Consider the following 55660-nt stretch of genomic DNA (forward strand, 5'->3'; position numbering starts at 1 on the left):
TCCGTTTTTGTTCAGACGAAAATTGGTCCAAATCCACGGCAGTCTGGAATCCATTGTGGGGCAGGAACAGTGACAGAACCCGACAGCGGGGCGTGGCATCCCCATCCTTTCCATTGGTGAGGGGTTTTTTCACCGCCCATGGTGTCAGGCCCGTGGTTTCCACGTCCAAGACGATTTCAACCGGACCATGCACTGTAGCGTCGGGTAATGCTTCTGACAGTGCCTGCAGAATTTCTGGTCCTGTGAATGAATTACGCGTTGGTATATCAAGCATCAAGGTCGACATAGGGCACCTCAATAATTTTGGTCAGTTGGTCCAGCAAGGGGGTTGTGGGGTCATTCACCACAAATGTTGGTGGTGCCTGTTTGGGTGCCGGTGGCGTCGGTTCTTCCGGTTTCTTGGCTTCACCTTTGGCTATAAGAGGCACTACATTGTTGGTAGTCGCCGCATCGTCCCCTGAAAACAAGGTGTCAGGAATATCCAGCCTAAGTGCCGCTACCGGTACCAAGGTGCATTTTCTTAGCATCCCTGACACGCGCACGGGGTGGTTGCGTATTGCCCCATCCACATCACGCAACCCGCCCGTCCAAGCGCCGTCTTTACGCCAGCGGGTGTTTTTCAGCAAATCTGAAAGACCGGCATGCCGTGCAACGATAGCCGCATATAGTTTCCCTGCGTTTTCCAGCAGACGAATCCCGATATTGCCCAGCGCTTGGGCTTCCTCGCTGACCATGGTGCTGTTAGGTGACTTGGTCAGCCTGACTACTTCGGTTTGCATGGCCCGCCCAACACTCATCTTGTCGCGATTAATCCGTGAGTTTCCACGTTCATCCGTCTCGGGACGCAGAACCTCAATGGTCATGGCCGCAATCGTATCCAGAATCAAATCCGATTCTTTGGATGCTTCTCGGGCTTCCTGAAGTTGGCCCATCAGATCGGGCAAAGCCTGTCCCATTGTTGTGCATACATTGCTGACATTCTGATCTACTGCCGTCATTGCTGCAGCCATCAACACACCGAAAGTATCCACTTCGCGTGACTCGCCATTTCCGGCATAGGACAACCAGTGTTCCCGCACTTCAGCAAACAAGCTCTGGTAAGACTGCCACCGCTGAATTGTGCCCCAGAAGAACACAGCGGCGTCCTCTGCGCTCAGCTTCGCCGGTGGCTTGCCAATGTGCCCATCGTGCTGAAGGGGCTTCAGATAGATTTTTGCAATGCGTGTCAGGTCGGCAGGTTCCAATGCAGGGTCAGCGATTGAAGCAAAGCAAAAGCTCGTCATGATGCGGAATACTTTGCCAACCTGATCGGCAGTGCCTTTCCGCACGTCGGAACCCGCTGAATAGCTACTACGGTTCAGACTAAGAAACCCGTTCGTGTTTCGCTCGGATCTGGCGTTCACATTGTCCGTATTGTCTTTTTCCATCTCATCGAGACCACAAGGGCCGGATGACCGCCCAAACATCTGCCGAACACCGGCAGATGTGGATTCACTGGCCATGTCCGTATGCCACATATATCCCCCCAGACAGGACTTGATGAAACGCAGCAGTTCAGACTTGCCGCTACCTCGCTGACCTACCAGCCATATGGATGGTCGCGAAGTCATGGCCCCCAGAAATATGGTCATGGTCATCCAGCCCAGCACCATCTTTGCGCTTGCCGCCGTGCCGCCTGCGTAATTCCACTGTTCGAGTGAAGACATAATGCGCGAAACAACCGCCCTGTATTCTGCATTAGACGTTGCACGGTAGGCTGGGGGTGGAAAAGGACCTTCTTTGATATAGAGGGCTTTTCTGCCCTCTACAATGCGCGGAATGCATTGTCCATCTGCCCTGAATACGCCCTCTGCCGTATTCACGACCAGATCGCCATCCTCACCTAGCCATGTTCCGGTCCCAAACACACGGTCCGCTTCGTTGAAATGGCCCGCAAGGCTGCAGGCATCCGCAACTTCCCGCGCTGCGCGCGGGGCATCGACGCTTTTGTTACCCTGTTTGTCTATTTTCGAGTAGTGCTTTTCCAGATAAGAATTGCCCACCATAAGGGTTAGCGCGCTGGCATTGCTGAGGTCTTTTCCGGGCATCGTAATCAGGTTTTTCGACCGATTTGACCAGAGAGCCACATAGAGGCCCTGATTGAGGGTGCCCAAAGGAATAAAACCCTCGTTATCCGCATCTGGTTTGGCCACACTGGCCCAGCTGGCAGCTTCTGCGATGGTTTTCAAAACTTCAGAGGACTGACCCGCCACAAGCGCATCATCAAGACCACGGCTTTTGCACCGAAGCATGGTGTACTGCCCACCACGCGGCCCGGTACATTTTTCCAGATCGGGTTTCATCCATTGTGCAGCGACCGGCAGCCCCACAAACATCTCACGAATCAGCTTCGCCAGTTTGCGAGCCGCATGGTGTACGTCCGCATTCAACGCACAGCGCCCCATGCCCAGCGACCAAAGTTTGCCATGCTGGCCAAATTCTTCCGCATTTCTGGGGGCAGAGGCCTTTTCCATGGGCCAGCCGTTACTATCATAGAGGACCACCACGGTATCTATGGCATCCTCTTTCTGTAACTGTTCAATAAGCGCCGTAATCTCAGGGGATAGAACAGCCAGTTCTTTGTCCTTCGCCTTGAAGTTGTAAACACCGGGCAGACCCACGCAAGGAATACCGGCAAGGCAAGCGGCAGTGGCTTTCTTTTCGCCTTCCGTGATGACGAGCGTTTTACCGACCTTGCTATTTTTCAGGGCATCTCGAAACGACGATGGGATATAGACATGCGACCGACTGCCTTTGGGTGATAGGTACTTACCGAGTGTACTGCCTTCCTCTAAGCCCAACAGTCGGAACCGCTGGTAAGGCATACCTTGGTCCTCAATAGGATTATTGTCGAGGTCAAAGTAGGGTATGGCGTAGGCACCCCGAGCGGGTATCCTGCTTTTGAAGCCCAACGCTTGTTGTGCCTGTTCTGGTGTTCTGGACCCAACCCGTATTTTCGTCGGTGTCAGCCCCGAGCGAGCCAGGTCTTCACGGGTGAGATTTTTAATCTCATCCAGTGCTACGGGCTGGACAGTCTGAACAGTCGCTTCAGCCTTATTTTCGGGCTGGGTATGATTGAAGTCGTTAATTAATCCCATGTCACACCCCCTTACCGCGAACAGCGGCTATCTGGGCTGATGTGGCAATCCTTGGACGGCCCCTCTTGCCGGTGGGCTTTCTTGGGGGTTTCGTGCCCCCGACAGGGAAGCAATTCAGCCATGCGATGACATCCCGATAATGATAGCGGGGACCGCGACAACCGGGGATGAAGACGGCAGGGGGTAGTGCAGAATGGGGCTTGTTCTGAAGCGTTTTAGGGCTGACCTGTAGCAGTACAGCCAGATCATGGACCGTGCAGAGTAAAGGCAGAGACGCAGGCGGCTCACCACCATCACTATCGTCGGAACTACTGCTGCTGGCTGGCTTTTTATGCCCGCCAGCCTTGCGATGGCCAGACTGACGACCAGCAGATTGTTGTCTGTGGGCATGGGCGACCAAATCTGCACCAACGGCACCTCGCTCGCGCAATTGGGCTGGATAGGCAGCTGTAGGGCTGGTAATAGCCCAAGCTTTAGCCTCAGTTCTCACCAATGTGACATTGCCAGAGATGTGCCCCCAGACATGTGGCATCCCCGCCAGAAGAACCATGGGGATAAGGATTGTGATAATGGTTATGGCATCTGCCATTGGCACAAAGCCAAGCTGACCAAGACAGGCAGCAAGGAAGATGGTAATACCGCCATAGCGGTATATGCATGCGCGAAATTCGGCCCATGCGCTGGGCGTGTTTTTACTGTTCATAATGGTTTCCTCGTGTGATGGTCAATTACTCTCAATTTGGTTTCCTCATACAACGGTCAATTACTCGGTGTGTGCCTCAGATGTGCCCCCTTTAATAAGGGAACTCACCTGTGTGCTGGCCGGGAAACCATCGCTTGGGCAGCAAAGAATCCGGTGACCAGCCGGGCGGCCAGAGAACACATCTGAGGCACCGCCGAGTGGATGTTTTTGTATCCACGGGATGGTATAGACTTAGCCATGAAGGGATAAACCGTACACCATTCCTATGGACATATATATAGTCCAATAGTTCCAAGTTATCAACATTATTTCGAAATATTTTTACCAATTTTAATTTGACTTTATAAAGCACAAAATACAATATGTTAATATATTTAGGTTTCCATGAAAAACCACATTTAAGATTCCAGCTTGCGCAATGCAAATCACAAGTGATTCAGGCGACGCTTCAGTTCCTTGATGACCGGCGCGCTGTTCATCCGCAGTTCCAGATTGTCGGGCTGGCCCAGTACCCTCGACACGGCAAGGCATAAATCCCTATGGCCCATCAATACCACATCAACAGGTAGCAAAGAACCATCCAACGCACTCTGTGCCATCATTTTCCGCTTATGCCGATACCGCCTTGCTTTTTCGGTAGGGGTCAGTACATGGTTGGCATACAGCCGTGGACGGCCCACTTTACGTTTTGGGGCAGGGGCGTCAACTACAGGCTGGACCAAAGAGGGCTGTTCCATAGCCGGTGCAGGCGAGTATGTGGGTTCCGGCTGACCTACAGGTTCCGGCGGGCTTACTGGATAGCCACGTTCCGGTCGGGTTGGTACCGGCTGTTCCGGCTTGCGCAGGGGTTCCCGCGCTACAGGTTTCAAGTTGAGTTCATCCAAACCCAGTCCTGCCAATAGGGATTTTTTCATGACATCCATCCTCACAAATCTCATCACGGCTTATTCCGTCATGATTGGTATAGCCGAACCATATGGGGTATAGCTTTATTGGGTGATGGCCGACTATTTTGAGGTGACTTGATTGGGTGCGGCAGACCATTCATGGTCGGCATTAATAGGTGGCGGCCTACTATTCAGGGTTGGCCTTATTAGGTGATCGTTTACCATTCTTGCGCAGCCTTATTAAGTGATGACCCACTATTCAGGCATAGCTTTAATTGAGTAGTGGCCGACTATTTATTAAGGATGGCGCAACCAAATGAATGGGTTCCGGTAGATGAAAAATGGTTGGTTATCGTTACTATATATTTAGTGATTATTGTTTTAATGGGATAAGGTGAACGCCAGATAAAGCAACGCGTCAAAAGCTGTAGCTTTTTTGAGTGGTGCGGATCGTCCGCAGGAATAGCAGGAACTATCAAATGGATTTATCCACGGACAGGGATGTTAACTGCGTTCCTTGACCTTCTGGCTGACCTTAAATGTCACCACTCGTCTGGCGGCAATCTCGAAAGGTTCACCGTTCTTGGGATTTCGCCCCGGTCGGGCGACCTTATGCCGTAACGTAAAATTCCCAAAGCCGGACAACTTCACGTCTTCACCGGACGCCAGCGTTTCCCGTATCGTATCAAACAAACTATTCACCAGTTCCAAGCTGGTTAGACGGGTCAGCCCCATTTCATCCATCAAAAAATAAGCTATTTCTGCTTTTGTAACGGTCATAGTTCTTTCATCCCTTTATCCAATGCGCGTTGTGCCGAGGCCAGTTCTTTCATCAGAAAGCCATGGGCACCCATGTGTATCTGGCAATCCTGAATCACTTCCCGGTAGGCATCCCGATAGTCGATCATCATCACCTTGCGCCGGTCCTTCCTGGTCTGGATGAAATTTTCGTCATAGTACGCCAGAAGGTCTTCCGCAAAATGACTGACCAACAGCATGGCGGCATTGGTGGCATATTCCGCCATAAAGTCCGGTCCAAAGCTGTTTGAAGCAAGAATGAATGCATCCTGTGGAAGCATTTCATCCAGCTTGCGCATCACCTTGTGTGTGGCCTTGGTCCGTTGAAGCAGCCAATCCACGGCTTCCTGATTCGTCTGTTCCGGGTATCTCTGCGCTTCACAGATCAGCACATTGGCCGCTTCGGTCAGGGCATTCATGCCGTGAAGGGTCCGCAGAAACTGGGCGCAGGGGGAAGCCAATTCATCTTCAGTGTGTTCCAGGCCGGACTGCGCAAGGTACAGGCTACCCGCCTGAATAATCGCGTCGAGCACATCTACCGGAATATCGTCGAAGTCTTGTAGCAGCAGCGCCGGACCATAGGCATTATCACTGCTTTTCGTGCGGTGGCTTTTCTTGCGCAAGGGTTTGGCGGACTTACCGCCTGCGGGGAATGGGTGAACATTACTCATTGCGGGAATCTATCACGATGCGGCTTCCCAGAAAATCCTGATGCTGAAAAACATGTACCATAATCCAATTAAACCCTATTTCTGAGGTGTCTATGTGTGGCCGTTATGTTTTGGAACCCCGCAAGCTGGACCGCATCATCAAGGTGTTGTCTTTGCCTCTACCGGGCTTCGAGGCACACTTTAATATCAGCCCCGGCCAGAATGTGCCGATTATCCGGGATGTCGGTGCTGGCCCTGAATGGATTACAGCGCGATGGGGGTTGATTCCGCATTGGGCCAAGGAAGCCAAGGCCACCTACAGCACTTTCAACGCCAGAGTCGAAACAGCCAACCAGAAGCCCACCTTTCGGGATTCATGGAAGCATCGGCGCAGTATTTACAGGCAAACTGACGATGTGGCGCTTCTGTGCTAGAATTTTAGGAAGGAGTAAAACCCTACGATGACGACGGCAAACCTTTCGAGGAAACGCTAACGCGGGTCACCAAGAAATAACCGGATATTCGAACCAATCAGAAACGAGGACGCTAACATGAATAGAATCTCGCCGGAATGTTGTGAAGAATCCCAAATCACCAACAAAACTGAATTACAGAGGTGTCTTGAGGCACTCAAAGATGTTCAAGGTATGGAAATGGAAGGCCTACGCATTCGGCAGGGATATCTGGAAACCACTCACGGAATATGGGGTGCAATGATACATGAGGATCAAGAATTAAATGCGCTTTATAACGATACCAGGCTTACAATTCAAAGACAAATAAACGAATTAAGAAGATCAAGAACAGTTGAATAAATAGAATTAATGTATTTTGGCAGGAACTATAATAGCTTCTTATTTATTATCTTTTACAAGGTTTATGCTTGCGGGTGTTAGCGGATAAATGGGTGGATGTTCATTAAACCATTGTTCTATATTTTCCATGCTCGTAGGATCATCACATTTCATATTGACATAGCGATGTAAATAATCAAGCATATCTTCAGCAATAACAATTAAGTATTGGTCGTTAATGACAGATAAGTTTTTATATTTTCCGCAGTCTATTTTATGAGCCATAATGACACGGTAAAGATTTTTTAAATCTTCTTTTTTCCAAGTCGGGGGGTTGGCAGAAAGGTTATGGATAGCCCCGTTTCTAAGTATCTGTGTCAGTGTGCTTGATATATTATCGTTATTTAAACTATCTATATGATTACATTTTAGAAAATCATTGAAGGATTTTTTTAACAATATACTTGACGATCTTTGATTTGAAATGGCGCAGAACAAGAAATCTGCAAACGTTGCAATAAGCACAAAGGAGAACGCGGTTCTTAATTTTATTATTTTCTGTAGCTCTTCAACGCGTTCATTTATGTATGATTTTATCTCATTAGAATTCCATTGCTTTTTTTCTTCAAAATTACCGCCACTGGCTGACAGGGTAATTGAAGATTGGTTACCAATATTGCTTACTGGATACCTCATTACAGGTACATTCAAAAAACTCCAATCTGACCTATTCAAAAATGATCCTGTCTTTTTATGACCTTTAATCAGCTCAGAAAACCACTCTATCGCCGAGCATAATTTATGGTGAGAGCGCATAAAAGCCTCTAAACGAACAAAACAAGTCTATACATAAAAGAAGCCACCCACTACCCCTGCTGCGGCCTGAAAAATACATTACTTAAAAAACCTTGCGTGGAAGCCATTTGGGTCAGGTGTTGTTTGGCCCTCTAAAGCATTATGGCTATCAAATATATCAACCCCACCAAATATATTGGGCTGAGTATGCGCGATCACAGGCCCGTTAGGATCAGTTACATCAACACCACCGAATATATTCGGATGTGTTGAATTTGATAACATCCCATTAGGTTCGTGATGATCCATGCCACCGAAAATATTAGGTGTAGCATAATCAATTGGTTGCCCATTTTGGAAGGTGTCTTGTCCACCAAATATGTTTGGCTGAGTATGCGCTGTAATGTGACCACTGGAATCTGTGATATTCACACCACCAAAAATATTTGCTAAAACTGAGAAGATATCATCCATTTTCATCCCCTTTAATTTGTTTAATACTAGCCACAAACTTTTCTACCTCTTTTTCATGCTTACCTATAAGTTTCCGTGTCTTCTTGAGAGATATGATGTAATAATCAATTTCGTAGCCATTTGCCGTAATATCTGTGAGTATTGTAGGAATTGCTATCACATTTAATTCGCTGAATTTTTCGGAAACGTACTTCGCTGTCTGGCATTCACACTGTCCGACTTGATCCGTAATAACGTCATACTTTTTCAAGAAATCAAGTAGCAATTCAACATACTGATCTTTTTGTGCAGATTTTTTTTCAGCTTTGTCGTTGATGTTTTTTGAGAACGTTGCATAGCTGGCAACCGCAGCGGGAATACCAATAAGCGGATTAAGACCTGCGAGGAACCCAGAACCAACCAATCGCGAAAAAGATCCCCAATCAACGTCATCACTATCGGTAGATGCTAGCACGTGAAAATTAGCCTGAAGCCAATTACGAATCTGTTCAAATTCTTTTAATTCAGAAATAACATGAGAAAAATGACCACAGATAATTCCTGAAATTTTTGTTATCTGAGTTTCACGAAGATCTGCGTTTAGAGCGTACCTTGATGTCAGGTGAGAAAATGGCTTATCTGTAAAAATCATGGACACTTGATCATCGTAGTATTGAATAATAAGCTTGGCAATTTCGTTAGCTGCGCTACTTACACCTCTTTGGATATTACTAAAATTTGCTGCGTCTAATAAAGATTTAATAAATGAGATATAAGCTTCCTTTTCGTTTCTTTGCTTCTCTATTTCATAAACTTCAATTATACGATTTACCTTACCAATCTGGCCGATGAAGCAAGAATAAGTTATTTGGAAAGACAGATCAGCAAACACATCTGCAGCATTCTCGTGAAATTCCTTTACCTGAATTATTTGTTTTGAGTAGTCTCTAGGCTTCGGTTTAGGGGATATCACTTCCACTTTTGCAAGGGCGACTTCGTTGGCGTCAGAATTGGATATAGGCTGTACACCTACAGAGGCAACTGCGTGGGTGTCAGGCTGTGGCGCTGATGACACATAGTTTCCATCGATACTAGGATTCCTGCGCCGTTGTCCAAGCAGATAGCCTACCAGCAGAACCACAAACATTGCCAACACTATGATTACAATGCTCTTGATTCCCATGGGTCATTATCTCTGGCAGCAAAGCGTATCAGATTTATCTGATTTGGCTAAAGTTACACTCGCAACGTATCTTTCTTGATCAGCCATAAACTGGCCCCCCATTATGATTTCATAACCTACAGCAAGTCATACCCCTTCGCAAGCTATGCCGCGATGGAAGTATTCCCTCGCGAAATCTCTTCCGTCTGGCGTGTAGGAAGGGCGGTGACTACGGTTATTGAAAGCTAAGAGGCGGTAACACGCATCCCCAGTACCGCATTGGCCCCAAGGGAACGGGCATGTTCCGCCAGTTGTTCCAGAGCATCATCGCGGGTCTGGGCAATCATTTTTAAGTAGCCTGACTGTTTTCCGCCAAAGACGGCACGAACACCCCCCATAAAATTGCCGACAAAATTACGGGAACGCACCCCTGTGCCATAGACCGGCCCAATGACCCGAACCACGCGCATACCGGGGCATTCGTTGATGGTGAGAATGAGTACATTATTTTCCGCCATAATCCCCTTCATCATTCATCACACGTCCAGCACCACCCCGACCTTGGGTCAGTTTGTTAAAGCGTTCCCGCTTGGCGGCACATCTGACGCAGCGAACAGCCTGTACCGCCTGTATCCGTTCGGGGGGAATGATATCGGCACAATCCAGACAATAGCGATTCCCCTGTGCGTCTTCGTCAGGTTCTTCGTGGGGCACCAAGGCTTCACGTTGTCTCGCCAAGGCTTCCATCAGGTGTTCTTCCGTATTCTTTGCGCCTACATCTGCCTCATCAGCCAAACGCTCACCCTGAATCATAGTCGCCCTTTACTGAATCAAAATAGGCTGTTTTGCCTATAATCGTGCTTACCCACCTTTGGGCCGTCGACCCCGTCTGGCTTTTCCGTGCTCTTCCAGTAAGGCTTCACCACGCACCGAAAGGTCGGCTGCGTCAGCGGAATCTGCCAGCACCTTCTCAATGGCCGCTATGTAATGTCGATGATCCCATTCGGGGGCGATGACCTTCGCCGCCCGTCCAAAACGTTTTTCAAGCTCAAGGTTTCTTTTCCGCACGGTAGGGGTTTGCATGATCTTTTTCTTGGCGGACTCAATCTTGGCGAGCGCGGCCCTCTGACGTTCAAGAATTTCCGCCTGCTTCTTTTCCAAATCCGCCAGCCGTTGCTCTGCGGTACGACGAATACGTTTTTTCACTTCTGTCATGGCCTATTCCTCTAACTGTTCACTTTGTCTGCAAATTCTTTACCTGCCTTAAACTTTACACTCTTTTTGGCGGGAATATCGATTTCCTGTCCTGTCGCCGGATTGCGGCCTTTACGGGCAGGTTTTTCCACGACCTCAAAAGTACAGAAACCCGGAAAAACAATCTTTCCGGCTGACGGCAATTCCGCTTCCAGCGTATGCCGAAAAGCCTGAAAAAACTTCTCGACATCTGTTTTGGACATTTCGCCGTGACGTGACAGGGCGGATATAAATTCGGATTTGTTCATGGATACCATCCTTTGGATGTAATGAGTAGAAACAACTTAGACGATAAAAGCCTAGTCTGCAATTCGTGGTTTTTACACAGGCCCAAGACTTTTTCAAGAGGATAAACTACAAACCCCTCACAGCATCCACCAAGACTTTGCCCGAAATATGCGTGAAACGCTTCATCATCTGTGTCGATTTATGCCCCGTAATGGCCTGCACGGTCATGATGGTTTATCCATCACCCCAACAGTTTTGCCAAATCTTCCGCTTTCAAATGCGTGTACCGCTTCAGCATTTGCAAGGTTTTATGGCCGGTGATGGCGGCAACCTGCATTTCGCGTAAGCCTTTCTCAAAAAAGCGGCTGGTGGCTTCGTGGCGTAAGTCATGAAAGCGTAAGTCATCGATTTCCGCGCGTTTGCAGGCTCTAGCAAAAGCTTGATGGATGCCTTCATAGGTTGTGCCAAATACCCGCCCATCCATGGATCTTGGCAAGCCCTGCAAAACCTGAATGGCTCTACTGGAAAGCGGAACAGTTCTAGCCTCGCCGTTCTTGGTTTTGGGCAGGTGTGCGGTACGCTTGTTTAGATCAACGTCTGACCATTGCAGGCCATCGCTCACTCTAACTTTAACCTTGTGACCGTCAGTGTCTTTTATATACTTCCAACTTTCTAGTATTTCACCGGCGCGCATCGCGGTTTCAATGGCGAAAATGACGACGGGTTGCAGCCAAGCATTTTGTGCATTGGTGCAAGCATCCAGTAGTCTTTTCTCTTCATCATCCACTAGGCGACGATCTCTTGCAGCAGGTAATGCAGGCTTCTTTACAAGTGCAGTAGGGATGCCACCCGGAAGAGCAATACCCCATTCCATAGCCGCCATTTTCAATGCGCGTTGCAACAAACCTAACTCATGTTTTATGGATTGCGTACCGATCAAGCGCCCCGTCTTTTCGCTGATTGTGGATAGGCGTTTGTCTCTATATTTTGCAATTATGGAAGAATTGATCGCAGCAAGCGAATATTTGCCTAATCCAGCCTGTAATACCTTGATTCTGGATAGTTCTTTGTGTCCACCCTTGAGATTTTGCAGCACTTCATCTGCATATCTGGACAGTAGATCATGTACGGTAGTCTGTTCGGATTCCGTGCGCTGAACAAAAACCCCTCGCATCATTTCAGATTCTGTAACGGTTGCCCATTCTTTGGCTTCAGCTTTGGTCCTGAATGTTTTGACTTGTAGCGGGAAACCTTTGCGCTTGATCTGGGCTTGCCAGCCTATTGTGATGCCATCCCGATCTTCTCGTGAACGAATGGTTGCCATATTTGCCGCCTCAGTTTTTGACTAAGTATGGCGCTAGGGTGGCATAAATTCATTTTTGCATCAACTGAAAATTGTAACTTACTGTTTTATATGGTGCGCCTGAAGGGACTCGAACCCCTGACCTACGGCTTAGAAGGCCGTTGCTCTATCCGGTTGAGCTACAGGCGCATGAACAAACAACAGATGCTTGCACAAGGCCACTTATTGTAAAGTAGGCATCGTGATCAGGGAAGGGCGCAGATCTGCAGTTTAGTAACCAAAACGTAACCCGTGGAGTGGCCAATGGACAAAAGCCTTATTCTGGAAAGTAGCTTTTCGCCCCAGGGCGATCAGCCGGAGGCGATTCGTCAGCTGGTCCAGGGACTGACGGATGGAGAATTTTTCCAGACTCTTCTGGGTGTGACGGGTTCTGGCAAGACTTTTACGGTTGCCAATGTCATTGCCACGACTCAGCGCCCGGCCATTATCATGGCCCCCAACAAGACGCTGGCGGCGCAGCTCTATGCGGAAATGCGCAGCTTTTTTCCGCATAACGCCGTCGCGTACTTTGTCAGTTATTACGATTATTATCAGCCGGAGGCCTATGTCCCGTCTTCGGACACGTTTATTGAAAAAGATGCTTCCATTAATGACCACATTGAGCAGATGCGACTTTCCGCGACGAAAGCTTTGCTGGAACGGCCTGATGTCATTATTGTGGCGACAGTCTCGGCCATATACGGGCTGGGTGACCCCGCTTCTTACCATGGCATGATTTTGCATTTGCGCGAATCCGATTTCATGGATCAGCGTGCGATTCTTCAGCGACTGGCAGAAATGCAGTACACCCGTAACCAATTGGAATTGAAACGCGGTAACTTTCGGGTTAACGGCGATGTGATTGATATTTGGCCGGCAGAAAGTGAAGACGAAGCAGTGCGGGTGGAATTATTCGGGGAGGAAATTGAACGGGTTTCGCTTTTTGATCCGCTCACGGGGAAAACCATTGTGCGTTTGCCGCGCTATACCATTTATCCCAAAAGCCATTATGTGACCCCCCGAGAGAAAATTCTGGAAGCTCTGGACAGTATCAAGGATGAATTGCGGCAGCGTCTTGAAGATCTGCGCAAGGCCAACAAACTGGTAGAAGCCCAACGCCTGGAGCAACGCACCCGTTTTGATCTGGAGATGATGGCAGAGTTGGGATATTGCTCGGGTATTGAAAATTATTCCCGCTATTTATCGGGAAGAACCGCCGGGCAGGCACCGCCCACCTTGATGGATTACCTGCCACCCAATGCGTTGCTATTCATTGATGAATCTCACGTCACGGTGCCCCAGTTCGGGGGGATGTACAAGGGGGATCGCTCCCGCAAGGAAACCCTGGTGGAATATGGCTTCCGCCTGCCTTCTGCGCTGGATAATAGACCCCTGATGTTTCCTGAGTTTGAAGCGCTCATGCCCCAGACCATCATGATTTCGGCAACTCCCGGACCCTATGAAATGGAGCACTCCGGGCAGATTGTCGAGCAGGTGGTGCGGCCTACCGGGTTAGTGGATCCGCTCGTGGAAGTACGCCCGGCAAAAGGCCAGGTCGATGACTTGATTAATGAAATCCATGTGGTCATCCGCAGTGGCTGGCGCATTCTGGTCACCACCCTGACCAAGCGCATGGCGGAAGACTTGACCGATTATTTGCACGACCTGGGTATCAAATGCCGCTATTTGCATTCTGATATTGAAACGGTTGAACGGGTGGAAATTATTCGGGATTTACGCGCAGGCGTTTTTGATGTGCTGATTGGCATTAACCTGCTGCGTGAGGGGCTGGATATGCCCGAAGTAGCGTTGGTGGCGATTCTGGATGCAGACAAGGAGGGCTTTCTGCGCTCGGAACGCTCGTTGATTCAGACCATTGGCCGGGCAGCCCGGAATTTGCACGGTCGCGCCATTTTGTACGCGGATCAGATCACCAAATCCATGGCGGCGGCCATGGCAGAAACGGATCGTCGCCGTGAAAAGCAGGTTCAGTTTAACGAAGCCCATCATATTATCCCCAAGGGTATTGTGAAGCCGGTGACTGATATTATTGAGGGGGTTTATCGCCGCAATGCTCAACCTGCGGCGAAGGTGGCGGAGAAAAACAGTACTTACCGCCTGCTCAATGATCCCAAAGCAGTTGCCAAAAAAATCAAGGAGCTGGAGGAGGAAATGTTCCGCCATGCGCGCAACCTGGAGTTTGAGCAGGCGGCAGCATTGCGGGACCAAATAAAAAAACTGGAAACCCGTCTTCTGGGTACCGATCTGGAAGTGTCTTTGTTAGAAGACTAATGCCGGATCAGTTGGATCATTCCTAATAAATCAGCGGCTTTCTTTCGGTCCAGTGCCTGGTACCAGGAAAAATGGCTCCTGATCAGCAGGCATTTCTGCCAGTTCGGCATCAGTCAGGCGGGCGTACACTTCAATGTTGTAGCCCGTAGGATCCCGCAGCCAAAGTTCATGGAGAGGCATTCCTCGCCAGGTGGTGCGGGGTGGTTTAACAATTTCGGCACCCGCCGCCATGGCGCGATGATAACTTTCGATGACTGCCGCCCGGTCTTTCACGCCCAGCCCCACATGATAAAGGCTATAAGTATCCAGCGTTTCTCCCCGGTCATTCACCAGAATAACGAGATTCAGGCACAAATGCGGGACGATGAAGGTGCTGAAGCGTGCCGTGCTTTGTTTGGGCGCGACCCCCAGAAAGTGCTCGTAAAAGCGGGTGCTTTCAGCCAGGTCGCTGACCCGGAAACTGAGATGAAATTCCTGGGCAGCAGGAATCATCACTGGGTTCTGATTGACTGTATCCATTCACTCAGAGCTCCATAGTGCCGATACGATTCAGTTCCTGCCTTAACTGTGCGGGATCTTTTTCGAGCCATTCAGCAACAGGCAATTTCAGCAAGGCGTCAATGCGGTGCCGGAGAATACGGTATGCTGTTTGAAAAGCCGCATCAATTTCTGCTTCGCTGCCGGTGGCCTTGGCCGGATCTTCCACACGCCAATGCGCACGAATGGCGGGTCCGAGGTAGGCGGGGCAGGCCTCGCCAGCAGCACTGGCACAAACCGTAATGACAATGTCCGGCGTGGTGTTAAGTTCATCCCAGGATTTGCTGCTCAGGCCTTCTGTGGCAAAGCCTTCCTGCTGGAGAAGCTGTATCGAACGCGGATGGACATAACCCGCAGGATGGCTTCCGGCACTGGTCGCGTGCAGACGTGAATCCGCCAGTCCGTTCATGGTGACTTCTGCAAGAATGGAACGACAGGAATTTCCGGTGCAAAGAAACAGGATTTCAGGAGTTTTCATGGAGAATTTCCTCGTCAAGTGACAGATCTGCAGGTTGGGGTAAAGAACAATTCTGGGTACCACGACAGCAATTTTCTGTCAGATAGGCGACTAATGCCCGAACTACGCTCATGTCAGCCCGATAACGTTGATAACGACCCTCGCGTTGCACCGTAACCAGACCGGCATGTTGAAGACTTTTCAAATGAAAGGAAATGCCGTTGTGGGGTTGGTCCAGATGCTCGGCAATCTCACCGGAAACCAGTCCTGTGGGTTCCTGTTCAACGAGCAAGCGGAAAATTTCCAGGCGCACGGGAGAGGCAAGCGATTCCAGTTGCTGAACAATATTTTCCGTTTCTTTTGAAATTTCCATAATTCTACCCACGAACATTTCTTGTAGTATTGACAAGTATCAACGCCTCGTCAAGACTAACGTCACTTTCCAATCGCCTGGAGTATAGCCCCATGCTGGCCGTGGTCATTTTTCTCGTCACCCTGATTTTGGTCATCTGGCAACCCAAAGGCCTGAGCATAGGCTGGAGTGCCATGGGCGGGGCGGTCGTTGCCTTGGCTACGGGCGTCATTACCTGGAGTGATATTCCCATTGTTTGGCATATTGTCTGGGATGCTACCTTCACCTTTGTAGCCCTGATTATCATTTCCCTGATTCTTGACGAAGCCGGATTTTTCCACTGGGCAGCCCTGCATGTGGCGCGTTGGGGCGGGGGACGCGGTCGCCTGCTCTTTGTACTGATTGTATTGTTAGGTGCCTGTATTGCTGCGGTATTTGCCAATGATGGTGCCGCTCTTTTGTTGACGCCCATTGTGATGGCCATTTTACTCCGTCTGGATTTTTCACCCACAGCGACTTTTGCTTTTATTATTGCTACCGGCTTTGTCGCAGATACCACCAGTTTACCGTTAATGATTTCCAACCTGGTGAACATCGTCAGCGCCAACTATTTTAATATTACCTTTTCACAATATGCGACCGTCATGGTGCCCGTTGATATTGTGGCATTGCTTTCCACTTTAGCCGTCCTCTGGCTGTATTTCCGGCGCAGTTTGCCAGGCAGCTATCCTACGGCGCATTTGCCGGATCCTGCGACGGTCATTAAAGATCATCTGGTGTTTCGTGCCAGTTTTCCGGTGCTTATCTTATTGTTGGTGGCCTATTTTGTGACGGCGCACTGGAATGTACCCGTGTCGGTAGTCACCGGAACTGGAGCCCTGATCATGTTGGCTTTGGCTGGTCGCTGGTTGCAGGGTGGTCGCGATGCACAAATTCCGGTGCGCAAGGTGTTGCGCGGTGCCCCCTGGGCCATTGTGGTGTTCAGTCTGGGGATGTACCTGGTGGTTTATGGTTTACGCAATGCCGGACTGATCCATTATGTGACCATAGCGCTCCATGATTTTGCCAGCCATGGTCCGGTAGTGGCGGCGCTGGGCACCGGTTTTATGGCCGCGCTGCTTTCTTCGATTATGAACAATATGCCCGCTGTGCTGGTGGGTGCGCTGGCCATTCATCATCTGCCTGTCACGGCAGATCCCATGCTCCGTGAAATCATGATTTATGCCAACATCATCGGTTGCGATCTGGGGCCGAAGTTTACTCCCATCGGTAGTCTGGCCACCTTGCTCTGGTTGCATGTGCTCAGCCGTAAGGGTGTCACCGTGGGATGGGGGCAATATATGAAAACCGGTTTGATCATCACTCCACCCGTGTTGTTTCTGAGCCTGTTGATGCTGGCCTGGTGGCTGCCTCTGGTCTAATGTCTTGGCGACTTGACGTTTGGGTCGCTATTTCCTAAAATTTATACCAACCAGACGGTATGTAATAACAGGAGATAGTGATGCAGCTCAATACCGATTGGTCCAAAACTGTGGTCATTTACACCCCGGACTTACCCTGGCAGGGTTCTCCGGCAGAGGGCGTTCAGCGCCGTTTGCTGGAGCGGGACGGGGAGGAAGCAGCCCGTGCGACTTCCGTGGTACGTTATGTACCCGGTGCTCATTTTCCAGAACACCAACACCCTCTGGGTGAAGAAATTTTTGTTCTGACGGGTACGTTTTCCGATGAGACAGGAAGTTATGGTCCTGGGACTTATTTGCGTAATCCTCCTGGTTCTGCCCATGCCCCTTATTCAGATGAGGGCTGCATCCTTTTTGTAAAGTTGCGCCACTTCAATCCTCGGGATCTACAGCCGGTACGGGTCAATATGGCCCAGGCGCGTTGGTCATCCGGTCTGGTAGATGGCCTCACGGTACTCCCCCTGGCTGACTTTGAGGGAGAGCACACCGCCCTGGTGCGCTGGCAGCCGGAAACTTATTTTCAGGCACATCGTCATTATGGCGGTGAAGAAATACTGGTTTTGGAGGGAATATTTGCCGATGAGCACGGCGAATATCCTGCCGGAACCTGGATGCGTAGCCCCCATTGGAGTGCCCACCAGCCTTTCAGCAAGGAAGGTTGTCTGATTCTGGTTAAAACGGGCCATCTGCCTTTGTCGGCAGATGGCAGTTAAGTACACACGATAAGTGATTTAAGGAGATATTATGACGAAAGCCTATGCAGCCCAATCATCCACCAGCCCTTTAGCCCCGCATGAAATTGAAAGACGTCAGCCGGGTCTGGATGATGTCAAAATTGAGATTCTTTACTGCGGTGTCTGCCATTCCGATTTGCACACGGCCCGTAATGAGTGGAAAAACACGATTTATCCCTCAGTGCCTGGTCATGAAATTGTCGGCAGGGTGGTGGCTGTCGGTGATCAGGTCAAAAATTTCAAAGTAGGTGATTTTGCAGGCGTCGGTTGTATGGTGGACAGTTGCGGACACTGCAGCTCCTGTGACGAGGGTGAAGAACAATATTGCGAGAATGGTTTTACCGGAACGTATAATGGCCCGGTATTTGGCGGAGAGAATACGTTTGGGGGTTATTCTCAAAGCGTGGTCGTCAAGGAGTCTTTTGTACTGAAAGTTCGCCATGACGAGAAAAATCTGGCCAGTGTGGCTCCGTTGCTTTGTGCGGGCATCACCACTTACTCGCCGTTACGTCATTGGCAGGTGGGGCCGGGTAAAAAGGTTGGTATTGTTGGTTTGGGTGGATTGGGTCATATGGGAGTCAAGCTGGCCCATGCGATGGGGGCTCATGTCGTTTTATTTACGACCTCACCCGGTAAAATCGAAGATGGTAAACGTCTGGGCGCTGATGAGGTCTGCATTTCCACGGATCCCAAACAAATGGCTCAGCAGGCCAACAGCTTTGATTTTATCCTCAATACGGTGGCCGCTTCTCATAATCTGGATGCCTTTCTGAGCCTGCTGAAGCGGGATGGCACCATGACGCTGGTGGGTGTTCCCGCTGAGCCACATCCTTCTCCGGAAGTCTTTAACCTGATATTCAAACGTCGTCAGCTGGCGGGTTCGCTCATTGGCGGTATTCGTGAAACCCAGGAAATGCTCGACTTTTGTGCAGAACATGGAATTGGTTCGGATATTGAAATGATTCCCATGGACTACATCAACACGGCCTATGAACGGATGCTGAAAAGCGACGTTAAGTACCGTTTTGTCATTGATATGGCTACCCTGTAACAAGGGCTCCGAAAGATGTACCTACCGGGCCTGCCACAGCGGGCCCGGTCACAAGACCCTGTTTCTCCCTTCCTGCTTATTGTTCGCGTTGTGCCTTAGGTCCGAATTGGCTACCATGCACAGCATCAAGCGCGTGCACGTCGAGACCTATGAGCAAATACATTTTCGTTACTGGTGGTGTGGTTTCTTCGTTGGGCAAGGGTGCCGCCGGCGCGGCTCTTGCTGCGTTGCTGGAGGCGCGCGGGCTCAAAGTAACCATGATGAAGCTGGACCCGTATATTAACGTAGATCCGGGTACCATGAGCCCTTTTCAGCATGGCGAAGTGTTTGTCACCGCAGATGGTGCGGAAACTGATCTGGATCTCGGTCACTACGAGCGTTTCATTTCGACCCGCATGACCAAGCGCAACAATTTCACGACCGGTCTGGTCTATCAGACAGTGATTGAAAAAGAACGTCGTGGTGATTATCTGGGCCGCACCGTGCAGGTTATTCCCCATGTGACCGACGAAATTAAACGCCGGATTCGTATTGGTGCCAATGATGCGGATGTGGCTTTGGTGGAAATCGGTGGAACAGTGGGTGACATTGAATCTCAACCGTTCCTGGAAGCCATCCGCCAGATGGCCGTGGAAGAAGGGCGCGGCAATACCCTGTTCATGCATCTGACCCTGGTACCTTATCTGCCCTCAGCTGGTGAAATGAAAACCAAGCCGACCCAGCATTCGGTGCGCGAGTTGCGCGCTATTGGTATTCAACCCGATGTACTGTTGTGTCGGGCAGATCGCCCGATCCCGGAAGATCATCGCGCCAAAATCGCCCTGTTTTCCAATCTCACTGAAAAAGCCGTCATTTCAGCCATTGATACAGACAGTATTTACCGTCTGCCGTTACTTTTCCATGATCAGGGGTTGGATGATCTGGTGTTGCAGGACCTGGGTCTGCAGGCCCCGGCACCGGATCTCAGCGCGTGGCAGGGGATTATTCATGCCCTGGAAAATCCCGAAGGGGAGATTGTCATTGCCCTGGTCGGTAAGTATGTGGGGCTGACCGAGTCTTACAAGTCGCTGGCGGAAGCCCTGTTACATGCGGGATTGCGGGCCCGGCGCAAGGTGCATTTTCTCTATGTGGATGCTGAAGATATTGAATCCCAGGGTACGGGCATACTGGCTGAAGTCGATGCGGTACTGGTACCTGGTGGATTTGGCGGGCGTGGTACAGAGGGAAAAATTACCGCAATTCGTTATGCGCGAGAAAATAAAGTGCCCTATCTGGGAATTTGTCTGGGAATGCAGTTGGCTGTAGTGGAATTTGCCCGCCATTGCGCAGGGCTGGCCAATGCCAACAGTTCCGAGCTGGACCCGGAAACGCCGGACCCGGTGATTACCCTGATGACCGAATGGTCTGATCCCGAAGGTAATACGGCTTATCGGGAAGAGGGCGGCAAGCTGGGGGGAACCATGCGTCTCGGTGAGCAGGAATGTACTTTGCAGCCGGACAGTCTGGTCTCTAAAGCCTATGCCCAAACCGCCATTTATGAGCGCCACCGCCACCGTTTTGAATTCAATAACCGCTATCGAGCGCCTTTGGCGGCGGCTGGTTTGCAATATACCGGCTTTTCGGCGGATAGTGCTTTGGTCGAGGTGGTGGAATTGCGGGATCATCCCTGGTTTCTGGGTTGTCAGTTTCACCCTGAATTTACCAGTAACCCGCGTCAGGGCCATCCGCTTTTTGATGCCTTCATGGCGGCGGCTGTTACCCAGCGGGAGAAACAGTCATGAATCTGTGCGGTTTCGAGGTCGGGCTGGATCGTCCTTTCTTTCTGATTGCGGGCCCTTGCGCCATAGAAAGTGAAAAACTGGCCTTGCAGACGGCGGAAACGCTCCGGGACATCTGTCATCGCCTGGATATTCCCTTTATTTACAAAAGCTCTTATGACAAGGCGAATCGTTCTTCGGGCACCAGTTTTCGCGGTCCGGGCATGGACGAAGGTCTGCGGATTCTCGAAAAAGTGCGCCGGGAGTTGGGCGTGCCCGTCATTACCGATGTCCATGAAAAAGAGCATGTGAAGGCGGTTGCCGAGGTCGTGGATGTCCTCCAGACTCCTGCTTTTTTATGTCGTCAGACCGACTTTATTCAGGCTGTGGCTGCAGCCGGAAAGCCGGTCAATATTAAAAAAGGCCAGTTTCTGGCACCTTGGGACATGCTTCATGTTGCCGCAAAAGCCAAGGCGACGGGTAATGCCCAGATTATGGTCTGCGAGCGGGGCGCTTCTTTCGGATACAATAACCTGGTTTCGGATATGCGCTCCCTGGCGGTGATGCGCCAGACTGACTGCCCGGTTGTTTTTGATGCGACTCATTCCGTGCAACTGCCGGGAGGGCAGGGAGATCGTTCCGGCGGGCAGCGGGAGTTTGTACCGGTACTGGCCAGATCCGCTGTAGCTGCGGGGGTGTCCGGTCTGTTTATGGAAACCCACCCGCGTCCTGCCGAAGCCCTGTCTGATGGTCCCAATGCCTGGCCACTGGGTCGGCTGGAAAGCCTGCTGCGCACCCTTCAACACATCGACCAGATGGTCAAAGCCCAAGATTTTCCTGAAAATCATCCTGAGGATTTAATATGAACGCCATTGTCCGCATTCAAGGTCGTGAAGTACTGGATTCACGTGGTAATCCTACTGTAGAAGCCGAAGTTCATCTGGAAAATGGGGCCACGGGACGCGCCATTGTTCCCAGTGGGGCATCGACGGGTGAGCGGGAGGCCATGGAATTGCGGGACGGCGGCTCACGTTATGGTGGCAAGGGCGTACGCAAGGCGGTAGAGCACGTTAACGGTGAAATTCAGGATGCCCTGTTGGGGATGGAAGCGGAAGATCAGGAGCATCTGGATGCTGCCATGTGCGCCCTGGACGGTACTGAAAACAAGTCCCGTCTGGGTGCCAACGCCATTCTGAGTGTTTCCCTGGCCGCTGCCCATGCCGCCGCCCACGCCGCCGGACAGCCGCTCTATCGTTATATTGGTGGCCTGGGTCCGGTACAGTTGCCGGTACCCATGATGAATGTCATTAACGGCGGTGCCCATGCTGATAATGATGTGGATATGCAGGAATTCATGCTGATTCCTGCGGGTGCGGAATCGTTTTCGGAAGCTTTGCAGATGGGTGTGGAAGTGTTTCACAGCCTTAAAGGGGTCTTGCAGAAGAAAGGGTTAGCGACAACGGTAGGCGATGAAGGGGGTTTCGCCCCGAACCTGCCTTCCAATGAAGCGGCCCTGGAATTGCTGATGGATGCCATTACCCAGGCCGGTTATCAACCGGGTAAGGACATTTGGCTGGGTATGGATGTGGCCTCCAGCGAATTTTATCGGGATGGTCGTTATCATCTGGCCAGCGAAAAACGTGAATTAAGCAGTGCAGAATTTGTGGATTATTTGGCTGCGCTGGCCGATCGTTATCCCTTGATCAGCATTGAAGACGGTATGGACCAGAATGACTGGGAGGGCTGGATTACCCTGACAGATCGTTTGGGCGACCGTCTGCAACTGGTGGGTGATGATATTTTTGTGACGAATACCGCCATTTTGCGTGAAGGGATTGAGCGCGGTGTGGGCAATAGTATTTTGATTAAACTCAATCAGATTGGGACGTTATCAGAAACCCTGGCGGCCATTGAAATGGCAAAAACCCATTGTTATACCGCCATAGTGTCGCATCGTTCGGGTGAAACTGAGGACACGACCTTGGCGGATGTGGCCGTGGCCACGGGTTGTGGACAAATTAAAACCGGTTCTTTGTCACGTACTGATCGGGTGGCCAAATATAATCGTCTTTTGCGTATTGAAGAAGAATTGGGTGAGGTCGCACGTTATCCAGGACTTGCAACTTTTTATAATCTCGACTAAAAGGTAGATATTATAGAGCGTTTGCAAAGACGCTTGCATTTCCCGGAGATTATTTCGATATGTTTGATTGGGCGCAGTTCAAAGCCAAAGTGAATACGGCAAAATCAGAAATGCGCCTGGTTGATTTCATGTTGCTCGCCGCTTTATGTGCTTTACAATACCCACTGTGGTTTGGAACGGGTAGCTGGTTGAATGTGGGTGAATTACATCACAAACTGGAGAGCAAAGAAGTGGTTTTGAAAAAGCTGGAAACGCGCAATGATCATCTGGAAGCCAAGGTGGTCAGCCTCCAAAGCGGGGATCGCGCCGTAGAAGAGCTGGCGCGCCGCCATTTGGGTATGGTCAGTAAAGGCGAAATTTTCGTCTGGGTGATTCCGGCAACGGAAAACTCTTAAACAAACCGCCTGATCCTATCCGGGTAAGGCGGTGTTGTCATTCAGGCCCGGTCTATATACGTCCCATCAGTGGTATTTACCCGGATTTTCTCTCCGGAATTCACAAACTGGGGCACCATCACCGTAATACCCGTTTCCATACGCGCCGATTTGTAGGAGCCTGTTGCCGTCTGTCCTTTGATGGCCGGATCGGCTTCGGTCACTTCAAGAACGACCACTGAAGGTAATTCCACCCCAATGGGGCGATCATTATGCAAATTGACCTGAATTTCCGTGTTAGGCAATAAATACCCGGTCTGACCTTCCAGCAGGTCTTCGCTGAGAATGGATTGTTCAAAGTTTTCGTTATCCATGAATACGTATCCGGTGCTGTCAGCATATAAATATTGCATGGTTCTGGCTTCCACCACGGCCTTTTCCATGGTTTCACCCGAGCGGAAACGGGTATTGGATTTGGTCCCTGTTTCGATGTTTTTCATTTCGACCTGAACGAAGGCCCCGCCTTTGCCAGGCTTCACAAAATCCGTTTTGAGTACCCGCCAAAGCCCTTTTTCATGTTCCAGAATGTTGCCGGGGCGAATATCAAAGGCCGAAATCTTCATACCATCATCCTTGTGGGCATTCCCTTTAGAGGGCGTGAATTGTACCCTAGAGGCTTATTTCTGACCAGTCCGCTCCTTTAAGAGGTTTCTCATGTCTGACACGCACACCCAGCCCCTGGAAATTCGCCCCTTGATGATCAGTCGGAAGATGGAAATTGACTGGGCAGATGCTCATACCAGTGCTCTCAGTTTTGAATATCTGCGGGTGGAATGCCCCTGTGCGGAATGCAAAGGGCACACCCCGGATGAAGCCCGGGTGATCACCGGCAAGGAAGACGTGAGTATTGTCGATGTGTTGCCGGTTGGGAATTATGCCATTCAGATTCATTTCAGCGATGGCCACAGCACCGGGATTTTTACCTGGGAATATCTGCGTCGTCTGGATACGCAGCAGGCCGAGACAGTATAAAATCCCATTAAAGTGATGACGCAAGAACCCTCCGAAAACCCTGCCAATCAGGGGCTGGAATCTGATTCACCTTTTGATCTCCGGGAGTTTTTGCGCACGCTGACCAGTCAGCCCGGCATTTATCAGATGTACGGTGCCGGCAGACGCCTGCTTTATGTCGGTAAGGCGCGCAATCTGAAGCGTCGCGTCAGTTCTTACTTTCAGAAACAGCGGCATAGCCCCAAAACCCTCGCTATGCTGGCGCAGGTGCAACTTGTCGAAGTACTCGTCACCCATACGGAAACCGAGGCCCTGGTGCTTGAGGCGAATCTCATCAAGCGCCACCATCCTCCCTACAATATATTGCTGCGCGATGATAAAAGTTATCCGTATTTGTTGATTGAAACCGGTGAGTCTTTCCCGCAAATGAGTCTGCACCGTGGCGCACAAAAGAAAAAAGGGCATTATTTTGGTCCGTATCCGGCGGTGACGGCATTACGTGAAAGTATGGTGCTGCTGCAAAAGGCCTTTCGTCTGCGGACTTGTGAAGATCATACGTTTCGTAATCGCAGTCGCGCCTGCCTGCAATATCAGATTCAACGCTGTAGTGGCCCCTGTGTGGGGCATATTCTCCCCGAAGACTACGCCCGGGATGTGAATGATGCCGTCCGCTTTCTGGAGGGCAGGAGTGACGAGGCTATTCGCAATCTGGGTGAAAGGATGCAACAGGCGGCGGAACAGTTGAATTTTGAAGAAGCGGCCCGGCGTCGTGATCAAATCGCCGCCCTGTCCAAAATTCAGGAGCGCCAATATGTGGCACAAGCGGGTGGTGGCGATTTTGATGTGATTGCCCTGATCCAGGAAAACGGACAATGGGTCATTTTCATCAGCTTTATCCGCAATGGTCGTCAACTGGGTGGCAGGGCCTTATTCCCTCAGCATGCTGAAGACCTGCGCGGGCCGGATGTCATGGCAGGTTTTCTCATGCAGTTCTATAATAACAAGGATGTGCCGGGGAATCTTTTGATCAACATATTGCCTCGCAATGGCGCTGCAGTGACGGAGGCCTTGATAATCCAGTCCGGGCATAAGGTGGTTATGGATGCGCCGCAGCGGGGGCCCCGTAAACGCTGGATGGCTATGGCACATACCAATGCCGTGGGGGCATTGCGCCAGCGTACCCAGAACGCTCGTGCGGGGCGGCGAAGAATGATGTTGCTGCAGGAGTTTTTTGAGCTTCCTGAGTTGCCGCAGAGAGTGGAATGTTTTGATATCAGTCATACTCGTGGTGAGGCGGCAGTAGCTTCCTGCGTGGTTTTCGGTGAAGATGGTGCGATGAAGGAAGCCTATCGCCGTTTCAACATCCGTGATGTGACTGGTGGCGATGATTACGCGGCGATTGAGCAGGCGGTCTATCGACGCTATGGTCGTCTGCAAAAAGAAGGAATGGCGTTGCCAGAGATTGTTCTGGTAGATGGCGGACCAGGGCAACTGGCACGTGCCGAGGCGGCACTGGCGATGCTGGAAATCGATGAGATCCAGCTTTGCGGCGTATCCAAGGGGGCAACCCGCCGACCCGGTATGGAACTGTTGCATGTACCCGGTTGGCCGATGGCACGGCAGTTGCCGCCCGATGACCCTGCCTTGTTGGTCATTCAGGAAATCAGGGATGAGGCGCATCGTTTTGCGATTACCGGTCATCGTGCGCGGCGCAGCAAGAACCGTCAGGAGTCTGATCTGGATAGCATCACTGGCATTGGTTCCAAACGGCGCATGGCGTTGCTGCGCGCTTTTGGTGGGCTGAAGGGAGTTCGCGATGCGGGTCTGGACGATTTGCAAAGAGTGGAGGGAATTCATCAGGAATTGGCCCAACGCATTTATGATCATTTTCATTAAGGAAGTTAGCGGACTGTGATAAAGCGTTTACCCAATTATCTGACCATTCTCCGCATTCTGCTGGTGCCTATATTCGTCGCCCTGTTTTATTGGGGGGGTGAAGCAAGAACCTATGCAGCAACGGCTGTTTTTGCCATTGCCGCCATTACCGACTGGGCAGATGGTTATCTGGCGCGACGCTATCAGGGCGTTTCACCATTCGGAACCTTTCTGGACCCGGTGGCCGACAAGATCATGGTGGTGACCGCCCTGATACTTATTGCTTCTTCGCAAGAAATGACGCCAGTGCTGGCCGGGATACTCATCAGTGTGATCGTGGGCCGGGAAATTACCGTGTCCGCCCTGCGGGAATGGATGGCGGAACTCGGTGAGCGCAAAAAGGTGGCGGTGTCCTGGCTGGGGAAGGCCAAGGCGACCACCCAGATGCTGGCCATTTTATTTCTGGTATATCGCGAAGCGTTGTGGGGAGTGTCCGCCCGCATTGTGGGAATCGGGCTTTTAGTTGTCGCCGCCATCATGACCTTGTGGAGTATGCTCGGTTACCTGCAAGCTGCCTGGCCCAGTCTGATGGCCTCTGGCGCTGATCTTGACAAGGATGGGTGATACCTTTATCTTTGCGCCCATGCGGGAATAGCTCAGTGGTAGAGCACAACCTTGCCAAGGTTGGGGTCGCGAGTTCGAGCCTCGTTTCCCGCTCCAATATCGAGGGAAAGTTTTACGCTTTCCCTTTTCTTTTAAGGCTGGGTGGCAGAGTGGTCATGTAGCGGCCTGCAAAGCCGCGTACCCCGGTTCGATTCCGGGCCCAGCCTCCAATAAAATCAACCAATCTATTTTTTAAGAAGAGCCTGAGCCCCATGCAGGTAGCGGCCATCCCGGCCACATGACCTTGCAGATGCTGAAGCGCTATACTCACCCGCGAGTTAGGGATTTGGCGAGGATGCTGGGTGATGAATGAATGATGACCAGCTTAAACATATAGCCAGCGTGTTTAGCCTAATGGCTTTTGCAGAGTTCGGCGCTTTTGGCTATGCTGCAATAGATGCCCACCCTGTGGCATGGTTGGAGCTAGCACTTGCCGCAGTGGGGTTCGTCAACCTGCAATGGTTTGCCGTATGGGTGCTTTCGTTTCTCAAGGATAAAGAGGCCAAATCATGAGTGATTACTGGATTGCATTCATTATTGTGATGGGCGTGTCCAATTTGATTGGTGCTGGCGTGATTTGGTACCTCAAGCGTGAGCAAAAGGCAAACAATCATCAACATGGGCATGGGCATGGATGATTAACGTTTTGGCATTAGAAGGAAATAATTCATAATGACAAAAATCGACTCTTTTAAAGAACTGAGTAGGCAATCTCACGTATTCCATTGAATCAATCAAAGCGCTGAAACTCACTCATAACTGGCCAATTTTTGATGCTGCTTGACAGCCCAGAGGTAAGGCGGCTGATGAGTTATGTCATCTGCAATCACATTCGATTTAATCGTAATTTTCTTGATTTCATCCATCATATTCTATCTCTTGCAATGGGCCATATTTTACCATATGCATGATAAATTAGAATACTTGTCGTGTCGCCGTATTGATAAAAATTGACATTTTTATATAAATATGAGATAGATATAAAAAATATTCAACATTTGTTTATCATAAAAATAAATATTATTTGTCCAGCTTCAATGTTTTGTCATGTTTTATGAATCAGGAGGTTCGAACATGCCTGTGTCCAGGAAATCCGACACTTCTCAAAAAAACGCTCTAAAACGTGAAGGCGGACTCGTTGGCCTGATATTGGCCTGTGTAGGTGCATCTATAGGATCTGGCTGGTTATTTGGGCCTTTGTTCACGGCAAAAATGGCTGGCCCATTGGCCATTGGTTCCTGGATTCTGGGAGCGGCAGCCATTCTTTTGTTGGCCCTGGTGTTTGCCGAGTTGGCACCCATGATTCCGCGTGCCGGGGCGGTGGTCCATCTGGCTCATGTCGGCAATGGACCTATTGTTGGACATATGTGGAGCTGGATTTTATTTCTTTCTTACGCCTCCATCGCCCCATTGGAAGTGACGGCCGTATTAACCTATGCCAACAACTATTATCCGGGTCTATTGCAGCCGCATACCGATTTACTGAGTAGTTTCGGGTTTTTGATCGCCGTGATCATGCTCGGCTTGTTTGTGGTCACCAATTTCATGGTGATTGGCTGGGTACTCAGGATCAATAATGCGGCGACCTGGTGGAAAATTGGTATTCCTTTATTAACGGCGGTGATGTTGATTGTGGTGGCCTGGCACCCTGGAAACTTTCATATGCGCGCCCACAATACGCTGAGTGATGTGCATGGCATGTTCATCGCGATTGCCAGCGGTGGGGTCATATTCAGTTTGCTGGGTTTTCGTCATGCCATAGATTTGGCCGGGGAAAGTAAAAATCCCAAGCGGGATGTGCCTATTGCGGTTATCGGTTCGGTGCTGATTGCTTCGGCAGTCTACATCGCCGTTCAGGTTGCCTTTCTCGGTGCGGTGAATCCTGCAGATATTGCCAAAGATGGATGGGTACATTTGCATTTCCAGGGGGTGAATGGTCCCTTTGCAGCATTGGCAGCGGCGGTGGGCATTGGTTGGTTGGCGACCTTACTGTATGTGGATGCTTTTATTTCGCCAGCAGGTACAGGGCTGATTTACACGACCACTGCGGCGCGGGTTACTTTGGCTACGGCTGAAACCGGTGCGGCGCCCATGTGGCTGAACAAGATCAATCGCTATGGCGTTCCCTGGGTGACGCTTATTCTTTTGTTCCTGGTCGGCATTATATTTTTTCTGCCTTTCCCATCCTGGCAGAAAATGGTCGGATATATTGCCTCCATGACGGTGCTTTCGTACTCTATCGGGCCCATTGCCCTGATTCAGATTCGCAAGGCCATGCCGAATCTGGAGCGTCCATTTCGTTTGTGGGGAGCACCGGTGCTGGCCCCTATCGCCTTTGTGGTATCCACCTGGATTGTTTACTGGTCAGGTTTGCGAACGCTGAACTTTATTTTTATTACATTATTTGTTTTATTGGCTATATATGCGTTTACTGGTATTTTTCGAAAAGGTCGCTGGGCAGAAATGGGCTGGCAATACATGTGGTGGATATTCCCATACTTTATAGGGATGTGGGCCATCAGTTGGATTGGTCCTAAAGATCTTGGTGGTCTGGGATTTTTGGCATTTTTCCCCAGTATGGGAGCCTTGGCGGTTTTGGCTCTCAGCGTATTTTATCTGGCTATTCGTGAGTCAGTAGCGGATAAAACCATGCGCGTGTACATGCGTCAGTTTGGTAATAAGGTTCCTCCAGCTGCTCCTTAGATAAGAATGGAATCATGACCATAGCCCAAAGACTCGCCGGATAATATGCTTCTGCTAAAACACCTGCCCAGTGTGCGCGAGCCCAGGCTTTATCTGAGCATGGAAAGAACTTACCTGTCTTACTTGAAATTTCTGTTTATAGCCTTTGGTACAGGTATTCTTTCCAAAAAAATGATCTTGTTACTGGCTGCTTTGCATTTTTATGGGCTGATTCCTTTTTTTCAGGACTTGTATAAGCTTTTGACCTGGCCAGTGCTGATCTTGTTATTTATGGTTTTTTATTTTTTTGTGCGTGATCTGCGCTATATCAATCGTGGTGCCCCGGTCACTGCAAAAGAAATTCAGGATCCACGTATTTATTTTTCGGCGGAGCGCACTTTTCTTTCCTGGATCAGAACCGGGATCAGTATTGTGATTTTCGGTTTTGTGATGGAAAAGTTCGATTTCTTTCTGACCAAGCTGGCGCTGATGATGCACCGGGTGATTACGTTGCATGCGAGCTTCTCAGGAATGAGCATTATTTTCCTGATATTAGGGATTATCAATATTGCTGTTGGACTCGGTGGTTTTATGCTCACCGTTTATCAGGTGGAGCATGGTGCGTATCATCCCCACCATAAATTATATGGGTTTTATGGCTTGTCTTTGCTGGTCTGTTTGTCATTGCTGAGTTATTTGCTGATCAAGCTTTCGATTTGAGCGAATCTGACGGCTGCGTCATGAAAGCGCTATACAGTACGGGAGCCAGCCACAAGGACATGAATATCGAGAGTAGTAACCCACCCATGACCGCAATGGCCAGAGGCTTCAGTAAATCAGTGCCATGACCAATGCCAATAGCCAGAGGTAAAAACCCGAAAACATCCGCGAGCATGGTCATGAGGATGGGGCGCAGGCGCTGTCGCGCAGCAAAAGCCACCAAAGCAGGGCGGGGATGGGCACCCCCAATTTGGCGGGCGCGTGCAAAAATCAGAATGACATTGTTGACGGCAATAGCAAAAACCAGCAACACGCCCAGAAAAGCCGTACTGTCGAGTTCCAATCCACAAATCCACAACAAAAGCAGGGAGCCAGGTGCTGCCAAGGCGATGGAAAGGAGCGCCGCCACGGCGGCGCGTTGACTGCTGAACTGAAATCCCAGCAGGATCAGCAATAAACCCAGTGCGCCGGCCAGAATCAGCGCCATCTGCTGAAAGCTTTGACGCTGTTGTCGATAGTAACCCCCCAGTACCGGGGTGATGTTGCCGGGCAAGTGCATTTGGGAGATGATTTTTTTGGCCTGACGGGCAGCTTGGGCCAGACCTTCTCCTGGCTTTGGTTGTAACCACATGTAGGCATCAGGCACCAGATTCTGATGTGTCACAAAGGGAATGGCACCTTGAATGTGCAGGGAAGCAAGGCTGGAAAGAGAGGTCATGGTCCCATTGGGCAGTTGGATAGGCAGCGCGGACAAGGTTTGCGGAGTCTGTGGCTGCCCCACCAGTTTAACGCGAATAGGCAGTATTTGTTCGCCATGTAGCAAGAAACCCGCTGGTCTTCCCCAGAAACGTGCCTTGAGCTGATCGGCAATACCCGGCGGGGTAATGCCATAAAGTGCGGCCATGGGCGTGGGGGTGATTTCCAACTCTGGCCCTGCCGATGGGGACTTGAAATTGACTGATGCAAAATCATGACTGTTTTTCAGGGCGGCAGCCAGCCTTGTTCCTTCGCTACGCAAAACGCTGGAATGGGAGCCGAACAGATAAATAACCAACGGGGCGTGTGCGCCCGAGAGGTTGCCCAGACGGACAATCATGGTCTGATGCAAAGAGAGTCCGATCAGATTGGGGGCCATGCTGCGGTATTGTTTGCGCAGTTCTGCCATTACGGTTTCGGTGCTGTCGTGATGATCCGGTTTGAGGACGATGGTGATGGCGCCTTTGTTGGCCGGTGCGTGACGGAACTCGAAACCACGGCCGACCATAAGGGACGCACGCTGCACATTGGGATTGTGCAGTGCCACCTGCATAAAAGCACGGCCGATCCGGGTGGTTTCGGCAACGCTGCTGCCCACCTGGGTGCGATAGGGTACAGAAATAATGCCTTCATCCCAGTGTGGGAGAAATGCGGTCGGCAGAACCGTGAGTGCCAGTCCGGCGGCCCCTGCCAGTATGGCGACAGGGAAAATGGCCCAATAAGGGCGACGCATCCCGGCGATGAGCCATTGACTGTAGTGCCGGCGCACCCAGCGCTCCGCATGATGCAAACGGCGGGAAGGTGAGGTCACACGACCGGCGAGCCATGCTGTCAGAATCGGTGTGACCAGCAAGGCCACCAGTTGTGATGCCAGCAGGGCAATGACGATGGCCAATGCCATATGGCGGAACAGCAACCCCAGGGTGCCGGATAAGAAGAGCAGAGGCAGAAATACCAGGCAGGAGGTGAGGGTGGCAAGACTCATCAATGGTAAAATGCTGGCGCTGCGGCGTAACGCCAGCTGGCGACGATTGGAAGGTTTGCCCTGCAGACCATGGAGTCCGCGTTCGACCACGACGATGGCATGGTCCACCAAAGCACCAATGGCTGCGGTTATTCCCCCCAGAGTCATGATATTCAGGCCATATCCGAGAATGTGCAGGACCAGGAAAGTGGCGGCAAGTGCCAGAGGTACCACGGCCAAAGTCGCCAGAGCTCCGTCCAGACGTCCCAAAAAGGCCAATACGACCAGCCAGGCAATCAGGCTGCCGAGCCCCAGGGCAATCCAGACATCGCGCAGGCTGTGACTGATCAGGTGGCTGAGATCATAAATGGGTACCAGATGGACACCCGGGGGGAGATGTTTTCGCAAGTTGTCCAGACGTGTTTGCACGGCGTGGGCGACGGTGACGTCATTGGCGCCGGACTGTGAAAGTACGTCAATAATCAGAGCGTGCTGATAACCGGGTACGGCTGCTTCACTCAGCAGCGGGGGAGGCCCGGTATGCACCCGACCCAGGGCGCCCAAGGCCAGCGGAGTGCGGGCACCGGAAGCATCGGGTGGCCCCAGTGGCAGGGTCAAGGCGGCCAACGTCTGATCGTTTTCAGGCCGCGCTGTCGTCGCCAGAATCAACTGCTGATGATAGGCGTGCAGAATCCCTGAAAAAAATGGACCTTGGGCGGATTGCAAGGCATGGATGACCTGCTGGACACTGAGGTGATGTTGCGCTAACCGTGCCGGATCCAGGTCCACATGCACCTGCGGCCAGCCGCGACCGGTGCCCTGCACCTGATATACCCCGGGAATGGACAGTAGAGCCGGTCGTATTTTAAAGGCAAAAGTGGGCATCATTGCCGAACTGCTCTGCTGATTGGACACCAGGGCATATTCAGCAAATGGATAGGTATAGGGCGCCATGCGGATCACCCGCAGTTGCGCACCGGCAGGCAGGCGGTATTGAGCCAGGCGTGCCTGCAGCATCAGGTATGCGGTTTGCGGGTTGGTTCCTGGTTCAAAATAAATATTGAGCTTGCTCAATCCGTTACCGGTTTGAGAGCGGACCAGACGCACCCCTGGCTGACCTTTTGCCAGCGCTTCCAGGGGCTTGGTTACCTCCACTTCCATGAACTTGACGGGCAGGCTGCCGTCATTGACGAGGACCGCCACTCTTGGAAAATTGACATTCGGAAAGACGCTTTCCGGAAGACTCTGCAGGGCAAACCAGCCTGCACCCAGTAATAATAATGCGCTGAGCAACAGGCTGAAGCGATTGCTCCAGAGAAAATGCAGATACGCCCTCATGGTTGTTGCTCTTGTACCGGGGTGCCGCTGACCAAACGATCATTGGCGCTGATAATGATCTGCTCGCCTGTTTGCAGAGCGCCCTGTACCCAACTTTGTCCAGCCTGACTGGCAACGATATGTACGGGAACAGCCATGGCCCTGCCTTTGCGGATAACAAACACTTCGATCTGCGCGGCATGCATCACCACGGCGGTGGTGGGAATCTGGAAGGCGTGGCCTTGAACTTGTTGTACTTCTGCCTGCAGCCATTCGCCGGGCAACGCCAGGCTTTGTGCCGGCAGATCAATATAGACGGACACCAGTCCCAGATGGCGGGCGCTTTGTCCTATGGAACGGACGTGTCCCAGGCCGTGCCAGTCTGCACCGTGCAGAATGACGGTGCATCCGGGGCGCAAGCTTCGGGCGCGGGAGGGGGTGACATAGGCCTGTGCCCAGGGTTTTCCGCGACCATCCAGGGTCGCAATGGCTGTTCCAGAATTGACTACGGCCCCTGCCGGAACCAGATAATGCAAGCTGCCTGCAAAGGGCGCGCTGAGGGTTTGTTGAGCGGCCTGCGCCTGTAAAATGCGGAGATGGGATTGCGCCTCTGCCAGCGTCAACCGACTGGTTGCGACATTTTGTTGGGCAATGACGCCATCCTGATACAATTTCTGATCGCGCAAATACTGGCCTTGAGAAAAGGCGATCTGTTTTTGGGCGGTCTGGATGCTGCTCTGCAGCCCGGGCGCCGCGATCCTGGCGATGATCGTTCCGGCTGTTACGGGTCCATCGGGGAGCAGCGGACCGAGGACGCGTCCGGTTACGGGTGCTGTCAAAGTGGCGGCACCATTACTTTCAACCTGGGCGAGCAGGGCGCTTTGCTGAATAGCAGCACTTACCCTGACCGGAGCCGTCCGCACGGGTATGGCAGCTCCCCAGGCGCTATGAACGCTCAGGAGGAGCAGAACGCCTGAAAAAAGGCTGAAGCAGTAAGGTAGCGATACCCGATAAAAATGCGGTAAAAATTTCATGCCGTTAAGCTTCCAGGAGTGGATTGTCATGAGGATGCACGCTGTCCCGGCAGGACGCCGCTGTCCAGAACCAGTTGTGTGCGACTTAAACGGGCGCGAATCATCGCGTTGGTAGCCTGCAGTTGAGCCTGAACCCAGGCATCTTCAGCTTGTTGCAAGGCTAATGCGCTCTCTGCACCGGCCAGATAGCCTTTGCGGGTCATGGAGTACACCGCCTGAGCACTGCGCATGATCTTCCCAGCATCTTTCAGGGCAATACTGGCCGCCCGGGCGGCCCCGGCGTCCTGTGCCAGACGACTGCGTATCTGCATTTGCAAAGCCGATTTGGCCGCCTGTAATGCCGCAACCTGTTCCTGGGCTGCCGCAATCTGATCGCGGTTACGACCAAAGCCAAAAATCGGCATCTGCAGATTGAGACTCGCCTGCCAACCTAACTGCGCACTATGCGGTATGGTCGCACTATCGACTCCGTAAGCGGCGTTGGCACTGAATACCGGTAAGCGGGCACTTTGATGGAATTGCAATTGGGCGTGGGCCGCCTGAATTTGCGCATCAGCTGCCCGGAGTAAGGGTTGCGCCTGCATGGCTTGACTCTGGATTTTGGATAAATCCGGTAACGGCTTGAGTGGGCTGCTGACTTTTGCCAGTGGTGGTAAATGGCTTCCGAGCCCTGTTTGCAAGGCCAGAACCTGACGGATGGCCCCACTTTGGGCCAGGGTTTGTTCCAGTTTGCCCTGGATGCGCAACAGGTTCAGTTGCGCCTGCTTCAGCGCCAGGCGGGAACGGGTACCCGCAGCATAACCATCCTGGGTGGCTTGAAATACTTGCCTGGCAGCAACGAGGACACGTTGCCAGACTGCGATCATGTTATTACTCAGGGCCAGCTGGTAATAGGTCATACTCACTTGTGCGGCCACTGCCAGGCGGGTTTGCAGCAGATGAAAGCGTTCAATAGTGACCTGATCTTTGCTCAGTTTGCTGAGTGCCCGGGTTTGCGGCGCATAAATGGGAAGGTTTAAGCGAATTTGCCCCAGCATTTCCCGTGCGCCATTGGCGCTGACAAAAACAGGCTGACCGGCGCGGGATTGGGTCCAGATAGTGGCCGCATTCAGGGAAAGAGCGGGTAGCAGTCGGGCTTCGGCACTGCGACTGAGATCTTGTTGCGCTTCCAGTTGGTGTCGGCCGGCCTGAACGGTCGCCTGATTATGCAGGGCGCTGTTAATGGCCTGATCGAGCGTCAGGGGAGCCGCATGGGCGCCAATAGATATACAACCCAAGCTTAAAGCCAGTAGCCAATTTTTGGCAGCAGACCGACGATTATCCGGTGTAAATTGAAAAAGCATTTTTTCTCGACTATCTGGAATATGTGTTTATGAATGGGATGGTTTTTTTATTATGACATTGCTGCATGTCCAGAAGATGACCGCAAGATGACCAAATCGTCATCTTATGTTGCCATGATGATTATCCATGGAAATTATCGGGAAAAATAAAATGGCCGTCGTCCCTTTTCCGGGAACGCTTTTTAAGCGGATCTTACCCCCATGCAGGCGCATGATGGATTGTACGATGGCCAGTCCTAGCCCTGTTCCTTGTCCACGGCGCATGCGTGCCGCATCTGCGCTGTAAAAGCGGTCAAACACCCGGTCAATATCTGCATCGGCAATGCCTGAACCGGTGTCGCTTACGATCAGTTGAATCTGATCGCGGGACCATTCACTGTGCATCCGGATGCTGCCACCTGCTGACGTGTGGCGCAGGGCATTACTCAGCAGATTACTGACAGCGCGGCGCAGGAGATCAGAGTTTGCGGCGATGGATCCTTGAGTATCATTGTGCAGGATAACCTCCTGTTCATCCGCCATAGCCTGATAAAAACTGCAAAGAGAAGCCATTTCCTGATGAATGTCCAGCTGTTGCTTATCCAGTGCGTTATGATCCTGTTCTGCCCGGGCCAGAAACAAAAGGGCATCTACCATGCGCGACAAGCGTTCATATTCATCCATGGCGGAAGCGATACAGGCCTGGTATTCCGGGATACTACGGGTCTTGGAAAGCGCCAGTTCGCCCTCACCGCGTAAAATATGGATGGGCGTACGCAACTCATGGGCAATATCTGCCGAGAAGCGGGAAATCCTGGCAAAGGAGTCTTCCAGTCTTTCCAGCAGCTGGTCAAAATTTTCAGCCAGTGTGGCGAGTTCGCTGGGCCAGTTTTTCCCGGCAATGCGGCGATGTAACTGGCTGGCACTGAGTTCGTCTACCATGCTTGCTAATTGGTGGACAGGGCGCAATCCCCGTCGGGCAATCAAATATCCCGCTACTATGGCAATAAGCAGTGCAAAAACAATCGACAAAGCCAGCGCGTAACGATAAAAAGCCAGAAAGTGCTCCCTTTCACTGATGCGGATAGCCACGTAAATGATACTGGCTGGCTTGCCGGCAAAGCGCTGTGCCATCACCTGAAAATGTTCGTGTTTTTTAACTTTCCAGTGCCATTGTTCGGGTTGGAAAGCCTGCGGTTTGCGATCAAAGGGTTTGTTGCTGTCGAGGAGGGGGTTATAAGTGCGACCCCGGGCAATGATCCCTTCCTGAGATCGCGTCACCCAGATGTACACCCCACGGATAGTACTGGCCTCCAGCTGCGTCTCGTGACGGAGTTCGGAAAAGTTGTCCGTGCTGTTGCGGATGGCCGTGTGTACTGCATGGATTTTACTGGTGAGGATCTGGCTGTCAGCCGCACGTAATTGTTCCGCCAGAATCCAGTACAGAGCGGCCCCTGCCACCGCAATCAGGAGGGTGCTCAACAGGGCGTACCAGAGCGTGAGTCGGAGCGCCATGGAGCGCCCCAGGCTGAGTAAGGTTTTATTGGCGTAGCTCAAGAACATAGCCAACTCCCCGCAAGGTATGGATCAATTTATCCGGAAAGGCATCATCGACTTTTCGGCGCAGGCGGCGGATGGCGACGTCCACAACATTGCTATCACTTTCAAAATGCATGTCCCAGACCTGCTCGGCAATGCGGGTGCGGGTCAGCACCTCGCCGGGAAAGCGCATGAGGTAGGCCAGCAGGCGGAATTCCTGAGGGGCCAGGTTAATGGGCGTGGCGGCCCGCCAGATTTTGTGGCGGAGCAAATCCATTTCCAGATCGGCGTAATAAATGATTTCTTCCGTACGCACATTGCTCCGTCTCAGAATACTGTGAATTCTGGCCAGTAATTCTGAAAAAGCAAAGGGTTTCACCAGATAGTCGTCCGCGCCCTGGCGCAAACCTTCCACGCGCTGGGCTACGGCATCCAGGGCGGTCAGCAGAATGACCGGCTGATCAGGATGCCGTTTACGGATGTCCTGAAGAACCCACCAGCCATCCCTCTCCGGCAACATCAGGTCGAGCACAATCACTTCATGTTCGCCGATTTCGGCGAGGTGCTGGCCGTCTACGCCATTGTCGGCAACATCCACCACATAGCCTAGCTCGTTGAATCCTTTTTTGAGAAAGGCAGCCGTTTTCGCTTCGTCTTCAATAACCAGAATTTTCATGGGAAGAGGTCAAAATTCAGTAAACCAGAATATGGGGAAAATACTCTGGTTTAGTCGTCATAACAACTTGCTGGCTGATATGAGGAAGATTTCGGCGCTTTCATAATAAGCCTTATTTTGACCTTTTTGAGAATATGCATACAATGAATCCCCTTTTGATGCTCCTATTCCGAGATGCTATGAAATCCTCAATGTCCATGGAACATAAACGCCGATTGGCTTTTGGCGTTGTTCGTATAGTTTTTGGCCTGATCTGGCTGATCAACACCTGGTTACAATTTAATCCAGCCTATGCAGCCCACTTTCTGAGCAGTTTTAACGCGGACTGGGTGAGTGGACAACCTGACTGGATCATCCAGTATGGACATTGGATGGCGAATCTTGTGCAGCACATAGGGCCACAGGCTGTGGCTTATGGAACGGTAGGGCTGGATGCCATTTTGGCGGTTTCCCTGATCACCGGGCTGGGCTTGCCTTTTCTGGCCGGGGTAGGAGTGCTTTATAACCTCTGGCTCTGGAGTACGGTGGGTGGTTTTGGCGGACCCTATACCCAAGGGGCCACAGATCCGGGCACGGCGATCATTTACGCCCTGTGTTTTGTTTATGTGATCTGGTCCCGAAGTTGGGAAGGTCTGAGTTTGAGCAAGAGCCCGCATAAGCCTTTGTATGCCCCGGCCATGCACACTGCCCGTATTCTCTTCGGGCTGCTTTGGGCTTTTGATGCATTCTGGAAGTGGCAACCCTATTTTCTGCACAATGCCGTGACTTATTTGCAGCAGGCACTTCCGGGCGAGCCCGCCTGGATTGCCGCCTACATTTCCTTGGTGATTGCCGTGATCAACCTGGCAGGGCCGGTGCTTTTCGGCTACGTCGCCGCCATCATGGAAAGTATCATCGCTTTTTTCCTGCTCATCGGACGCGGTATGCGCTGGATTATTCCTGTGGGTATTGCTTACAGCTTCGGGGTGTGGACGACGGCAGAGGGATGGGGCGCGCCTTATCTGCCCGGCATTACGGCCAATAAAGGCGATGTGCTGGGTACCACCAACATTTACATCATCGCCTTCCTGTTCCTGGCGGCCTGGGTGTATTTCACTCCCCGTGCCCAGCGCATGGGCGACGGCGATGCGTGAAGTCGCCTGATCAGCTCACGGTAAACTGCCCCATCATTCCATTGTCCTCATGCTCCAGCATGTGGCAATGGTACATATAAGGGAAGTCGTCGGGGGCGGGCTGTCCATAGTGGGCGATAAAACGTATGGTTTCAGTACGACGAATCAACAAGGTGTCTTTCCAGCCTGTTTCATAAGCAGGGGGCGCCTTGCCATTGCAGGACAGAATCTGAAACGAAGTGCCATGAACATGAAAAGTGTGGGCCATCTCCGCATCGTTGTAGACCTCCCAGATTTCTGTACTCCCCAGGCGTAGGCGCTGATTGATGATCTTCATGTTCATGTACTGATTGTTGATGGAAAATAGCGGTTGGCGACCAACCCCCATAGACATTTGCGCCGGACCGTTATGCAGAGTGGTTTCCAGAGCCCTCTGCGCGAGAGACATTTTGTCCATAGGCATACCCCTGAGTTCGAAACGGCGCGAAGGCGCATCCGCGTGCAGGGTGGGGATGGGTACCAAATGATCGGGCAAGCGTCCAGCTGAGCCCGTGGCAGAACCGACATGAATTTCCAGTAGATCAAAATTGCTGCGATCAAAATGGTCACTGTCCATGGGATGCAGGCTGAGTCCGGGAACCACTGCCGCAGAATCACTGCGCAGCCATAGTCTTTTACCCGCGAGCGCGCGTAGATCCAGCAGTATTTCGGCGCGTTCAGCAGGCGCCAGAAGTAATCTCTGCACGCTCACCGGCGCTTCGAGATAGCCGGCATCACTGGCAATGACATAAAAAGCGCGATCTCCACTCAGCGCAAAATTGTAAATGCGGGCATTGGAGGCATTCAGCAGACGTAATCTGACCCACTGTGCAGGAGCCTTGAGAATAGGGGATTCGCGGCCATTGATGAGAAAGCGGTTGCCCTTCATCCCCATGACGTCCATGGCTTGAGGCATATAAACCAGCCTGCCCTGCGCATCGAGAAGGCGGTCCTGCACGATGACCGGAATGTCATCTATCCCCCAATGGTGGGGGAGACCCAGTCGCCGATCGGTGCCGTCCTCCACCAGATACAAACCCGCCAGGCCCCCGTATACATGTGGTCCGGTCCTGCCGGCAGGGTGAGGATGATACCAGAGGGTGGCTTCGGGCTGATCAATCGTATAGCCATAAGTCCATGTTTTTCCCGGCAGGATGAGGCTTTGCGGGCCACCATCCATGGTTCCGGGGACATGGGCGCCATGCCAGTGGGTGGTCGTGCTTTGATCGAGCTGGTTGTGCACATACAGCCGCAACGGCTGCCCTCTGGGGATGCGCAGGGCGGGCCCTAAAACGGCTCCGTTATAACCCCAGGTGGCGGTTTTGAGACCATCACTCAAAACGGAATGACCACCCGCCATGTGCAAGTGAAATTCCCGTACTTTGTCGCGCCCCATGACCCCCGTATATACCGGCGGAATGGGTAGTGCTCCAGAAAACACCGGCTTGGGTAATGGCGAGGGTTTGCTGTGAACCCCGGCCATATTCATGCCACTCATATTCATGGCCACGGCAGGCGGGAGAGCAAGTAGCGCTGCAGTGCCGGCACCATAAGTCAGAAACTGACGCCGGGAAATGTGAGACGCAGAGGATGGTTTGGCGCTGGCGGGTTTGGTCATGGCAAAGATTCCCTGCTCGATAAAATTGACTGTGGAACCATAACATTGGAGTTGGCTTGAGGGTCAAGTCTCTGCCAATGCCGCTAATCCAGGATGTGTATTTGGGGGCCACTATAGCGATACCCGAACCCCGGAACGGTTTCCATCCAGTGATGTAAACCGGTATGTTCAAACAGGCGTCTTAGCCGATATACCTTTACGACCAGCGTGTTGGGGGCAATAAACACTTTTCTGCCATTTTTCAGCGCTTGCGTAAGTTGCTGGTAAGACAATGCCTGGCCAGGATTCTGAACCATGCAGCAGAAAAGGGTGTACAGATTGCTGGGGAGATAGATTTTTTGATCATCGACGTTGACTATCCGAGCCTTGTGATTAATCGAAATGTGAATAGATGCGGTCTGATCTGCTTCGCTGAAGTCTGGCGAGGGAACCTGTTCAAGTAACCTGTGCAGATAGGCTAAAAGAGGCGCAGTACCCAGGCTCCAGGGAATGAAGGTTTGGGCTCCAGATTTTATGGCGTCCTCGGCAAGATGGCCCAATAAAGCATTTTGAGCCTCAACCATTACCAAAAATGACAGATTTGATCCATAATTTTTTTGTAAAACCAAGAGCATTTCCCTGATTTCATCATTCCAGCCATTGGTGATGACGACCAGCTTATTTGAGTGGTTTACCATTTTCTCGTAGTCCAGAGCGGATTTCACAGTCTGTACTATATAAGCGGTATTAAAGTTTATGGTTTGCAACAGGTTGGTTTCATGGGCATCTCGTTCCGGTGACAACACCACGATATCCGGATCACTTTTGAACACGCCTTTTGCTGTGGGCAAATGTAACCAGGCGAGGCCATCCATCATGATCCAGTGCAGATGAGCGGAGATGAAGGGGAGTATAGAAGGTGAAAACATGCGTATGGTCCTGCATTTTGGATAAACTGGTTTGTGGGTAAGAACCCGTTAAGCCTTATATGGTAGCTGCTTTATATGACATTATTATGACAATCTGCAGTTCTTGAGTTATTTCTGGAAGAAGTCAGGAGTGGCATGTCATGTTGCACGCTGTTGTTTCAATAGGCTCTGCTTCATAGTGAAAATAGTCATAATATCGTCATCAAATTGTCATCTGTTTGACATATTTCCCTGATACATTGTGCGGCTGCAAAACCAAGGGCTAGTTCAGTCCTTAACGCTTACATAAAACAGGGAGAAACAAAATGATGAGCAAATCCATATTATTACGTCCTTTGGTGCTGGCCCTTGTAGCTGGTGGTATGTTGTTGACGGTTACTGATGCCATGGCGGATACCATCACCGCTGCCACCTTGAGCAGTCAGAACAACGCATCGGTGAATGTGGGAGAGGTCAATGCGGCCGCAGCTTCTGAATCATTTCTGGGTAGCAGGGGGGTTCATTCATTAACTCAAAAACACCGATTTAACTCCGGTCAGTCCATAAAGGTCTTGGACAAGCAACAAATTGCAGCCGCAGGACCCGTAGGCGGCAGTGCCCAGGCACTAGCCTACGCACCGGGCGTGAACGTGACGGGATACGGGAATACCGGTTCCACCAAAACATCCATTAGTGTCAATGGAATCAGTCAGGGCTGGGGTGGTTTTGGCGGGAGTGTCATAGATGCCGGCAACCTTTCCGTGACCTTTGATGGCGTTCCCATGGTCAATCCGTCCACTGGTCTTTGGGAAAGTCCGCAAGTACCACAAACGGGAATTTTGCAGGGAATAGGTATCACCTACGGGCCGGGTAATCCGGTGGATCGTTGGTATAACAACATTGGTGGCCAAATCGCCTTTGTCCCTTTGCAGCCAACGGCACAGCCGGGCGCCAGTATCAAAATGACCTACGGAAGCTATAACGCCAAGAATATTGTGTTCAATGTCCGCACTGGCAGTATAGACGGATGGTCGACCATTATGGCGGGTGGTGCAGGCTCCAGTAACAGTTATCGGCAAAGCCCGGATGGATTCGCGGATCCCAGTTACAATTATGCCTGGTTTTTGAAAACCAAAAAAACCTATACAGATGGGAATTTTTCATTGGGAGCCTATCTGGCTAAGGGGTCTGGATATCGTCCGGTTCCGGTTCCAGTCAATCCTATTGCCGGCGTTACTTATACCGGTGCCGCAACGGGACCATTATACAGCCAGAAGACCACCGGTTTTTATTCGTCCATTCCTTTTGATATCTGGAACAAAGATGACAGTAATACGACCTGGTTGATCTACAGCAAGCTGAATCAGAAGCTGGATAATACCTTTGGTTTGCATAATATGATCTGGTATCGTTACGGTCACCGGTTGCATCAGCATTATAATAATTACGGCTTGAGTAATCCCAGCAATCTCTATGAATACAATAATCCTCATGACAGTGTGTACGGAGACAAGTTATGGATTTCCGCCAAGCTTCCCTATAATGAGGTCAGCTTCGGTGGCTTCTTTCTGAACAGTCAATATAATACCAAAAACGCTTTTTATAATCCGGCAGATGGTGGTTCTCTTGCGCTCCCCAATCATTCCTATCGGAATGATATTTTTAGCCAGACAGATCTGGCGGTATTTGTGCAGGATCGGATCAGCCCCATGCATAATCTGCATATTACTCCGGGTGTGCGCTTTATTAATTACCAGACCCAATATACGCAGGGTGCAGATATTCCCGGAGCAACAGGAACCAATCAAGGTAAGCTACCTGCTTCCAATCGCAGTTTTACCAAGGTGGAACCCTCTGTGGACTTCAACTGGAAGCCGATGAAGTGGTTGGCGGTATTTGCAAGTTATGCCCAGGCTTATAAAGAACCGCAGGTTGGCGGTGGTGGTGGTCTCTACCAGACTATTCAGCCGGTGTATAACCTTGAACATAGTGCGGACTATAATGCGGGCATAAAAATGCACTTTAATGATGCGGACTATCTCCATCATTTCCTTGCAATGTTTAGTTTTTATCATTTGCATTTCAGTAATCAGTTTGTTGCTGCCTATGATGGTAATGGAAATTATCTGGGTGACGCCGATGGCGACTCTATTTATCAGGGTGTGAACATCGCTCTGGAAGATGATCCCATCTATAATGTACATGTTTTTGCCAACCTGAATTTCGAGAAAGCCACATTTGCACACTATACGACGGGAGGCGTCAGCTATCAGGGCTTGCCGGTATCCAACGTCCCGGAGAGTACATTCAATATCGGTGCCAAATATCGCTATTTCCTGGATGGCGTTCTAATGTCACCCAGCATTTGGTATACCTATACCGGTGCCCAGAATATGTGGAATAACAATACGGTTATGCCCAGCAGCCAGAAAATTCCTGCCTATGACACGCTGAACCTTGGGTTGGAAAGTGTCATTTCTACCCGTGGATCGGTACCCTTGCTAAAAGACGTGAAGCTCAACCTGGATATGCTGAATGTGACCAACAATCATTATAATCCGTTTGAGTATGTCACTTCTGGTGGTTTGCTGGGTGGGAGTTCACAAGGACAGGTGCTGGCTCTTCCCGGAGCGCCGTTTACCGTCTATGGAAGTATTTCTGCTGACTTCTAAAAACCTTTGCACAGCAGGGATGGAAATTTCTCCATCCTCGTGTAGTGATTTGGTACGGACAATGCGGTAGACCCCAGTAACCACAAGATTTTTGTTTATGTGGGTGAGGCGCATGCGGTTTATGTGTATCAGCCTGTACATAATTGAGGGATAGACTTCGGGTTGCTGCTTGTAGATATAATTCACGACTTGCCATAAGCAAGTCGTTTTTTTAAGCAAGCAACCGGACATTTTATAAAAAGGGTTTCATTTATGCACGGATCAGATAGCTTACCTTGGCCACGCAGTGTCAAGTGGCTACATATATTTTTAGCGCTGTTCATCACCTTTCAGTTGATGAGCGAGCTGGACATGAAAGCCATCTGGAAACAGGTAGGTATTTCAGCGTTTCGGCACTTTCTGTTTGTATCGCATATGTGGGTAGGTATAGCCAGTACCCTTGTGATCGTCCTGTTCTGGCTGGTTGTCGCCAGGAACGTCCAATTACGTGCCCATCTGTTTCCCTATCATGGGGTTTATTTGCAGCGCATTGGCAAAGATATTCAAGGTGCGACACGCGGTATTTTTCCTCCGGCGGGTATGCGTGGCGGCTTACCGGGCCTGGTCCATGGTTTGGGTCTTCTGGCTATTTCTGCCATGGGGGCTTCGGGTGTGGTGATGTTTGTGATGATTTATGCTGCTGGCGGCGTTAAGCCCGGCGATCCCTATGCTATTCCCCATGCTATCCATTCCCTGATTGCCAATCTGGTATGGGCCTACTGGTGGGGTCATATTGCCATGGCCCTGCTGCATGCGTCGCGAACCCCACGGATTTTGAGGATATTTATTCCCTAATTTTGTGCTAATCCTGGGGCTGTATAGTGCGTAAACGGAAGGGTCAAAAAGATTCATCCACATTTTAACGCATGACACAGGAGCGCAGTTATGAGCATATCTATACGGTTGGTTGGGAGTATTTTGGGCGGGGTTTTACTCTTGTCTGCTTTTGGCGCTTATGCTTTTACCGGCCAGGAATTGGCCGGTAAAGCGAAGATCAGTATTGCCCAGGCACGCACGACTGCGTTACGGACATATCCAGGTAGCATCACCGATCAGGAGCTGGAGAAAGAGAAAGGAGGCAGTGGGTTACGATATTCTTTCGTGATCAAAAAAGGGCGTGTCAGCCATGAAGTAGGTGTTGACGCGATGACCGGCGCCATTCTGGAGAACTCCGTTGAGGGTGACCATGGGGATTGATGGTTTATAATTTTCAGGTGGGGCGAACCCGCTCTTCGGAGCGGGTTTTGCCAGCTTTTTGGGGGAGTATGACTAAAAATGCGTATTCTTCTGGTTGAAGACGACCGAATGATTGGTGAAGCCATCTCTGTTGCGCTGCGGGATGCAGCTTATGCGGTGGATTGGGCGCGTGATGGTGAAACGGCCCTGCAAGCCATTGCCAATCAGGAATATCAGGCCATTCTTCTGGATTTGGGCTTGCCCAAACTGGATGGTTTTACGGTGCTACAACGTGTCCGGGTAATGGGTAATGCTCTGCCGGTTATTATTATTTCCGCCAAAGATGCTTTATCAGACCGGATAGAAGGTTTGGACCTGGGTGCGGATGATTATCTGGTTAAACCTTTTGCCATGGACGAATTGTTGGCGCGCTTGCGTGCCATTATCCGTCGTCAGGGTGGACAGGGTTCGCCCGTGCTCAGCAGCGGATCCTTGCAGCTCGACTTAAGTACCCATATCGCACAAATCGGCGAAGTCAGTGTGCTGCTGAGCCGCCGGGAGTTTGCCTTACTCCAGTCTTTATTATTACGTCCCGGTGCGATACTGAGTAGGGCACAACTGGAGGAGCGCCTGTATGGTTGGGGCGAGGAAATAGAAAGTAACAGCATTGATTTCCTGATTCATGCTCTGCGCAAGAAACTGGGTGCGGAGGTCGTCAAAAACGTGCGCGGTGCGGGCTGGATGATTCCGCGTCATTTATGAAAAGATCTTTGCAGCAGCGTTTGTCCATTGGACTAAGTATGGCGATTGTCTGTACGGGTTTGCTGGCCGGTTTGGCAGCTTTCTTTTTATCCCTGAATGAAGCCCAGGAATATCAGGATGCTTCCTTGCAACAGATTGCTGCGCTGGTCCCTCCTCAGGTCTGGCAGAATGCTTACCGCTATGATCAACGTCATGTGGATATTGATCCAGACGCGCGTATCGTCGTTGAACCGTTATGTTTATCAAATTGTGGGAAAGTGGATACTCCCTTGCAACTGCCCCCGCAATTGTCACAGGGATTTCATACGGTTGCTGTCGAAGATCAGGATTGGCGGGTTTTTGTACGGCGTCTGGGACCAGATAAGGCGCTGGCCGTGGCACAATCTACCGATCTGCGCAGTGATGCGGCTTTTGCCAGCGCGCGTTTGACCTTGTTGCCCTTGTTGATTTTGATTCCGTTGTTGGTGATATTTGCGCGGATTATTGTCCGCCGCAGTCTGGCTCCGATCCATGCTTTGGCCAAGGCTGTGGATCAGCAGAATGCCGACCGACCCACGCCGCTTTCTGTGGAACAGGTCCCCGAGGAGGTTGTCCCATTTATACAATCCCTGAATCGCCTGCTGGAAAGGATTCGGCAGTTGTTGGATAAGGAGCGTCGTTTTATTGCCGATGCCGCTCATGAATTACGCACTCCCTTAACGGCCTTATCGCTCCAGGTGCAAAATCTGGAGCGGGCGGATTCTCTCGAGGAAGGTCGAAAACGTTTGCTGCCTCTACAGGATGGTCTGGAACGGACCCGTCATTTGTTGGATCAGTTGCTGGGTTTTGCCAGGCAGCAGAGTGTTGTTTCCACTATAGAACCGGTTGATCTGACCGCCGTAGCCCGTCAGGTCGTGGAAGATCTTTACCCGCTGGCTGAACTGAAAAAAATAGATTTTGGCATGGATGCCGAAAAACCTTTGCGCGTGCAGGGTAGTTCCGCTGCCTTTTACAGCCTGTTACGCAACGCCGTGGATAATGCCCTGCGCTACAGCCCGGAAAATTCCGAAGTGACCGTGCGGGTGCGCAGCGAGGGAAATGATGTGCTGCTGGAAGTGATGGACAGTGGTCCGGGGATTCCGCCCGATGCGTTGGAGCGCGTATTTGATCCTTTTTACCGACTTCCCGGTTCAGCAGGTGACGGCAGTGGTTTGGGCCTGAGCATCGTGCGTAATATTGCCGAACAAATGGGCGGACAAATTACGCTACGGCCCCGATCAGATCACGCCGGATTGCATTTCATCTACCGTCAAAAAGCTGGCTAAGTTTCGTTATGACGCAGCAGCATTCTATACGCCGAAGGCCGGTGTCGAGCTTGGTCTCGCGCTTGTGGCTGAATTTGTGGGAGTCTTCATGCTGGTTTGTCCTCATGAAATATTGCAGAATCAATCCGTTGGCATTGAGGGGGTGAAGGTGCAGAATAATTCGTGGCGCTGCAGTAGGCGACTCCTCCGCGTAGCGGCTTCGTCCAACAATTCGTCCAAGCCGACGCCGCTTCGCGGCGCGTCTTAACTCAGGTGTTGGGCCTCACAAGCCGTGAATAGGCAACCTTGCCGTGATTGCGCATTGGTATCCGTTCGGATACACTGGGCCACATGAACACCTTTCACCGCTCCGATGAATTCGACTCTTGACTCTCGGCATTGCAAGACAAGGTGGGCCGTGGTCGCATCGCTCACCGTATCCGGTCTGCCGAGCATGGCAACTTCGGTGACTGCGAGCCGGTGGGCGAAGGGGTCTCCGAAATGCGCGTCCATTTCGGCCCAGGCTACCGAGTCTATTTCACCCGTCGCGGTGAGGTGATCTATCTGCTACTGTTGGGCGGAGACAAGTCCTCGCAGAAGCGCGACATCAAGTGCGCCATTGAGATGGCGCGGGCTTTGGATAAGGAGTGAACCATGGCCAAATTTGCCCCCTTCGACGCTGCTGATTACCTCGACGATGAAGAAACCATCGCGGAATACATAACCGCCGCGCTGGAAGATTCCAATCCCGATGTATTTCTAACCGCAGTGCGTGATGTGGCTCGCGCCCGCGGTATGGCACAACTCGCAAAAGATGCCGGCCTTGGCCGCGAGAGTCTTTACAAGGCGCTTACGCCTGGTGCCAAACCACGCTACGACACGATGCTCAAGCTACTTCATGCTCTCGGCGTAAAGCTCTCAGCTTCTCCGGTCCATTCATGAGCACTTCACGGTTCCCCACCGAGAGGCCCAACGAATAAGGTTAGATCGTGCGAAGCCACGATCTGAACCGTTTGTTGGACGAGCCCGGTTCTGCGCGCCGACCGGGCTGCACAGAAAATATATATTTGGGAAGTACTCCGACTTGGAGTTTCATTGAGAGGATGTGGGCTATTCCACCCGCTTCGTGCCTGCCGTTGCGGCAGCCGATGCCCATTTTACTCGTTGGCCGGTCGATGCTGCTGCGAATTGCCCAGATTCAAGGCAAGCCAGCGCCTCAGCTTGCGGGCGCTGACTCCCCCGATACCTGCCGAAGGGCGTGGCGCCTACATGGTCAATGCACTCCCTCGGGAGCTATTGGCGGTGGCATGCCCTCTGAAGACGTAGTTGCCTATGCGGCGGATGGCGCGGGCGTACGCCTCGATGGTCTTGGGTTGCAGGCCTTTGAGCTTGAGGTGCTTGAGATGCGTCTGGTATTGCCGCTCAAAGTGATCGGCGGTGGGAGTCTTCATGCTGGTTTGTCCTCACGAAATGTTGCAGAATCAATCCCTTGGCTTATGCCGCTTAAGTGCCACGCCCTTGACATACCAAATATAATATAACCATAATTTGGCATGTGGCGCATTGAGGAACACCGCCGTGTCGATAAACAGCTTTCCGGTAGCGTGCCGCAGGAAGTGCTAAAGCGGTATGAGAAGTGGAAAGATATTGCCGCAATTTCCGGCCCGCCGGGGCTGCGCGCAATCAAAGGGTTCCACGATGAGGCGTTATCAGGTGAGTGGAACGGCTATCGCTCTTCTCGTTTGGGGCTGCAATGGCGGGTTATCTATCGGGTTGTCGCTGACGTTTTGTTAGTCCAGGTGGTTCAGGTTACACCACATGATTATCGGAGGCCGTAGCATGAAAGAGTTTCACCCTGCTAAAAAACGCATTGAAGTTACTGTCGGTGAGTCCGTTCGCATTATTCGCGAGCTTCAAGAACTAAGCCAAAATCAATTGTCAGAGCTTACAAGTATTCCGCAAGCCACCATTTCAGCCATTGAAAATGGTCGCGTCAACCTCGGGGTTGAGCGTGCCAAAGTACTCGCTCGTGCCTTGAAGTGCCATCCGGCTGTTCTTCTGTTCCCCGGCTGGGATGTTCCGCTTGAGTCAGTGGCATAACAATTCAGTCAACCGGACGGTTACTTCAAACGTTATGTTTGGTTTTAGCTCTTCTGGGCTCAACTGCCGGAAATGAACATTGAGGGTATCAAGATGAACTCAGAGCTGAGAGAACTTCCAGTCGAAGAACGCATCAAGCTCGTCGAGGAGTTATGGGATAGCATCGCCTCTGATCAGAAGACATTACCACTTACCGAAGAACAAAAGGCTGAACTAGATAGACGCCTTGAAGCCTACAAAGCCGATGGAAACCGTGGTCGCTTGGCAAGCGAATCGATTTCTGAAATTCGGCGCAAGTTGTGACGCTTGAGATTCGATTATGGACGGAAGCAGAGCAGGACTTAGCGGACGCGGCAGCTTGGTACGAAGGGCAGCGACAGGGTTTGGGGCATGAGTTCCTTGATGAAGTAGACGATGCTTTCAAGCATTGCAGAAACCCCGCTGATCTACCCAGACGTCTATAAGAGCACAAGGCGGGCCGTCATTCATCGCTTTCCTTTCAGCGTGTATTTTCAAGCGGAAAGCGCGACAATTGTCGTTATTACGGTAATGCACGGGAGCCGAAATCCACACCGCTGGAAAGGTCGCACATAACCAACCCATCGAAATATTGTGACTACGACTCACTACGTACTGGAAATCCTCATCCTAAGTTTCGCCTAATTCCATCATGACATACTGATCGACGGGTGGTTAACCGGCACCTCGATTACGAGCCCTCAACCTTCAGGGAGCATTGGATTTATATGGCATTACGATTATGGTTCGCCATCACGGCGAGCCTTTTGTTACTGCTGACTGGATGCGCGCATTATCAGGCAGCGCCTTTGCCTGACCATCTGTCCTCGATGCAGAGGGTGCATCGGGAAATGGCAGCGGCGCTGGGGCGCATGCATCCCCATGTCCAGTCAGTGGATTTGCAGGGACCATTTTCCGGGAAGGTACTTGGGACGATTGCGGTGTTGCTCAACCCGCAGTTGCGTGCCTTGCGGGCGAATCTGGGGGTCGCTCAGGCCCAGGTTTTCGCGGCCGGCTTGCTTCCCGATCCCCAATTGTCAGTGAGTGCGGACTTGCCCAGTAATGTCGCAGCCGGTTATTACAATGCCTATAGCATGGGTTTGAGTTGGAGCCTCACCAGTCTGTTTACCCGCTCTGCCAATCTGGATATTGCCCGCGCCCAGCAGAAATCCGTGCGATATCAGGTTGCCTGGCAGGAGTGGATGCAAGCCGGTAATACGCGCGTTCTTGCCCGTCAGCTTTATTATTTGCAGGCGCAGGAAGTGGTCGCGGCAGCAGCGGCCAGGACTACCGGGAAATTATATCAAGCCGCCGCTGAAAATTTACGTCTGGGTGATACCACCATCACCACCGCTTCACTGCGGCAAGTTGCCTGGCTGGATAGTCAGGATCGGGCTTTGGCCTTACGTCGACAAGTCACAGATACACGCCAGAAGCTCAATCAGGCTATTGGTTTGCCCCCGAAAATGACACTCGGCATAAAGCCCCCGCAGCTTTGGAAGCGCATGCCCGATGCGGCGTCATTAGTGAAATTGGCAGACCAGCAACGGTTGGACCTGGTGGCCCTGCGGGCCGGTTATCAGGCGCAGGAAGCCCGGGTACGGCGGGCTATTCTGGGTCAATATCCGGGTTTCACCATTGGTTTCGGAAAGGCTGCGGATACTTCCAATATACAAAGCTACAGCCCGAGTTTGACCCTGGATATTCCCCTCTGGAATCGGAATCGGGGGGCCATTGCCGAAAGCGAGGCTACCCGTACTCAACTGCGGGCAGCCTATACCGCCCGTTTGTTTCAGACCCGCGCCGACATTTACCGCCTGGTGACGGATCTCCACCGTCTGGCCCAGGAAATCCTGCCTCTGCAGCAACAGGTTCCGGAACTGGAGAAGGCCGAAAACCGCTTACGCAAGGCGGCTGCCGAACATAACGTGACCTTGCTGGATTATGAAACCATACGTAGCCAGTCCCTGGCGAAGCGTCTGCAATTACTGGCGTTGCAGGAGTCCTATGCCGCCCAGCAGGCCGCTCTGGAAATGGCGGTTGGAGTACCTTATGCAGATTGGGAGAGTCGGAAATGAGAACACGGTTTTCGGGCGGAAAAATCCTGGCATGGGGATGCTGCCTGTGCTTGCTGTTGGCGGGATCTGCCGGGGCAGAGGTTTCCGCTCTGGTAAAAGTCACGCCGGCGCGCATGATGTCCATGGCAGATCAGCTTCGGGTCTACGGTACCGTAGAGTTTGCGCCGGAAGATGGCAGGACCATCGTGCTGCCAGCCGAAACCCTGGTCAATCAGGTGTTGGTGGCTGCCGGGCAGCGGGTTAAGCAAGGACAACCTTTGCTGCAGATACAAGCTTCGGTCAGCGATCAACTGCAACGGAAACAGGCGGAAATTGCCCTGAAATTCGCCATTGCCGACCAGCAACGGGTGGCAAGCCTGCGCCAGCGTCAACTGGCGACCAATAGCCAACTGCAAGGGGCCGATCAATCTCTGGCGCGGGCGCGGGTAGCCTTGCAGGATATCCAGCTGCGCCTGCAACAACTGCAAAAAGGACAGGTCTCTGCCCCTATCAACGGGGTGGTGACCATCGTACATGTCCATCAGGGTGATCTCGTCCCCGCTGGCCAGCCTTTGCTCAGTTTGAGTACGGCTAATGCCCTGCGTGTATTGTTGGGGGTAGAGCCAGCAGATTTGTCGCGCATTCAGGTGGGAGATTCAGTACAGCTGCTCCCGGTATATGGAGGGCAGCCATCGGTGCAGGGAAAAATCCAGCAGATTTACAGTCAGATTGATCCGCAAACCCGACTTGCCCAGGTGGTGGTCCCTTTGCCCGCCCGCCCCGATTTAATGCCGGGTGCCATGCTGCAGGCGGAAATTATTCTGCATAGACAAAAGGCTGTGGTGGTTCCGGAAAGTGCGGTGCTCCGGCAGGGCGACAAATCCTATTGTTTCGTAGATGTAGCAGGAAAGGCCGAAAAACGCTGGATTGAAACCGGTTGGCAGCAGTCTGGATGGATTGCCGTCACGCAAGGATTACGTCCAGGGGATGCGGTGGTCAGTCTCGGCAACTATGAGCTGAAAAACGGCATGGCCTTGCGGATAGAAGGGAAATCCTGATGGGTGCCTGGTTACTGCGGCATCGTCGTTCCATGCTTTTCCTGTTGCTGGTGTTGGTCCTGGCGGGTCTGATGTCTGCCATGAAAATGCCGGTGGCCCTGTTTCCCAATGTGGTTTTCCCACGGATCGAAGTAACTGTAAATTCCGGGAATATGCCCATTCAACAGACGGAAATCGCCGTCACCCGGCCGTTGGAGCAGGCCTTGCGGGCGGTTCCCGGTGTAGAGCGCATTCGTTCTACCACGGCGCGTGGTGCCGCAGATGTGTCCGTACAGTTCGCCTGGGGCAGCAACATGACGGAAGCTTTGTTGCAGGCGGAATCAGCAGTCAACAAGGTATTGCCAGCTTTGCCGCCAGATACCCGGTTTACGGCGCGACGGATGGATCCGACTGTGTTTCCCGTGCTGGGTCTGTCGCTGACATCGGATCGTCTGGATCCGGTCGCCCTGCGTCGCTATGCCGAATATGACCTGCGGCCGCTGCTGTTGGCTATCCACGGTGTGGCGCAGGTAGAAGTGCAGGGCGGGGCGCGTGAGGAATATCAGGTGGTGGTGGATCCCATGCGTCTGCAGAGTTATGGGCTGCGTCTGACGGAGGTGGAGCAGGCACTGAGTAACGGCAATGTCATTACCGCCGTGGGTCGTTTGCAACGTCACTACCGCCTCTATCAGATTCTGAGTGAAAGCCCCCTGAAAAATGTGCAGGATATCCGGCATATCGTGCTGAAGACCGGTACGGCCGGGGTTGTGGACTTGGCCGATGTTGCCGAGGTTCGGGTAGGAACCGCACCCCAGTGGACCACAGTGACGGCCAATGGCAAAAACGCTGTGCTGGTCAATATCAAGCAGCAGATGGGTGCCAATACGGTGGCCATCGATCAGGCTATCCGTACCTTGTTGCGCAAGGATGCCAAGAGTATTCCGGCAGGGATAAACCTGAGTACCTGGTACGATCAGAGTCAGTTGATTACCGCCGCAGCATCCAGTGTGCGGGATGCCATTTTTATCGGCGCGGCTTTGGCGGCTCTGGTGCTGCTGGCATTTTTACGAAATTTGCGGCTGACCTTCATTGTTGCAATCGTGCTGCCCAGTGTGCTCCTGGCCAGCGTGCTGATCCTTTATGTGTTGCACCAGAGCTTTAACATCATGACACTGGGTGGTATGGCGGCGGCCGTGGGCCTGGTGGTAGATGATGCCGTGGTCATGCTCGAACACATCATGCGCCGCATTACCGATAACCCCAGTGAGGATGAGCCGGTGTCCGTGCTGCATTCTGCCCTGGAAATGAGTAAACCGCTGGCGGGCTCATCGGCAGCAACCATCATCATTTTCATACCGCTGGCCTTTTTATCCGGGGTTACCGGTGCTTTTTTTCAGGCATTGGCCATTTCCATTGCAGCGGCCCTAGTGGTGTCCTTTTTGGTGGCGTATCTGGCGGTGCCCCTCCTCGCCGATCTGCTCCTGAGACCCCAGGATGCCGAGCAGGCCGAACATCAGGGCCGTTTTTTGGCCTGGTTCAGTCGCATGTATGGGCATTATCTGGAAAGACTGTTGCGGCGACCATTGTTTTTATCTTTAATTGTGCTGGTCTTTCTGCTGTTGGGAGGATGGTCCTACACCCAGGTGGGCAGCGGTTTCATGCCCGCGATGGACGAGGGGGGCTTCGTGCTGGATTATACCGCTGCCCCCGGTACTTCTTTGGCGGAAACGGATCGACTTCTGAATCAGGTACAGCAGATTCTCGCCAAAAATCGGGATGTGGCCAGCTATTCGCGGCGCACGGGTCTACAATTGGGCGGAGGCATCACAGAAGCTAACACCGGAGACTTTTTCATCCGTCTCAAGGGGCAACGACAGCATTCCATATGGCAGGTGATGCAGGCCGTTCGCGAGCAGATTCATAATCAGGTTCCGGGCTTGCGGGTGCAAACGGGGCAACTGATGGAGGACCTCATCGGAGATTTAACCGCCGTACCCCAGCCTATCGAAATCAAGCTCTTCGGTGCGGATCCCCAAACTCTGCAAAAGCTGGCCCGGCAAGTGGCTGGACAAATCCGGCAGGTGCCCGGTGTTGTGGAGGTTTTTGACGGGATTACCATTGCCGGTGACGCCGTTGATATTCATGTGGATCCGGTGAAGGCCGCCCTGGCGGGAATGACTCCGGGTCAGGTCAGCAGCCAGTTGCAAACCTTGATGGAGGGCCGCGTGGTCAGCCGAATACCCCAAGGCCAGGAAATGATCGGGGTCCGCGTCCGTGCTCCCCATGCACTCTGGAGTGAAATCCATCGCCTGCGACAACTCCCCATAATTGCCCCCGATGGGCATTATCTGACCCTGGGACAGGTGGCAGAAATTCGTACGCAATCCGGGCAGGCGGAATTGAACTCCGAAAACCTCAAACCCATGGTGGCAGTGACGGCCCGTATCGAGGGGCGGGCGATGAGTACGGTGATGGACGCAGTGAAGGCCCATCTGGCCCACCTGCAGTTGCCCCAAGGGGTCTACCTGCAATATGGCGGATTGTACCGCGAACAACAGCAATCCATGCGCGAACTGGCGCTGGTGTTACTGGCGGCAATTCTGCTGGTGACGGTGTTGCTCCTGTTTCTCTATGAGCGTTTTACCGTGGTCCTGAGTATTCTCGCTACGGCTCTCCTGGCCTTGGGTAGCGTGTTTATCGGTCTATGGCTGACCGGCACGGAGCGCAATATCACGGCTATGATCGGGATAACCATGATCGTCGGCATTGTCACGGAAACGGCGATTTTCTTTTTTGCGGAAGCGCAGTCTGCGGAGTACGACGAACTGGTTCGGGCTGGTAAGGCGCGGCTACGGCCGGTGCTGATGACGGCTATTATCGCCATTTTGGCCCTCATGCCGCTGGCCTTGGGGATGGGTGCCGGGGCACAAATGCAGGCACC

At 51.8% G+C, this 55660-nt stretch carries 57 protein-coding genes and 3 tRNA genes (2 of these 60 only partly in view); 33 read left to right on the forward strand and 27 right to left on the reverse strand.

The window, feature by feature from the left end; genetic code table 11:
- From HAP95_RS11790 to HAP95_RS11815, 6 genes are all read right to left on the reverse strand, one after another.
- Window positions 1-286: the beginning of a DNA polymerase gene (locus tag HAP95_RS11790; RefSeq protein ID WP_215884399.1), read on the reverse strand. Its footprint begins 2117 nt before the window's first position; 286 of the gene's 2403 nt are visible here — the first part of the coding sequence; it begins with the start codon at window positions 284-286; the stop codon falls past the left edge of the window.
- Complete coding sequence (locus HAP95_RS11795) at window positions 267-3137, reverse strand: DUF3854 domain-containing protein (RefSeq protein ID WP_215884400.1); 2871 nt, start codon at window positions 3135-3137, stop codon at window positions 267-269. The genes HAP95_RS11790 and HAP95_RS11795 overlap by 20 nt, the downstream gene beginning before the upstream one ends.
- 1 nt (window position 3138) lies before the next feature.
- Window positions 3139-3840: a hypothetical protein gene (locus tag HAP95_RS11800; protein ID WP_065973692.1), complete on the reverse strand. Its 702-nt coding sequence runs from the start codon at window positions 3838-3840 to the stop codon at window positions 3139-3141.
- A 425-nt stretch (window positions 3841-4265) separates the two neighbouring features.
- Window positions 4266-4754, reverse strand: a complete 489-nt coding sequence (locus HAP95_RS11805; RefSeq protein ID WP_215884401.1) for a hypothetical protein — start codon at window positions 4752-4754, stop codon at window positions 4266-4268.
- 477 nt (window positions 4755-5231) lie between these two features.
- A complete protein-coding gene (locus HAP95_RS11810) occupies window positions 5232-5507 on the reverse strand; it encodes an integration host factor subunit alpha (protein ID WP_215884402.1) in 276 nt (91 codons plus the stop codon).
- Window positions 5504-6196: a hypothetical protein gene (locus HAP95_RS11815; protein ID WP_215884403.1), complete on the reverse strand. Its 693-nt coding sequence runs from the start codon at window positions 6194-6196 to the stop codon at window positions 5504-5506. The genes HAP95_RS11810 and HAP95_RS11815 overlap by 4 nt, the downstream gene beginning before the upstream one ends.
- A 92-nt stretch (window positions 6197-6288) precedes the next feature.
- On the opposite strand from HAP95_RS11815, the gene HAP95_RS11820 reads away from it, so the two are divergent.
- Both HAP95_RS11820 and HAP95_RS11825 read left to right on the forward strand, forming a co-directional pair.
- Complete coding sequence (locus tag HAP95_RS11820; RefSeq protein WP_215884404.1) at window positions 6289-6609, forward strand: SOS response-associated peptidase family protein; 321 nt, start codon at window positions 6289-6291, stop codon at window positions 6607-6609.
- A 117-nt stretch (window positions 6610-6726) separates the two neighbouring features.
- Window positions 6727-6990, forward strand: coding sequence for a hypothetical protein (locus HAP95_RS11825; RefSeq protein WP_215884405.1), 264 nt, complete (start codon window positions 6727-6729; stop codon window positions 6988-6990).
- Window positions 6991-7029: 39 nt separating this feature from the next.
- Here the strand turns inward: HAP95_RS11825 and HAP95_RS11830 are convergent, their stop codons facing one another.
- The 9 genes from HAP95_RS11830 to HAP95_RS11870 all read right to left on the reverse strand — a co-directional run bounded on the left by HAP95_RS11830 (window position 7030) and on the right by HAP95_RS11870 (window position 12353).
- Window positions 7030-7785 carry a hypothetical protein gene (locus tag HAP95_RS11830; protein ID WP_215884406.1) on the reverse strand — a complete coding sequence of 252 codons (756 nt, stop codon included), beginning with the start codon at window positions 7783-7785 and terminating at the stop codon, window positions 7030-7032.
- Between the two features lie 78 nt (window positions 7786-7863).
- Window positions 7864-8238 carry a hypothetical protein gene (locus tag HAP95_RS11835; RefSeq protein ID WP_215884407.1) on the reverse strand — a complete coding sequence of 125 codons (375 nt, stop codon included), beginning with the start codon at window positions 8236-8238 and terminating at the stop codon, window positions 7864-7866.
- On the reverse strand, window positions 8231-9400 hold the full coding sequence (locus HAP95_RS11840) for a hypothetical protein (protein ID WP_215884408.1): 1170 nt from the start codon (window positions 9398-9400) through the stop codon (window positions 8231-8233). Before HAP95_RS11840 ends, HAP95_RS11835 begins: the two co-directional genes overlap by 8 nt.
- Window positions 9401-9624: 224 nt before the next feature.
- Window positions 9625-9897 (reverse strand): heavy metal-binding domain-containing protein, encoded by a 273-nt coding sequence (locus tag HAP95_RS11845; protein WP_215884409.1) that lies wholly within the window; start codon window positions 9895-9897, stop codon window positions 9625-9627.
- Entirely contained in the window at window positions 9884-10192 is a 309-nt protein-coding gene (locus tag HAP95_RS11850) for a TraR/DksA C4-type zinc finger protein (protein WP_215884410.1), read from the reverse strand. Before HAP95_RS11850 ends, HAP95_RS11845 begins: the two co-directional genes overlap by 14 nt.
- Before the next feature lie 48 nt (window positions 10193-10240).
- Window positions 10241-10594, reverse strand: a complete 354-nt coding sequence (locus HAP95_RS11855; protein WP_215884411.1) for a hypothetical protein — start codon at window positions 10592-10594, stop codon at window positions 10241-10243.
- Between the two features lie 11 nt (window positions 10595-10605).
- The gene (locus tag HAP95_RS11860; protein WP_215884412.1) at window positions 10606-10881 is read right to left on the reverse strand and encodes an HU family DNA-binding protein; all 276 of its coding nucleotides are present in this window, start codon (window positions 10879-10881) and stop codon (window positions 10606-10608) included.
- Between the two features lie 221 nt (window positions 10882-11102).
- Window positions 11103-12185 carry a site-specific integrase gene (locus tag HAP95_RS11865; protein WP_215884413.1) on the reverse strand — a complete coding sequence of 361 codons (1083 nt, stop codon included), beginning with the start codon at window positions 12183-12185 and terminating at the stop codon, window positions 11103-11105.
- A gap of 91 nt (window positions 12186-12276) precedes the next feature.
- Window positions 12277-12353: transfer RNA gene (locus tag HAP95_RS11870), tRNA-Arg, on the reverse strand.
- A gap of 114 nt (window positions 12354-12467) precedes the next feature.
- Between HAP95_RS11870 and uvrB the strand changes: the two genes are divergently transcribed.
- Window positions 12468-14495 (forward strand): excinuclease ABC subunit UvrB, encoded by a 2028-nt coding sequence (gene uvrB, locus HAP95_RS11875; protein WP_215884414.1) that lies wholly within the window; start codon window positions 12468-12470, stop codon window positions 14493-14495.
- Between the two features lie 30 nt (window positions 14496-14525).
- Here uvrB and HAP95_RS11880 read toward each other — a convergent pair whose 3' ends face one another.
- The 3 genes from HAP95_RS11880 to HAP95_RS11890 are packed head-to-tail and all read right to left on the reverse strand — an operon-like array spanning window position 14526 to window position 15862.
- Entirely contained in the window at window positions 14526-15014 is a 489-nt protein-coding gene (locus HAP95_RS11880) for a VOC family protein (RefSeq protein ID WP_215884415.1), read from the reverse strand.
- A 4-nt stretch (window positions 15015-15018) separates the two neighbouring features.
- A complete protein-coding gene (locus HAP95_RS11885) occupies window positions 15019-15510 on the reverse strand; it encodes an arsenate reductase ArsC (RefSeq protein WP_215884416.1) in 492 nt (163 codons plus the stop codon).
- Window positions 15497-15862 (reverse strand): ArsR/SmtB family transcription factor, encoded by a 366-nt coding sequence (locus tag HAP95_RS11890; RefSeq protein WP_215884417.1) that lies wholly within the window; start codon window positions 15860-15862, stop codon window positions 15497-15499. Before HAP95_RS11890 ends, HAP95_RS11885 begins: the two co-directional genes overlap by 14 nt.
- 92 nt (window positions 15863-15954) lie before the next feature.
- Here HAP95_RS11890 and HAP95_RS11895 point away from each other — a divergent pair, with 92 nt between their 5' ends.
- The 7 genes from HAP95_RS11895 to HAP95_RS11925 all read left to right on the forward strand — a co-directional run bounded on the left by HAP95_RS11895 (window position 15955) and on the right by HAP95_RS11925 (window position 23381).
- Complete coding sequence (locus HAP95_RS11895; RefSeq protein ID WP_215884418.1) at window positions 15955-17262, forward strand: arsenic transporter; 1308 nt, start codon at window positions 15955-15957, stop codon at window positions 17260-17262.
- An 80-nt stretch (window positions 17263-17342) separates the two neighbouring features.
- Complete coding sequence (locus HAP95_RS11900) at window positions 17343-18014, forward strand: cupin domain-containing protein (protein ID WP_215884419.1); 672 nt, start codon at window positions 17343-17345, stop codon at window positions 18012-18014.
- A gap of 31 nt (window positions 18015-18045) precedes the next feature.
- Window positions 18046-19086 (forward strand): NAD(P)-dependent alcohol dehydrogenase, encoded by a 1041-nt coding sequence (locus HAP95_RS11905; RefSeq protein WP_215884420.1) that lies wholly within the window; start codon window positions 18046-18048, stop codon window positions 19084-19086.
- Window positions 19087-19235: 149 nt separating this feature from the next.
- Window positions 19236-20867 carry a CTP synthase gene (gene pyrG, locus HAP95_RS11910; RefSeq protein ID WP_215884421.1) on the forward strand — a complete coding sequence of 544 codons (1632 nt, stop codon included), beginning with the start codon at window positions 19236-19238 and terminating at the stop codon, window positions 20865-20867.
- On the forward strand, window positions 20864-21709 hold the full coding sequence (kdsA, locus tag HAP95_RS11915; RefSeq protein WP_215884422.1) for a 3-deoxy-8-phosphooctulonate synthase: 846 nt from the start codon (window positions 20864-20866) through the stop codon (window positions 21707-21709). The genes pyrG and kdsA overlap by 4 nt, the downstream gene beginning before the upstream one ends.
- Window positions 21706-22986, forward strand: a complete 1281-nt coding sequence (gene eno, locus HAP95_RS11920) for a phosphopyruvate hydratase (protein WP_215884423.1) — start codon at window positions 21706-21708, stop codon at window positions 22984-22986. The genes kdsA and eno overlap by 4 nt, the downstream gene beginning before the upstream one ends.
- 59 nt (window positions 22987-23045) lie before the next feature.
- A complete protein-coding gene (locus tag HAP95_RS11925; protein ID WP_215884424.1) occupies window positions 23046-23381 on the forward strand; it encodes an FtsB family cell division protein in 336 nt (111 codons plus the stop codon).
- 41 nt (window positions 23382-23422) lie between these two features.
- Here the strand turns inward: HAP95_RS11925 and efp are convergent, their stop codons facing one another.
- Window positions 23423-23983 carry an elongation factor P gene (efp, locus tag HAP95_RS11930; RefSeq protein WP_215863273.1) on the reverse strand — a complete coding sequence of 187 codons (561 nt, stop codon included), beginning with the start codon at window positions 23981-23983 and terminating at the stop codon, window positions 23423-23425.
- Window positions 23984-24074: 91 nt separating this feature from the next.
- Between efp and HAP95_RS11935 the strand changes: the two genes are divergently transcribed.
- The 9 genes from HAP95_RS11935 to HAP95_RS11970 all read left to right on the forward strand — a co-directional run bounded on the left by HAP95_RS11935 (window position 24075) and on the right by HAP95_RS11970 (window position 30311).
- Complete coding sequence (locus tag HAP95_RS11935) at window positions 24075-24392, forward strand: gamma-butyrobetaine hydroxylase family protein (RefSeq protein WP_215884425.1); 318 nt, start codon at window positions 24075-24077, stop codon at window positions 24390-24392.
- A 15-nt stretch (window positions 24393-24407) separates the two neighbouring features.
- Window positions 24408-26267: an excinuclease ABC subunit UvrC gene (gene uvrC / locus HAP95_RS11940; RefSeq protein WP_215884426.1), complete on the forward strand. Its 1860-nt coding sequence runs from the start codon at window positions 24408-24410 to the stop codon at window positions 26265-26267.
- A 15-nt stretch (window positions 26268-26282) separates the two neighbouring features.
- On the forward strand, window positions 26283-26870 hold the full coding sequence (gene pgsA / locus HAP95_RS11945; RefSeq protein WP_215884427.1) for a CDP-diacylglycerol--glycerol-3-phosphate 3-phosphatidyltransferase: 588 nt from the start codon (window positions 26283-26285) through the stop codon (window positions 26868-26870).
- 21 nt (window positions 26871-26891) lie between these two features.
- Window positions 26892-26966: transfer RNA gene (locus HAP95_RS11950), tRNA-Gly, on the forward strand.
- A gap of 39 nt (window positions 26967-27005) precedes the next feature.
- Window positions 27006-27079 (forward strand) — tRNA-Cys (locus tag HAP95_RS11955).
- A gap of 139 nt (window positions 27080-27218) precedes the next feature.
- Window positions 27219-27422: a hypothetical protein gene (locus HAP95_RS11960; RefSeq protein ID WP_215884428.1), complete on the forward strand. Its 204-nt coding sequence runs from the start codon at window positions 27219-27221 to the stop codon at window positions 27420-27422.
- Window positions 27419-27547 (forward strand): hypothetical protein, encoded by a 129-nt coding sequence (locus HAP95_RS17310; RefSeq protein WP_264318849.1) that lies wholly within the window; start codon window positions 27419-27421, stop codon window positions 27545-27547. Before HAP95_RS11960 ends, HAP95_RS17310 begins: the two co-directional genes overlap by 4 nt.
- A gap of 436 nt (window positions 27548-27983) precedes the next feature.
- The gene (locus tag HAP95_RS11965) at window positions 27984-29612 is read left to right on the forward strand and encodes an APC family permease (RefSeq protein ID WP_215884429.1); all 1629 of its coding nucleotides are present in this window, start codon (window positions 27984-27986) and stop codon (window positions 29610-29612) included.
- A gap of 45 nt (window positions 29613-29657) precedes the next feature.
- Window positions 29658-30311, forward strand: coding sequence for a YidH family protein (locus HAP95_RS11970; RefSeq protein ID WP_215884430.1), 654 nt, complete (start codon window positions 29658-29660; stop codon window positions 30309-30311).
- Here the strand turns inward: HAP95_RS11970 and HAP95_RS11975 are convergent.
- The 5 genes from HAP95_RS11975 to HAP95_RS11995 form a co-directional block, all read right to left on the reverse strand.
- Window positions 30295-33369 carry an efflux RND transporter permease subunit gene (locus tag HAP95_RS11975; protein WP_215884431.1) on the reverse strand — a complete coding sequence of 1025 codons (3075 nt, stop codon included), beginning with the start codon at window positions 33367-33369 and terminating at the stop codon, window positions 30295-30297. The genes HAP95_RS11970 and HAP95_RS11975 overlap by 17 nt on opposite strands.
- On the reverse strand, window positions 33366-34382 hold the full coding sequence (locus tag HAP95_RS11980) for an efflux RND transporter periplasmic adaptor subunit (RefSeq protein ID WP_226832746.1): 1017 nt from the start codon (window positions 34380-34382) through the stop codon (window positions 33366-33368). Before HAP95_RS11980 ends, HAP95_RS11975 begins: the two co-directional genes overlap by 4 nt.
- A gap of 26 nt (window positions 34383-34408) precedes the next feature.
- Window positions 34409-35725: a TolC family protein gene (locus HAP95_RS11985; RefSeq protein WP_215884433.1), complete on the reverse strand. Its 1317-nt coding sequence runs from the start codon at window positions 35723-35725 to the stop codon at window positions 34409-34411.
- 99 nt (window positions 35726-35824) lie between these two features.
- Window positions 35825-37267, reverse strand: coding sequence for a heavy metal sensor histidine kinase (locus HAP95_RS11990; RefSeq protein WP_215884434.1), 1443 nt, complete (start codon window positions 37265-37267; stop codon window positions 35825-35827).
- A complete protein-coding gene (locus HAP95_RS11995; RefSeq protein ID WP_215884435.1) occupies window positions 37245-37919 on the reverse strand; it encodes a heavy metal response regulator transcription factor in 675 nt (224 codons plus the stop codon). The genes HAP95_RS11990 and HAP95_RS11995 overlap by 23 nt, the downstream gene beginning before the upstream one ends.
- Before the next feature lie 191 nt (window positions 37920-38110).
- Here HAP95_RS11995 and HAP95_RS12000 point away from each other — a divergent pair, with 191 nt between their 5' ends.
- Window positions 38111-39052 (forward strand): hypothetical protein, encoded by a 942-nt coding sequence (locus tag HAP95_RS12000; RefSeq protein WP_226832747.1) that lies wholly within the window; start codon window positions 38111-38113, stop codon window positions 39050-39052.
- A gap of 10 nt (window positions 39053-39062) precedes the next feature.
- Here the strand turns inward: HAP95_RS12000 and HAP95_RS12005 are convergent, their stop codons facing one another.
- Both HAP95_RS12005 and HAP95_RS12010 read right to left on the reverse strand, forming a co-directional pair.
- A complete protein-coding gene (locus tag HAP95_RS12005; protein WP_215884437.1) occupies window positions 39063-40688 on the reverse strand; it encodes a multicopper oxidase domain-containing protein in 1626 nt (541 codons plus the stop codon).
- Between the two features lie 83 nt (window positions 40689-40771).
- The gene (locus tag HAP95_RS12010; protein WP_215884438.1) at window positions 40772-41596 is read right to left on the reverse strand and encodes a winged helix-turn-helix transcriptional regulator; all 825 of its coding nucleotides are present in this window, start codon (window positions 41594-41596) and stop codon (window positions 40772-40774) included.
- Between the two features lie 305 nt (window positions 41597-41901).
- Here HAP95_RS12010 and HAP95_RS12015 point away from each other — a divergent pair, with 305 nt between their 5' ends.
- The 7 genes from HAP95_RS12015 to HAP95_RS12045 all read left to right on the forward strand — a co-directional run bounded on the left by HAP95_RS12015 (window position 41902) and on the right by HAP95_RS12045 (window position 48449).
- The gene (locus HAP95_RS12015) at window positions 41902-44247 is read left to right on the forward strand and encodes a TonB-dependent receptor (RefSeq protein WP_226832748.1); all 2346 of its coding nucleotides are present in this window, start codon (window positions 41902-41904) and stop codon (window positions 44245-44247) included.
- 252 nt (window positions 44248-44499) lie between these two features.
- The gene (locus HAP95_RS12020) at window positions 44500-45081 is read left to right on the forward strand and encodes a cytochrome b/b6 domain-containing protein (RefSeq protein WP_215884439.1); all 582 of its coding nucleotides are present in this window, start codon (window positions 44500-44502) and stop codon (window positions 45079-45081) included.
- A 90-nt stretch (window positions 45082-45171) separates the two neighbouring features.
- Window positions 45172-45483: a PepSY domain-containing protein gene (locus HAP95_RS12025; protein ID WP_215884440.1), complete on the forward strand. Its 312-nt coding sequence runs from the start codon at window positions 45172-45174 to the stop codon at window positions 45481-45483.
- Between the two features lie 78 nt (window positions 45484-45561).
- Entirely contained in the window at window positions 45562-46224 is a 663-nt protein-coding gene (locus tag HAP95_RS12030) for a response regulator transcription factor (protein ID WP_215884441.1), read from the forward strand.
- A complete protein-coding gene (locus HAP95_RS12035) occupies window positions 46221-47528 on the forward strand; it encodes an ATP-binding protein (protein ID WP_215884442.1) in 1308 nt (435 codons plus the stop codon). Before HAP95_RS12030 ends, HAP95_RS12035 begins: the two co-directional genes overlap by 4 nt.
- Window positions 47529-47906: 378 nt before the next feature.
- Window positions 47907-48158: a type II toxin-antitoxin system RelE/ParE family toxin gene (locus HAP95_RS12040; RefSeq protein WP_215884443.1), complete on the forward strand. Its 252-nt coding sequence runs from the start codon at window positions 47907-47909 to the stop codon at window positions 48156-48158.
- 3 nt (window positions 48159-48161) lie between these two features.
- Entirely contained in the window at window positions 48162-48449 is a 288-nt protein-coding gene (locus HAP95_RS12045) for an addiction module antidote protein (protein WP_215884444.1), read from the forward strand.
- A gap of 323 nt (window positions 48450-48772) precedes the next feature.
- Here the strand turns inward: HAP95_RS12045 and HAP95_RS12050 are convergent, their stop codons facing one another.
- Window positions 48773-48958 carry a hypothetical protein gene (locus tag HAP95_RS12050; RefSeq protein WP_215884445.1) on the reverse strand — a complete coding sequence of 62 codons (186 nt, stop codon included), beginning with the start codon at window positions 48956-48958 and terminating at the stop codon, window positions 48773-48775.
- Between the two features lie 102 nt (window positions 48959-49060).
- Here HAP95_RS12050 and HAP95_RS12055 point away from each other — a divergent pair, with 102 nt between their 5' ends.
- From HAP95_RS12055 to HAP95_RS12080, 6 genes are all read left to right on the forward strand, one after another.
- Window positions 49061-49345, forward strand: a complete 285-nt coding sequence (locus tag HAP95_RS12055; protein WP_215884446.1) for a type II toxin-antitoxin system mRNA interferase toxin, RelE/StbE family — start codon at window positions 49061-49063, stop codon at window positions 49343-49345.
- Between the two features lies 1 nt (window position 49346).
- Window positions 49347-49607, forward strand: a complete 261-nt coding sequence (locus HAP95_RS12060) for a helix-turn-helix domain-containing protein (protein WP_215884447.1) — start codon at window positions 49347-49349, stop codon at window positions 49605-49607.
- Window positions 49608-49700: 93 nt separating this feature from the next.
- Complete coding sequence (locus HAP95_RS12065; protein WP_215884448.1) at window positions 49701-49910, forward strand: addiction module protein; 210 nt, start codon at window positions 49701-49703, stop codon at window positions 49908-49910.
- A 443-nt stretch (window positions 49911-50353) separates the two neighbouring features.
- Window positions 50354-51703 carry a TolC family protein gene (locus tag HAP95_RS12070; RefSeq protein WP_215884449.1) on the forward strand — a complete coding sequence of 450 codons (1350 nt, stop codon included), beginning with the start codon at window positions 50354-50356 and terminating at the stop codon, window positions 51701-51703.
- Complete coding sequence (locus HAP95_RS12075; RefSeq protein WP_215884450.1) at window positions 51700-52740, forward strand: efflux RND transporter periplasmic adaptor subunit; 1041 nt, start codon at window positions 51700-51702, stop codon at window positions 52738-52740. Before HAP95_RS12070 ends, HAP95_RS12075 begins: the two co-directional genes overlap by 4 nt.
- A protein-coding gene (locus tag HAP95_RS12080) for an efflux RND transporter permease subunit (RefSeq protein ID WP_215884451.1) crosses the window boundary here: on the forward strand, window positions 52740-55660 show its 5' portion. It continues 124 nt past the right edge of the window; 2921 of the gene's 3045 nt are visible here — the first part of the coding sequence; its start codon is at window positions 52740-52742; its stop codon lies off the right edge, out of view. Before HAP95_RS12075 ends, HAP95_RS12080 begins: the two co-directional genes overlap by 1 nt.

This window comes from Acidithiobacillus sulfurivorans (assembly GCF_018853815.1).
GTDB classification, from domain to species: Bacteria; Pseudomonadota; Gammaproteobacteria; order Acidithiobacillales; family Acidithiobacillaceae; genus Acidithiobacillus; species Acidithiobacillus sulfurivorans.

Excerpts from the sequence above, each read along its gene's own strand:
- HAP95_RS11795 (WP_215884400.1), bottom strand. The coding sequence starts at position 3,137 with ATGGGATTAATTAACGACTTCAATCATACCCAGCCCGAAAATAAGGCT.
- HAP95_RS11800 (WP_065973692.1), bottom strand. The coding sequence starts at position 3,840 with ATGAACAGTAAAAACACGCCCAGCGCATGGGCCGAATTTCGCGCATGC.
- HAP95_RS11805 (WP_215884401.1), bottom strand. The coding sequence starts at position 4,754 with ATGAAAAAATCCCTATTGGCAGGACTGGGTTTGGATGAACTCAACTTG.
- HAP95_RS11810 (WP_215884402.1), bottom strand. The coding sequence starts at position 5,507 with ATGACCGTTACAAAAGCAGAAATAGCTTATTTTTTGATGGATGAAATG.
- HAP95_RS11815 (WP_215884403.1), bottom strand. The coding sequence starts at position 6,196 with ATGAGTAATGTTCACCCATTCCCCGCAGGCGGTAAGTCCGCCAAACCC.
- HAP95_RS11820 (WP_215884404.1), top strand. The coding sequence starts at position 6,289 with ATGTGTGGCCGTTATGTTTTGGAACCCCGCAAGCTGGACCGCATCATC.
- HAP95_RS11825 (WP_215884405.1), top strand. The coding sequence starts at position 6,727 with ATGAATAGAATCTCGCCGGAATGTTGTGAAGAATCCCAAATCACCAAC.
- HAP95_RS11830 (WP_215884406.1), bottom strand. The coding sequence starts at position 7,785 with ATGCGCTCTCACCATAAATTATGCTCGGCGATAGAGTGGTTTTCTGAG.
- HAP95_RS11835 (WP_215884407.1), bottom strand. The coding sequence starts at position 8,238 with ATGGATGATATCTTCTCAGTTTTAGCAAATATTTTTGGTGGTGTGAAT.
- HAP95_RS11840 (WP_215884408.1), bottom strand. The coding sequence starts at position 9,400 with ATGGGAATCAAGAGCATTGTAATCATAGTGTTGGCAATGTTTGTGGTT.
- HAP95_RS11845 (WP_215884409.1), bottom strand. The coding sequence starts at position 9,897 with ATGGCGGAAAATAATGTACTCATTCTCACCATCAACGAATGCCCCGGT.
- HAP95_RS11850 (WP_215884410.1), bottom strand. The coding sequence starts at position 10,192 with ATGATTCAGGGTGAGCGTTTGGCTGATGAGGCAGATGTAGGCGCAAAG.
- HAP95_RS11855 (WP_215884411.1), bottom strand. The coding sequence starts at position 10,594 with ATGACAGAAGTGAAAAAACGTATTCGTCGTACCGCAGAGCAACGGCTG.
- HAP95_RS11860 (WP_215884412.1), bottom strand. The coding sequence starts at position 10,881 with ATGAACAAATCCGAATTTATATCCGCCCTGTCACGTCACGGCGAAATG.
- HAP95_RS11865 (WP_215884413.1), bottom strand. The coding sequence starts at position 12,185 with ATGGCAACCATTCGTTCACGAGAAGATCGGGATGGCATCACAATAGGC.
- uvrB (WP_215884414.1), top strand. The coding sequence starts at position 12,468 with ATGGACAAAAGCCTTATTCTGGAAAGTAGCTTTTCGCCCCAGGGCGAT.
- HAP95_RS11880 (WP_215884415.1), bottom strand. The coding sequence starts at position 15,014 with ATGGATACAGTCAATCAGAACCCAGTGATGATTCCTGCTGCCCAGGAA.
- HAP95_RS11885 (WP_215884416.1), bottom strand. The coding sequence starts at position 15,510 with ATGAAAACTCCTGAAATCCTGTTTCTTTGCACCGGAAATTCCTGTCGT.
- HAP95_RS11890 (WP_215884417.1), bottom strand. The coding sequence starts at position 15,862 with ATGGAAATTTCAAAAGAAACGGAAAATATTGTTCAGCAACTGGAATCG.
- HAP95_RS11895 (WP_215884418.1), top strand. The coding sequence starts at position 15,955 with ATGCTGGCCGTGGTCATTTTTCTCGTCACCCTGATTTTGGTCATCTGG.
- HAP95_RS11900 (WP_215884419.1), top strand. The coding sequence starts at position 17,343 with ATGCAGCTCAATACCGATTGGTCCAAAACTGTGGTCATTTACACCCCG.
- HAP95_RS11905 (WP_215884420.1), top strand. The coding sequence starts at position 18,046 with ATGACGAAAGCCTATGCAGCCCAATCATCCACCAGCCCTTTAGCCCCG.
- pyrG (WP_215884421.1), top strand. The coding sequence starts at position 19,236 with ATGAGCAAATACATTTTCGTTACTGGTGGTGTGGTTTCTTCGTTGGGC.
- kdsA (WP_215884422.1), top strand. The coding sequence starts at position 20,864 with ATGAATCTGTGCGGTTTCGAGGTCGGGCTGGATCGTCCTTTCTTTCTG.
- eno (WP_215884423.1), top strand. The coding sequence starts at position 21,706 with ATGAACGCCATTGTCCGCATTCAAGGTCGTGAAGTACTGGATTCACGT.
- HAP95_RS11925 (WP_215884424.1), top strand. The coding sequence starts at position 23,046 with ATGTTTGATTGGGCGCAGTTCAAAGCCAAAGTGAATACGGCAAAATCA.
- efp (WP_215863273.1), bottom strand. The coding sequence starts at position 23,983 with ATGAAGATTTCGGCCTTTGATATTCGCCCCGGCAACATTCTGGAACAT.
- HAP95_RS11935 (WP_215884425.1), top strand. The coding sequence starts at position 24,075 with ATGTCTGACACGCACACCCAGCCCCTGGAAATTCGCCCCTTGATGATC.
- uvrC (WP_215884426.1), top strand. The coding sequence starts at position 24,408 with ATGACGCAAGAACCCTCCGAAAACCCTGCCAATCAGGGGCTGGAATCT.
- HAP95_RS11960 (WP_215884428.1), top strand. The coding sequence starts at position 27,219 with ATGAATGATGACCAGCTTAAACATATAGCCAGCGTGTTTAGCCTAATG.
- HAP95_RS17310 (WP_264318849.1), top strand. The coding sequence starts at position 27,419 with ATGAGTGATTACTGGATTGCATTCATTATTGTGATGGGCGTGTCCAAT.
- HAP95_RS11965 (WP_215884429.1), top strand. The coding sequence starts at position 27,984 with ATGCCTGTGTCCAGGAAATCCGACACTTCTCAAAAAAACGCTCTAAAA.
- HAP95_RS11970 (WP_215884430.1), top strand. The coding sequence starts at position 29,658 with ATGCTTCTGCTAAAACACCTGCCCAGTGTGCGCGAGCCCAGGCTTTAT.
- HAP95_RS11975 (WP_215884431.1), bottom strand. The coding sequence starts at position 33,369 with ATGAGGGCGTATCTGCATTTTCTCTGGAGCAATCGCTTCAGCCTGTTG.
- HAP95_RS11980 (WP_226832746.1), bottom strand. The coding sequence starts at position 34,382 with ATGAAATTTTTACCGCATTTTTATCGGGTATCGCTACCTTACTGCTTC.
- HAP95_RS11985 (WP_215884433.1), bottom strand. The coding sequence starts at position 35,725 with ATGCTTTTTCAATTTACACCGGATAATCGTCGGTCTGCTGCCAAAAAT.
- HAP95_RS11990 (WP_215884434.1), bottom strand. The coding sequence starts at position 37,267 with ATGTTCTTGAGCTACGCCAATAAAACCTTACTCAGCCTGGGGCGCTCC.
- HAP95_RS11995 (WP_215884435.1), bottom strand. The coding sequence starts at position 37,919 with ATGAAAATTCTGGTTATTGAAGACGAAGCGAAAACGGCTGCCTTTCTC.
- HAP95_RS12000 (WP_226832747.1), top strand. The coding sequence starts at position 38,111 with ATGTCCATGGAACATAAACGCCGATTGGCTTTTGGCGTTGTTCGTATA.
- HAP95_RS12005 (WP_215884437.1), bottom strand. The coding sequence starts at position 40,688 with ATGACCAAACCCGCCAGCGCCAAACCATCCTCTGCGTCTCACATTTCC.
- HAP95_RS12010 (WP_215884438.1), bottom strand. The coding sequence starts at position 41,596 with ATGTTTTCACCTTCTATACTCCCCTTCATCTCCGCTCATCTGCACTGG.
- HAP95_RS12015 (WP_226832748.1), top strand. The coding sequence starts at position 41,902 with ATGATGAGCAAATCCATATTATTACGTCCTTTGGTGCTGGCCCTTGTA.
- HAP95_RS12020 (WP_215884439.1), top strand. The coding sequence starts at position 44,500 with ATGCACGGATCAGATAGCTTACCTTGGCCACGCAGTGTCAAGTGGCTA.
- HAP95_RS12025 (WP_215884440.1), top strand. The coding sequence starts at position 45,172 with ATGAGCATATCTATACGGTTGGTTGGGAGTATTTTGGGCGGGGTTTTA.
- HAP95_RS12030 (WP_215884441.1), top strand. The coding sequence starts at position 45,562 with ATGCGTATTCTTCTGGTTGAAGACGACCGAATGATTGGTGAAGCCATC.
- HAP95_RS12035 (WP_215884442.1), top strand. The coding sequence starts at position 46,221 with ATGAAAAGATCTTTGCAGCAGCGTTTGTCCATTGGACTAAGTATGGCG.
- HAP95_RS12045 (WP_215884444.1), top strand. The coding sequence starts at position 48,162 with ATGGCCAAATTTGCCCCCTTCGACGCTGCTGATTACCTCGACGATGAA.
- HAP95_RS12050 (WP_215884445.1), bottom strand. The coding sequence starts at position 48,958 with ATGAAGACTCCCACCGCCGATCACTTTGAGCGGCAATACCAGACGCAT.
- HAP95_RS12055 (WP_215884446.1), top strand. The coding sequence starts at position 49,061 with ATGTGGCGCATTGAGGAACACCGCCGTGTCGATAAACAGCTTTCCGGT.
- HAP95_RS12060 (WP_215884447.1), top strand. The coding sequence starts at position 49,347 with ATGAAAGAGTTTCACCCTGCTAAAAAACGCATTGAAGTTACTGTCGGT.
- HAP95_RS12065 (WP_215884448.1), top strand. The coding sequence starts at position 49,701 with ATGAACTCAGAGCTGAGAGAACTTCCAGTCGAAGAACGCATCAAGCTC.
- HAP95_RS12070 (WP_215884449.1), top strand. The coding sequence starts at position 50,354 with ATGGCATTACGATTATGGTTCGCCATCACGGCGAGCCTTTTGTTACTG.
- HAP95_RS12075 (WP_215884450.1), top strand. The coding sequence starts at position 51,700 with ATGAGAACACGGTTTTCGGGCGGAAAAATCCTGGCATGGGGATGCTGC.